The following is a 57671-nucleotide window of genomic DNA, read 5'->3' as shown; positions in this document are numbered from 1 at the left end:
GCCGGTCAGCCGACCGGCAACTACGTGGTGCAGATCCTCGGCACCAGCTCCGAGGCAGCCGCGCAAAGCTTCGTCAAGGAGCAGGGTGGCGAGTACCGTTATTTCAAGAAAGTCCTCAACGGCAAACCGCTTTACGTGATCACCTACGGCAACTTTGCCAATCGTGATGCGGCCGTTTCTGCCATCAAGGCCTTGCCAGCGAAGGTTCAGGCTGGTAAACCTTGGCCTCGCACTGTCGCCAGCGTCCAACAGGAACTGGCAACAACTCGCTGAAGATTCGGCGGCCTTACCCAGGCCGCCTCTCCAAGCACCTCAAAATTTCTACGAGTGCGCGCTTCCTTCCAGGTCGCGTGCCTTGTGGTGTCTGCGTCATAGTAGTCTTTGAGTCGTTGCGGTCAAAATTAAAAAAGTTTTGACTAGCACAGCAGATCGCTTTAAACCTTTCACAAATGCGACATGAATTTGCGACATTTCGTCGTCAAATTTGTGAGCCTCTGTGTCGCTGTGTACAATGACCACCCTTTTGCCCCCGCCAAGCCGGCGTACGTTCGGCGCGGAATGCAAGTGGTTGAATTGAAAAGAAATTTGCCTCGAAAAGAGGCAGCCTGGTGAGAAAGTGTCTATGAAAGCAGGTCTGTACCAACCAGATGAATTCAAGGATAACTGCGGTTTCGGCCTGATAGCCCATATGCAGGGCGAGCCCAGTCATACCCTTTTGCAAACGGCCATTGAGGCCCTGACCTGCATGACCCACCGCGGTGGGATTAATGCCGACGGCAAGACCGGTGACGGTTGCGGTCTGCTGATTCAAAAGCCTGATGCGTTTCTGCGTGCCATTGCCCAGGAAACCTTCAGCGTCGAACTGCCCAAGCAATATGCGGTGGGCATGGTCTTCTTCAACCAGGATCCGGCCAAGGCCGAAGCCGCTCGCGAGAACATGAACCGCGAGATCCTTGCTGAAGGCCTGCAGTTGATCGGCTGGCGCAAAGTGCCAATCGACACCAGCGTCCTCGGCCGCCTGGCCCTTGAGCGCCTGCCACAGATCGAGCAGGTGTACATCGGCGGCGAAGGCCTGAGCGATCAGGACATGGCGGTGAAGCTGTTCAGTGCGCGTCGTCGTTCGTCGGTGGCCAACGCCGTCGACTCCGACCACTACATCTGCAGCTTTTCGCACAAGACCATCATCTATAAAGGCCTGATGATGCCGGCCGATCTGGCCGCGTTTTATCCAGACCTGAGTGACGAGCGCCTGCAAACCGCGATCTGCGTGTTCCACCAGCGCTTCTCCACCAACACCCTGCCGAAATGGCCGCTGGCGCAGCCATTCCGCTTCCTCGCCCACAACGGCGAGATCAACACCATCACCGGTAACCGTAACTGGGCGCAGGCCCGTCGGACCAAGTTCAGCAACGATCTGATGGATCTGGAAGAACTCGGCCCGCTGGTCAACCGTGTCGGTTCCGACTCCTCGAGCATGGACAACATGCTCGAACTGATGGTCACCGGTGGCATCGACCTGTTCCGTGGCGTGCGGATGATCATTCCGCCGGCGTGGCAGAACGTCGAAACCATGGACCCGGATCTGCGTGCGTTCTACGAGTACAACTCGATGCACATGGAACCGTGGGACGGCCCGGCCGGCGTGGTAATGACCGACGGTCGTTACGCGGTGTGCCTGCTCGATCGTAACGGTCTGCGCCCGGCGCGCTGGGTCACCACCACCAACGGTTTCATCACCCTCGCTTCGGAAATCGGCGTGTGGGATTACAAGCCGGAAGACGTGATTGCCAAGGGCCGCGTCGGCCCGGGCCAGATCTTCGCCGTGGACACCGAAACCGGGCAGATCCTCGACACCGATGCGATCGACAACCGCCTGAAGTCCCGTCATCCGTACAAGCAATGGCTGCGCAAGAATGCCCTGCGCATTCAGGCGACCATGGAAGACAACGACCACGGTTCGGCGTTTTACGACGTCGATCAGCTCAAGCAATACATGAAGATGTATCAGGTCACGTTCGAAGAGCGCGATCAGGTCCTGCGTCCGCTCGGCGAGCAAGGTTACGAAGCCGTGGGTTCGATGGGCGACGACACGCCGATGGCCGTGCTGTCGCAGCGCGTGCGTACGCCGTACGACTACTTCCGTCAGCAGTTCGCGCAGGTCACCAACCCGCCGATCGACCCGCTGCGTGAAGCGATCGTGATGTCGCTGGAAATCTGCCTCGGTGCCGAGCGCAACATTTTCCAGGAGTCGCCGGAACACGCCTCGCGCGTGATCCTCAGCTCGCCAGTGATTTCGCCGGCCAAGTGGCGCTCGTTGATGAACCTCGACCGCCCGGGTTTCGAGCGGCAGATCATCGACCTCAACTACGACGAAAGCGTCGGCCTCGAAGCGGCGATCCGCAACGTTGCCGATCAGGCTGAAGAAGCCGTGCGCGCCGGGCGTACCCAGATCGTCCTGAGCGACCGTCATATCGCCCCGGGCAAGCTGCCGATCCACGCCTCGCTGGCGACCGGTGCGGTGCACCACCGCCTGACCGAAAAAGGCCTGCGTTGCGATTCCAACATCCTCGTTGAAACCGCGACCGCCCGTGACCCGCATCACTTCGCGGTGCTGATCGGTTTCGGCGCCTCGGCGGTTTATCCGTTCCTCGCGTACGAAGTGCTGGGCGACCTGATCCGTACCGGTGAAGTGCTGGGCGACCTCTATGAGGTGTTCAAGAACTACCGCAAAGGCATCACCAAAGGCCTGCTTAAGATTCTGTCGAAGATGGGCATTTCGACCATCGCCTCGTACCGTGGTGCGCAGCTGTTCGAGGCCATTGGCCTGTCCGAAGAAGTGTGCGACCTGAGCTTCCGTGGCGTGCCGAGCCGCATCAAGGGTGCGCGTTTCGTCGACATCGAAGCCGAGCAGAAAGCACTGGCTACCGAAGCCTGGAGCCCGCGCAAGCCGATCCAGCAGGGCGGTCTGCTGAAGTTCGTCCACGGTGGCGAATATCACGCCTACAACCCGGACGTGGTCAACACTCTGCAAGCCGCTGTGCAGCAGGGCGACTACGCCAAGTTCAAGGAATACACCTCGCTGGTGGACAACCGTCCGGTGTCGATGATCCGCGACCTGTTCAAGGTCAAGACCCTCGACAAACCGCTGGACATCAGTGAAATCGAACCACTGGAATCGGTGCTCAAGCGCTTCGACTCCGCCGGTATCTCGCTGGGCGCCTTGTCGCCGGAAGCTCACGAAGCCCTGGCCGAAGCCATGAACCGCCTCGGCGCGCGTTCCAACTCCGGTGAAGGTGGTGAAGATCCGGCGCGTTACGGCACCATCAAGAGCTCGAAAATCAAGCAGGTCGCGACTGGCCGTTTCGGCGTAACCCCGGAATACCTGGTCAACGCCGAAGTGCTGCAGATCAAGGTCGCCCAAGGCGCCAAGCCGGGCGAGGGCGGGCAACTGCCGGGCGGTAAGGTCAACGGGCTGATCGCCAAGCTGCGTTACGCAGTGCCGGGCGTAACCCTGATTTCGCCGCCGCCGCACCACGACATCTACTCGATCGAAGACTTGTCGCAGTTGATTTTCGACCTCAAGCAGGTCAACCCGAAAGCACTGGTTTCGGTCAAATTGGTAGCCGAAGCAGGCGTCGGCACCATCGCCGCCGGTGTGGCCAAGGCCTACGCGGACTTGATCACCATCTCCGGCTACGACGGCGGCACCGGTGCTTCGCCGCTGACCTCGATCAAGTACGCCGGCGCACCGTGGGAACTCGGCCTCGCCGAAACCCACCAGACCCTGCGCGGCAACGACCTGCGCGGCAAAGTCCGGGTGCAGACCGACGGCGGCCTGAAAACCGGCCTCGACGTGATCAAGGCTGCAATCCTCGGCGCCGAAAGCTTCGGCTTCGGTACTGCGCCAATGATCGCGCTGGGCTGCAAATACCTGCGTATCTGCCACCTGAACAACTGCGCCACCGGCGTTGCGACGCAGAACGAGAAGCTGCGCAAGGATCACTACATCGGTACCGTCGACATGGTGGTGAATTTCTTCACCTACGTCGCCGAAGAAACCCGTGAGTGGCTGGCCAAACTCGGCGTGCGCTCCCTCGAAGAGCTGATCGGTCGCACCGATCTGCTGGAAATCCTCGAAGGCCAGACCGCCAAGCAAAACCACCTCGATCTGACGCCGCTGTTGGGCAGCGATCACATTCCGGCGGACAAGCCACAGTTCTGCGGCGTTGAGCGCAACCCTCCGTTCGACCAAGGCCTGCTGGCCGAGAAAATGGTCGAGATGGCCTCGTCGGCGATCAACGACATGAGCGGCGCCGAGTTCGACCTGGACATCTGCAACTGCGACCGTTCGATCGGCGCGCGGATCTCCGGCGAAATCGCGCGCAAGCACGGCAACCAGGGGATGGCGAAAGCGCCGATCACCTTCCGCTTCAAAGGCACTGCCGGCCAGAGCTTCGGCGTGTGGAACGCCGGCGGTCTGAACATGTACCTCGAAGGCGACGCCAACGACTACGTCGGCAAAGGCATGACCGGTGGCAAGCTGACCATCGTGCCGCCGAAGGGCAGCGTTTACAAAACTCAGGACAGCGCCATCATCGGCAACACCTGCCTGTATGGCGCCACGGGCGGCAAGCTGTTCGCCGCCGGCACCGCAGGCGAGCGTTTCGCCGTGCGCAACTCCGGTGCCCACACGGTTGTGGAAGGCACTGGCGATCACTGCTGTGAGTACATGACCGGTGGTTTTGTCTGCGTTCTGGGCAAGACCGGTTACAACTTCGGCTCTGGCATGACCGGTGGTTTCGCCTACGTGCTCGATCAGGACAACACCTTCGTTGACCGGGTCAACCACGAACTGGTGGAAATCCAGCGGATCAGCGGCGAGGCGATGGAAGCCTATCGCAGCCACCTGCAAAACGTGCTGAACGAGTACGTCGCGGAAACCGACAGCGAGTGGGGTCGTGAACTCGCCGAAAACCTCGATGACTACCTGCGCCGTTTCTGGCTGGTCAAGCCCAAGGCTGCCAACCTGAAGTCGTTGCTTTCCAGCACTCGTGCCAACCCGCAGTGATATGCGCCTGAAGAGTTTGATGAGGTTTTAACAATGGCTGAACGTCTGAATAACGACTTCCAGTTCATCGATGTCGGGCGCAAAGATCCGAAGAAGAAACTGTTGCGTCAACGCAAGAAAGAGTTCGTCGAAATCTACGAACCGTTCAAACCCCAGCAGTCGGCCGACCAGGCCCACCGCTGCCTGGGTTGCGGCAACCCGTATTGCGAATGGAAGTGCCCGGTGCACAACTTCATTCCCAACTGGCTCAAATTGGTGGCCGAGGGCAACATCCTCCAGGCCGCCGAGCTGTCGCACCAGACCAACACCCTGCCGGAAGTCTGCGGCCGGGTCTGTCCGCAGGATCGTCTGTGCGAAGGTGCCTGCACCCTTAACGACGGCTTCGGCGCGGTGACCATCGGTTCGGTCGAGAAGTACATCACCGACACCGCGTTCGCCATGGGCTGGCGCCCGGACATGTCCAAGGTCAAACCGACCGGCAAACGTGTCGCGATCATCGGTGCGGGCCCGGCGGGGCTGGGCTGTGCCGACGTGCTGGTACGCGGCGGCGTGACCCCGGTGGTGTTCGACAAGAACCCCGAAATCGGTGGCTTGCTGACCTTCGGCATCCCCGAGTTCAAGCTTGAGAAGACCGTGCTGAGCAATCGTCGCGAAGTCTTCACCGGCATGGGCATCGAGTTCCGTCTGAATACCGAAGTCGGCAAAGACGTGACCATGGAACAACTGCTCGCCGAATACGATGCAGTATTCATGGGCATGGGCACCTACACCTACATGAAGGGCGGTTTTGCCGGTGAGGATCTGCCGGGCGTGTATGACGCGCTGGACTTCCTGATCGCCAACGTCAACCGCAACCTGGGCTTTGAAAAGTCGCCGGAAGATTTCGTCGACATGAAAGGCAAGAAGGTTGTGGTGCTCGGCGGTGGCGACACGGCGATGGACTGCAACCGCACGTCGATCCGTCAGGGTGCCAAATCGGTGACCTGCGCTTATCGTCGTGACGAAGCAAACATGCCCGGCTCGCGCAAAGAGGTGAAGAACGCCAAGGAAGAAGGGGTGAAATTCCTCTACAACCGTCAGCCAATCGCCATCGTCGGTGAAGACAAGGTCGAAGGCGTCAAAGTGGTCGAGACCCGTCTCGGCGAGCCGGACGCCCGTGGCCGTCGCAGCCCTGAGCCGATCCCGGGCTCCGAAGAGATCATCCCGGCTGATGCCGTGGTCATCGCGTTCGGTTTCCGCCCGAGCCCGGCGCCGTGGTTCGAGCAGTTCGAAATCCAGACTGACAGCCAGGGCCGCGTCGTTGCTCCTGAGCAAGGTCAGTACAAGCACCAGACCAGCAACCCGAAAATCTTCGCCGGTGGCGACATGGTGCGCGGTTCCGACCTGGTGGTGACGGCGATCTTCGAAGGGCGCAATGCTGCCGAAGGGATCCTCGATTACCTGGGCGTCTGATTACATTTCAAGCTGAAATGCGATCAAAAATGTGGGAGCGAGCCTGCTCGCGAAAGCAGTCTGTCAGCCAACTTGAATGTTGGATGTGCCGGCCTCTTCGCGAGCAGGCTCGCTCCCACAGTTGTTTTTCAGGGTTGCTGATTACCCATTCCAGCGCAATAAATTGACCCGATAGACAAAAGGCTGACCTGCATCCGTGCCTTTTGCGTCGCGCTCTGAGAAAATGCCCGCACTTTTTTTCCGGATGCCGACATGACTGCCCTGAAGAACGACCGTTTCCTCCGCGCCCTGCTCAAGCAACCCGTAGACGTCACCCCGGTGTGGATGATGCGTCAGGCCGGCCGCTACCTGCCGGAGTACCGCGCCAGCCGCGCCCAGGCCGGTGATTTCATGAGCCTGTGCATGAATCCGGAATTCGCCTGCGAAGTCACCATGCAACCGCTCGACCGCTATCCACAACTGGACGCGGCGATCCTGTTTTCCGACATCCTCACCATTCCCGATGCCATGGGCCAAGGCTTGTACTTCGAGACCGGTGAAGGCCCGCGTTTCAAGAAAGTCGTCAGCACCCTCGCCGATATCGAAGCCCTGCCGATCCCGGATCCGCACAAAGACCTCGGCTACGTGATGGACGCGGTCAGCACCATCCGTCGCGAGCTGAACGGTCGTGTGCCGCTGATCGGTTTCTCCGGCAGCCCGTGGACCCTGGCGACCTACATGGTTGAAGGCGGTTCGTCGAAAGACTTCCGCAAGACCAAAGCCATGCTCTACGACAACCCGCAAGCCATGCACCTGCTGCTGGATAAACTGGCGCAGTCGGTGATCTCGTACCTCAACGGCCAGATCATGGCCGGCGCGCAAGCCGTGCAGATTTTTGATACCTGGGGCGGCAACCTGTCGGCGGCGGCTTATCAGGAGTTCTCGCTGGCCTACATGAAGAAAATCGTCAGCGGCCTGATCCGCGAACACGACGGTCGCAAAGTGCCGGTGATTCTCTTCACCAAAAACGGCGGCCTATGGCTGGAAAGCATCGCCGAGGCTGGTGCCGACGCACTGGGCCTGGACTGGACCTGCGACATCGGCAACGCCCGCGCCCGTGTTGGCGACAAGGTTGCCCTGCAAGGCAACATGGACCCGACCGTGCTCTACGCCAAACCGGAAGCGATCCGCACTGAAGTCGGGCGCATTCTGGCCAGCTACGGCAAGGGCAGCGGCCACGTGTTCAACCTTGGCCATGGCATCACGCCTGAGGTTGATCCGGAGCACGCCGGTGCGTTCCTGAGCGCGGTGCATGAGCTATCGGCGCAGTATCACGAGTGATCGTGCTTCAATAAAAAACGCCCGGCATATGCCGGGCGTTTTTGTTTGCACAATCCAACGTCGTACGAGGATCAAATGTGGGAGCGAGCCTGCTCGCGAAAGCGGTGGATCAGCCACAGTTGTATGAACTGACACAACGCCTTCGCGAGCAGGCTCGCTCCCAGATTGGGTTTTGTATCAGGCCTTAACACCTTGCAACGGCGGCAGTTTTGCCAGCTTCAACGCCACCAGCAGTGCGATCAGCAACAGCGAACCGATGAACAGGCCAATCCCGTTCCAGCCACCCAGATGCCAGAACACCCCACCCGCCGTCCCGGCAATGCTCGACCCGGCGTAATAGCTGAACAGATACAGCGACGACGCCTGCCCCTTGGCCTTGGTCGCACGGCGGCCGATCCAGCTGCTCGCCACCGAATGCGCGCCAAAGAAGCCAAAGGTGAAAATCAGCATCCCGACGATCACTAGCAGCAGCGGCGTAAACATCGTCAAGGCAAGACCGGCAAACATCAGCGCAATGGTCGCCCACAGTACCTTGCGTCGCCCCAGTTTATCGGCGAGCGATCCGATCTTCGCCGAGCTGTAGATCCCTGACAGATACACCACCGACAACAATCCAACGAACACCTGATCGAGGTTGTACGGCGCCGCCAGCAAGCGATAGCCGATGTAGTTGAACAGCGTGACGAACGCGCCCATCAGCACGAACGCCTCCAGAAACAGCAGCGGCAGCCCAGCATCACGAAAGTGCATGGTGAAACCGTCGAGCAAACTGCGTGGGTGCATTGAGCGCGAACGGAAGTTGCGCGACTCCGGAAGGATTTTCCAGAACACCGCTGCGGCAATCATCGCCAAACCACCGATCACCAACATCGCCGTGTGCCAGCTGACGAAGTCGATCAGCACACCGGTGATCAAGCGCCCGCTCATCCCGCCAATCGCGTTGCCGCCAATGTACAAACCCATCGCCAGACCAATGTGTTGCGGATGAATTTCTTCACTCAGATAGGTCATTGCCACCGCTGCCAGCCCGCTCAACGACAGCCCGATCAGCGCACGCATGATCAGCACACCTTCCCAACTCGGCATCATTGCACTGGCCATGGTGCAAAGCGCTGCCGCGAACAGCGCGGTCACCATCACCGGTTTGCGCCCGACCCGATCGGAAATCGGCCCGGTGATCAGCAGGCCGATGGCGAGCATGCCGGTGGCCACCGAAAGAATCAGGCTGCTTTGCGCCGCATTGATTCCGTACTCGTGGGACAACAGCGGCATCATTGGCTGCACGCAATACAGCAGGGCAAACGTCGCGAAACCGCCGCTGAACAGCGCCAGCACCGTGCGCATGAACATCGGCGTACCTTTTTCGATGTAGATCTCTTGCAGCTCGGCGACGACATCGTCCGCCGCAGCGGGCGGGACTTCATGGGCTAGGGGCGCGACAGCAGTTTTCACTTCAGACCTCGGAGGGCACGGCCAGGCAGGCAATGAAAAAATCATATAGCTGGCTAATGTTTCTATCCAATATATTGTTCGACCTGTTTGATAGCTTTAACGACCTAATGGGGTTTTCATGGAATTGCGTCATCTGCGCTACTTCATCGCCGTCGCCGAAGAACTGCACTTCGGCCGCGCCGCACAAGTGCTGGGCATCTCGCAGCCGCCGCTGAGCCAGCAGATTCAGGCGCTGGAGCAAGAGGTTGGCGCGCGGCTGTTCGAACGGACCAATCGTCGGGTCGAGCTGAGTGAGGCCGGGCGATTGTTTCTCGAAGAGGCGCGATTGGTGCTGGCGCAGGTTGATAAAGCGGCGGATGTGGCCCGGCGTGCGCAACTCGGGGAGTTGGGGGAATTGAAGATTGGTTTCACCTCGTCGGCGCCGTTCAACTCGACCATTCCCCAGGCGATCTTTGCCTTTCGCCAGCGTTTTCCGGCGGTGCACCTCAACCTTCGTGAGATGAGCAGCACGCAAGTCGCCGAGGGCCTGGTGGATGAATCAATCGAGGTCGGGATCATGCGCCCGCTGGGGTTGCCGGATTCGCTCAGCGTGGTCGAGTTGATGCGCGAGCCGCTGGTCGCCGTGCTCGGTTCCAAGCATCCACTGGCGCAGGGGTCGGAGGAGGGCTTGTTCCTCTCGGCGCTGGCGCTGGAGCCGTTCGTGTTCTTTCCGCGCAGTTACGGCAGCGGGCTGTATGCGCAATTGCTGAGTCTGGCGCGCGATGCCGGGTTCAGCCCGCACTTCGCCCAAGAGGCGGGGGAGGCGATGACCATCATCGGTCTGGTCGCAGCGGGGTTGGGGGTTTCGGTACTGCCGGCGTCCTATCAGCGGATGCGCATCGATGGCGTGGTCTACCGACCGTTGCTCGATCCGGAAGCGGTGTCTGCGGTGTGGCTGGTGCAGCGCAAGGATCAAAAGTCGCCGATGGCCAAGGCGTTCGTAGATTTACTCACGCGCAAAGTCGAACCTTCAAAGGCGTGATTGCTGCGCAATCAAATCGCGAGCAGGCACCACCCAATTCAGGGCAACCGCACCAAATCTCCCTTCAACGCCACCCGCGTGACAAAAACCCCTGCCCGGCATTCATATGTATTCAAATCCTTGCGCACATGCTGGTCGTAGTAACTGACGATATTGACCACTGCATTCGCCCCGACCCGCTTGGCATCGGCCTGCAACTTGATCAGATTCGACTGCAGTACCCACTCGCAAGAATCGTGATCACTCTTGTTGAATCCGTTGGTCTTCAAATCACTGATCACCCCGCTGCGCAGCAACTGCTGAGTCCCCTGCGGCCCATTACCGAGCAGATAGAACTTCACACTGCCATCCAGCCGTCCGGCGCGAATCGCGTCCGACAGCACGGTTTCGAAGGGCATGTACATCAGATTGGTGGCGTGGCTGGCGCTGGGCAGTAGCGCGAAAAGTGCGACGGCGATCAGGGCTTTCACTTGCATGGTCATCTCCTTGACGTAGCGATGAACATTCGCTGATTCAAAGAGTGTAGACACCGTACATCTGCTACAGAGAAAACAGTGTGGAGTATGTGTAGCTCAAAGGCTACACTTCGGCCATGACTGAGATTCTTCGAAGTTCCACATTTTCCAGCTGGATTTTAAAGTTGGCTGATAGTCGCGCCAGGATGCGTATTTAGGTGCGAATTGATCGTATGGCTGACGGAAATTTTGGCGATGTCAAAGCTATCGGTGAAGGGCTCAGCGAAGTCAGAATTGACTATGGCCCCCGGATATCGAGTCTATTTCATGCAACAAGGTCGGCAAGTGGTCATCCTCCTTTGCGGCGGAGACAAGAGCGGCCAACCCCGAGATATCAAGCAAGCCAGGCTCATCGCGGAGTCCTGGCAGGAGCAAAACCCATGACCGAAAAATTCACTCGTTGGGACTCAGCCGAGTACCTCAAGACAGAAGAGGACATGGCTAACTATCTGGACGCCTGCATGGAGGAGGCTGGAGATGACCCGGCTTTTATCGCCAAGGCACTTGGCACCATAGCGAGAGCGCGAGGCATGACTCAGGTCGCACGTGATGCAGGGTTGTCCCGAGAGAGCCTCTACCGCGCACTATCAGGTGAAGGAAACCCCGAGTTCGGAACAATCCTGAAAGTGGTGAAGGCGTTAGGATTGAAGTTACACGCCAGTACTTGATCCGGGCTGAATGACAAAGGGCGCCGAATGGCGCCCTTTGTCGTTTCTACAATCCCATCAATCCACGTGCGCCAGATCCCCGCGCAACGCCACGCTCGACACTACCAGCCCGGCACGGCACTGGAATTTCTCGGTGTCCTTGTACAGCTCACGCTGGTCGACGCTGGCGATGTTGATCACCGCATTGGCGTCGGCTTTTTTCGCCGCGTTCTGCAGGGTCGCCAGAGCCGATTGCAGGGCCCAGAAGCAGGCGTCTTCGTCGGACTTGTTCGAGCCGTTGGTTTTGCGGCTGCTGCTCACGGTGTCGAGTTTGCGCACCTGTTTCGGCAAGGTTTCGCCGGCCAGGTAGAACTTCACGCTGCCGTCGAGCAGGCCGGCGTCGGTGGCGCGTTTGACGCCTTCACGGAAGCTCAGGTAAGTCGGCTCGTCAGCGCCTTGTTTGATGATGCCGAGGTTGTTGACGGCTTCGATGTCCGGGTTGATCGACAGCTCTTTGAGTACGTTGTCGCGCAGGCGGTTGACCCAGCGGTTGTAGTTGCCGTGGATCTTGCCGTCCTTGGCGTCGAGGCCGTAGCTGCTGCGGTAGTCGATTTCGAACGAGGTCGGGGTGAACGGAATATCGATTTCGGCGTGATGGCGACCGCGCACGGTGATCGCCGCTTTGATCATGCCCGGACGCACCGATTGCACCACCCATTGACGGTCATTGAGCGCGGTGACGATCGCGCGGCTCATCTGTGGCTGGGTGAAGCCTAGGTTCGGCGAGAACTCTTCCTTGGCGTTGTAAACCGGTTTGCTGGTGCAACCGCCGAGCACAAAAGCCAGTGCCAACAGAGCGGCGATGCGGTGAAACTGAGTCATTCCCTTCACTCCAAACGTGTAGCGGTCAGTGCCAGCGGCGGAAAATCAACGAGGTGTTGACGCCACCAAAAGCGAAATTGTTGTTCATCACGTAGTCGTGATGCATCTGGCGGAATTCACCGCGCAGGTAATCGAGTTTGCCGCAGTGCGGATCGACCTCGTCGAGGTTGAACGTGTGCACGTACTGATCGCGGTTCATCATTTCGATGCTGAACCACGACTCCAGCGCGCCGCAGGCGCCGAGGGTGTGGCCGAGGAAGCTCTTCTGCGAACTGATCGGCATGCGTTCGCCAAACAAACTGCTGGTTGCCAGTGTTTCGGCAATGTCGCCCTGTTCTGTAGCGGTGCCGTGGCCATTTACATAACCGATGGCATCCGGTGTCAGGCCGGCGTCTTCCAGCGCCAGCTCCATGGCTCGGCGCATGGTCACTTGTTCCGGGCGTGTGGTGTGCTGGCCGTCGGCGTTGCTGCCGAAACCGACAATCTCGGCGTGGATGTGCGCACCGCGCGCGAGGGCGTGGTCCAGCTCTTCGAGGACGAGCATGCCGCCACCTTCACCGATCACCAGGCCGTCACGATCCTTGTCGTACGGGCGCGGGCTGGTCTGCGGCGCATCGTTTTTCAGGCTGGTGGCATAGAGCGCGTCGAAGACCATGGCTTCGGTCGGGCACAGCTCTTCGGCGCCGCCGGCGAGCATCAGGGGCAGGCGGCCGAACTTGATCGCCTCGTAGGCGTAACCGATGCCCTGGCTGCCGCTGGTGCAGGCACTGGACGTCGGGATCAGTCGCCCGGTCAGGCCAAAGAAGATGCTGATATTGGCGGCGGTGGTGTGCGGCATCATTCGCACGTAGGAGTTGGCGTTGAGGCCTTCGGCCACCGAGTTGAGCAGCATGTTGCCGAACGCTTTGATCTCGTCGGTGCTGCCGGTGGACGAGCCGCAGGCCACGCCCATGCGCCCGTCCTTGATCGAAGGATCGCCGAGCAGTCCGGCGTCGGCGAGTGCCTGTTCCGCCGCGCCCACCGCGAGACGCGACACCCGGCCCATGCTGCGCAGTTGCTTGCGGGTCCAGTGCGCGGGCACTGCAAAGTCATCGATTGGCCCGGCCAGACGCGTGTTGAGTTCGCTGAAACGATCCCACTCGTCCATCCGGCGAATGCCGCTGCGATTGGCCGCGAAGTTGCCGGCGATGGTCTGCCAGTCGCTGCCCAGCGAAGTGATGCCGGCCATGCCGGTGACGACGACGCGCTTCATCAGCACAGGCCTCCGTTGACCGCCAGGACCTGGCGGGTGATGTACGAGGCTTCCGCCGACATCAGGAAATTCACCGCACTGGCGACCTCTTCCGGGGTGCCCATGCGTTGCGCGGGGATCATTTTCATCAATTCTTCCACCGGCACGTTTTCGTCGAGCATCGCCGTGTCGATCAGCCCCGGCGCGACGCAGTTAACCGTGATTTTGCGCTTGCCCAGCTCGATCGCCAACGCCTTTGCCGCGCCAATCACCCCGGCCTTGGAGGCGCTGTAGTTGACTTGGCCACGGTTGCCGATCAGCCCCGACACCGAGGTGATGCAGACAATGCGACCAGCGGCACGGCGGCGGATCATCGGCATCATCACCGGGTGCAGAACGTTGTAGAAGCCGTCGAGGTTGGTGCGCAGCACCACGTCCCAATCGTCGTCGCTCAGCGCCGGAAAGGCACCGTCACGGGTCAGCCCGGCGTTCAACACTACGCCGTAATAGGCGCCATGGATTTCGACGTCGGTTTCCAGAATGGTTTTGCAGGTTTCGCGGTCGGCGACGTCGAATTGCAGGATCCGCGCCTTGCGGCCCAGCGCTTCGACTTCAGCCTGAACGGCTTGTGCTTCGGCCATGCCGCTGCGGCAATGCAGGACGATATCGTGCCCGGCCTGCGCCAGACGCAAAGCAATGGCGCGGCCGATGCCACGGCTGGAGCCGGTGACCAGTACGGATTCAGTCATCGTTCGACTCCTGTGTCTGTTGCAGATATTGGGATGGCTGGGGTGGGCGGAACACGTTCAGCCGCGCGCTGGCATGGATGCCGGCGCCGTGGACATGACATTCGAAGACGCCCATGCCGTTGTCGTCTTCCAGCGAGCGCAGACCATGAATGGTCAGATCATTACCGGCGGGAAAGGCTTCGACGTTGCATTCGAACTTGCGCGTGCCGAGCAGGAACCCCAACTCCACCGGATTGCCTTTGAGTCGCGCGTGGCAACCGGCAAACGCGGCGACGCTCTGCGCCATCAGTTCGACGCCGACCCATGCCGGCAGGCTGCCGTCGGGCAGGCTGAACAGGCCATCTGGCTTGACAGTAAGGCGGGTGAAAATCTGCTCCTCGTCAAAGCTGAGGATGCTGTCGATCAGAATCATGTCGCCGGCATGGGGCAGCAGTTCGGCGAGCGGCCAGTCAGTCATGGGGCGTCTCCGATAATCAGGCTGACGTTGTTGCCGCCGAAGGCAAACGAGTTGCTCATCAGGTAGCGGGGTGCAATGGACGTCAGGCGCTCGCTTGCGGTCACCCATTTGAGTGGCGGCAGCGCGGGATCGGCCTGACCGTCCCAGACATGTGGCGGCAAGGCGTGGTCGGGATTGTCGGCGCTCAGGCTCAACCAGCAGAACGCTGCTTCCAGTGCGCCGGCTGCGCCGAGGGTATGGCCGGTCATCGGTTTGGTCGATGAGCAGGCGACGCCCTCGGGAAACAGTTCGGCGACCGCCAGACTTTCCATGGCGTCGTTGTGCTGGGTGGCGGTGCCGTGCAGGTTCAGGTAGTTGATCTGCGCTGCTTGCAGATGTGCGCGGCTCAAGGCTTTTTGCATCGCTTGCAGAGCGCCGCGCCCGGTCGGTTCAGGGGCGGAAATGTGATGCGCGTCGGAACTGGCGCCGGCGCCAAGCAGTGCAATCGCCGGCCCGTTGCCTTGTTGTTTGCTCATCACGAACAGCACCGCCGCTTCGCCGATATTGATACCACTGCGGTTGGCCGAGAACGGATTGCAGCGCTCATCGGACATGGCTTCCAGTGACGAAAAACCGTTGAGGGTTAACTTGCACAGGCTGTCGACGCCGCCACACAGCACCGCGTCGCACAGACCCAGATCGAGTAGACGCTGAGCACTCATCAAGGCACGGGCGCTGGAAGTGCAAGCGGTGGAAATCACGTAGGCCGGGCCGCTCAGTTGTAGCCAGTCGGCGAGGAAATTCGCCGGCGCGCCGAGTTCCTGCTGACGGTAATCGTATTCAGCCGGAAACTGTTGCTCGCGGATGTAGTGCGCCAGACCACGACTGGCCTCGTCGATACCCGAAGTGCTGGTGCCGAGCACCACACCAATGCGCTCGCGGCCGTAAGTCTGGATCGCTTGATCGATGTCATCGCGAATCTGCAGTGCCGCTTCCAGCAACAGCTGATTATTGCGGCTGCGCTGATCGGCGAGTTCTGGCGGGATCGGCGCCAGTTCGCCCTGCACGGCAGCGACGGGTAACACACGCTCGGGCACCCAGCCGGACTCATGGCGCATGCCCGAGCAGTCGCCAGCGAATAAATTGCGCGCGATTTGTTGCTTGTCGCGACCCAGCGCACAGATCACGCCGAGGGCATTCAGGTAGGCGGTCATGGCGTCGGTTCACCCAGCGGTGAAACCCGATAGTGCGGGCCTTGGGGCAGGTTCAATTGAAAGCTCAACGGTTGTGAATAGTGAATATCCCAGCGCGCAGGCAGCGAGCGTTGCTGACCTTGTTGTTGCGCGGCGGGGTAATTGCGCAGCAGCTCACCGGACGGGGTCAGGGCGAACAACAGTGCGGCGAACAATTCCCGGGCTTCCGGGTTCGGTGGCAGCAGACCATCGGCTTGCCAGTGGCCGTCGATCAGTTGCTGACGGGCTTGGGGAATACCCAGCGGATCCATCATCGACCAACGGATGCCCGGGCCTTCGTGCTGGATCACCAGCAGCCAGTCCTGGCGTTGTTCGGCTTGCTGGCGTTCGATGTGGAGTTGCAGCGGCAGGGACAGCGATGGATTTCCCGCCGGCAACGGCGCCTGACTGGCGCAGGCACTCAACAGAAGCATCACGCCGACCACAAAAAGTCGCCACACCGCAGACACTGTGGGAGCGAGCCTGCTCGCGAAGACGCCAGCACATTCAACAAAGAGGCTGGCTGGCCCACCGCTTTCGCGAGCAGGCTCGCTCCCACAGGTCATGTGTCGCATCAACGATCACCTTCAAGCGGTTTACGCGCGACAACGTTCACCAACGTCTCCTCGCGCTCACCAAACGGTTTCGGCTTGCGCACCCCAAACCGCTCCAGCAACCCAAAATCCTTCGACCGGCTCCACCACAGATACGGGTAGGAAACATTCTGCTCGCCAAACTCAAACCCCTGTCCGCGAATCATCTGCAGGTACTGTGCCGCACTCTTCTGCACATGCATCGGATGGCGGAACAGCCAGCGAATCACCCAGGTATCAATGTAAGCCTCGGTGGACTCGGCGAACAGCAGATAGCCGCCCGGTTTCAGCACCCGATAAAACTCGGCCAGCGCCTTTTCCTGCTCGACCAGATGATGAAAAGTCTGGTGACAGAACAGCAGATCAACGCTGGCGTCCGCCACATTGAGCGTCGCGCAATCACTGCCGATCAGCTCCACGTCGAGGCCCAGACGCGCCGCTTCTGCCCCGCTCAATTCAAGGCTGTGCGGGTCGGCGTCAACGCCGATCAACCGCTGTGGCGCAAAGGTCTGGCGCAGATGGCCGAACGACTTGCCCTGACCGCAACCGGCGTCCAGCAGCACCGGGTTTTCCGGCAGAGCGTCAGTGAACAGTCCGTGCAGGTCATTGATCGCCACGCGCAATACATGGTGCTGCCAGGTGTGGCTGCGCAGGAACCAGAAACCGAAACGGGTTTCCTCGACGTAGCTGTCGCTCAAGTAGTTCATGTGGCGTCCTTTGCACAGAGTTCGGAAATCATCTTCAAGCGACGGCGCGCTTCGCTGACGAACGGGTTGCGTTCGTCCCAGGCGTAACCGGCAAGGATCGAGCAGATCATCCGGCGAATTTCCGCCTGGCTGTCTTCATAGAAAATCACGTCCTGAAAGGTGCCGGCGTACCAGCCCTCGACGTAGCAGCGAAAGGTGTCGACGCCGCGCTTGAGCGGTTCAGCGAATTCGCTTTGCCAGTCGACGGTTTCGCCCTGCAACTGACGGTGCAGCACGGCGGCGGCCATGCTCGCCGAACGCATGGCGATGGTCACGCCGGAGGAGAACACTGGGTCAAGAAATTCCGCCGCGTTGCCGAGCAGCGCGAAGCCTGGGCCGTGCAGGGTTTTCACATTAGCGGCGTAACCGCCGAGGGTGCGCGCCGGCGTGTCCCATACAGCGTTGTTCAACACGCCGGCAAGGCTTGGGGTTTCGGCGATGAAGCTGCGCAGGCAGGCTTCCAGATCGCTGTCGCGACCCTTGAAGTGCTCCTCGGCCGCGACCACCCCCACCGAACAGCGACCGTTGCTGAACGGGATGGTCCAGAACCAGATATCGCGATGTTCCGGATGGGTGGTGACGAGGATCTTTTCGCGGTCGAACGCCGGGTTGTCGATGTGATCTTCGACGTGGGTGAACACTGCCTGACGCACCGGGAAATTCGATGGCGCTTCCAGGTCCAGCAAGCGTGACAGCACGCGGCCGTAGCCGCTGGCATCAAGGACGAAATCGGCTTCGACGCGATACTCGCTGCCATCCTCGCGGCGCACATCCAACTGCGGTTTTGTCCGGGCGAAATCGACGCTGACGATGGCATCGCCGTAGCGGATTTCCGCGCCTTGCAGCGCCGCTTGATCGGCCAGCAGTTTGTCGAAATCGGCGCGTTGCACCTGGAACGTGGTCGGTTTGCCGCCGGTAAAGGTGTCAGCGAAATCGAAGGCACTGTAACGCTCACCCCAGGCGAATGCGGCGCCGGTCTTGCGCTGGAACCCGGCGGCGTTGACGGCGTCGAGCATGCCGGCCTCTTCGACGAAATCCAGGCAATGGCTGAGCAGGCTTTCGCCGATCGAAAAGCGTGGAAAGTGTTGGCGCTCGATTACCAGCACATCGTGGCCCTTGCGCTTGAGTAGCGCGGCGGCGATGGCGCCGGACGGGCCGGCGCCGATGATCACGACCTGACGGGATTCCATTTCAACGATTGGCACGCGAGCTCCGGGGCAAAGGATGTTGCAGATTCAAAGGTGCGCGATGCAGGCCGATCAGGGCCGGTAGCAGCGTCGCGATCAGGCCCATCAGCATCAGCGCGAAGTACAGCGCCGGGGTGATGAGTTGTTGTTGCAAGAGCAGATTGAGAAAGACGATTTCGCTCAGGCCACGAATGTTCAGCAGCACACTTTCGCGCCAGCGGCTGGCGCCTTCGAACGAGGCGCCGGCCCAGCCGAGGCCGAGCCAGTTGCCGAGCAGTTTACTGGCAATCGGCAACAGCAGCAGCGCCGCCCATTGCAGCGCGCCGAGGCTGGCGAGGGCGCTGTGCACGTCGATCTGCACAATGCCGAACGTGAGGATCAGCGGAATCGCCAGCCACGTCTGCAAACGGCTCATCCAGCGCGCTGGCAGCGGCAGCACCAGCGGCACTTTCAGCGCGGCCATGCACAGCAGATAACCGATGCCGAAGATCAGCGCGTTGAGTTTGTAATGCTCGGCCATTACCAGCAGCGCAAAGAAACCGAGGCTGTAGGTTAGCGGGCGGCGCACACGCAACAGATTTAATAGCAACGGCACACAGGCGAGAACCAGCGGCAGCAGCAGACTGCTCAGATGCAGACTGCCCTGGGCGAGGCCGAATAACGTCCAGCAGGTCAGGTCAATGAGGATCGCGGTCTGCACCAGGCGGCGCGTGGCGGCCGGCGGATAATCGATGTGACGCAGATACAGGTACAGCACCGGGATCGCGGTAATCGCGAACACCAGACCGATGGCCAGCGAGTTGAGCCACGGTTGCGCCGGCAGTAGCCAATACGCGGCGGCAAGGCCACAGGCGAACGGTACGACAAAACTCGGCACGGCGATTTTTACACTCTGGCGATCGAGTTTCAGATCGATCACGTCACTGAGAATGTGCCCGAGCAGCAGGGCAAAACTCAGGCTGTAGAGGTTTTTCAGCCAGTCTGGCGCAATCAATTGCGCGCCGCTGAGCTGCCAGCCCGGCTCGATCCAGAAATACATCAGCAGCGGCAAGCCGAAGCTCGCCAGCAACAACTGGCTGACAATCGGGATCAGGCCAAAGTGGCGGCCGACGCGGGTGGCCACGGCAAACAGCGCCAGCGCCATGAGCCAGAAGGCGACGACCATCACGCTGCCGGGTCCGCGACTGTGGCGGCATGCTCGTGGCGCCCGGCCCACGGTGCGAGGATGAAGCTGAACGCCAGACCGAGGCTCACCGACAGGCCGAAGTTGCTCACCGCCGGTGTACTTGAAACCGCCAGCAACCCAAACGACAACCACGTCGTCACAGCCGCGAGCAAGGTGCCGAGCAGGCTCACCGCCGCACCGCCAACCTGTTCACGCATAAGAATCGCGTAATCGACGCTGATCGCCGTGACCAGCAGCAGGCCGAACAGACTGAACAGCGTCAGCGGTTGACCGAGCCAGCCGAGACTGGCGAGGCTGCACAGCGCGGCGAGCAACGGCAGGGCGACGATGCGCAGCGCACCGCCGAGACCAAATGGCAACATCAGCACCAGCACGATCAACGCGCAGGAAGCGAGTTTCAGTTCAGCGGCGCTGATCTGCGTCGCGGCGAAAACCTCGTTCAATTCACCGAGGCGATCGACCAGCATTACCCCCGGCAAGTCCAGTGCTTGCACGCGCAACAGCGCCGGGTTGTTCAAGCCTTGCAGACTGGTCATTGCCGCCACGCCGTCTTCGGTGGCGCCGAGCCAGAGCGTGCGATACGGCTCGCCGAGCGGGCCGGCCAATGCCGCGTCGATGTCTTCGGCGGGCACGGTCTGCAACTGTTGCAGCTCGGTTTGCAACGCGGCGAGCGGCACGCCGAGGTCGAGCAGTGGCTGCCAGTACTGCGGCAGTTTGTTCAGCGCCTCGCGCACTTGCTCTTGCTGGTTCGGTGGGCTGACCAGTTGATCGAGGGCCAGATAGCCTTGCAGCTTGTCGAGATTGACCAGTTGCTCCAGGCGCTCGCTCAGCGCGGCTTGACGCTCAAGCAATTGCTGCTGATTGTCGGCGCGCACGAGGAAAAACTGGCTGGTCGGCTGATAGCCGGTGATGCGCGCGATGGTCTGCGCTTCGTCGGTCAGCTGTTGCGGTGCGCCGACCCATTGGCGGATGTCATTCTTGCTTTGCAGTTGCACCAGACCGCCCACGCAGAAGGCAATCAGCAGCGCCAGCAACACCGGTGTGCGCACGCGTTCGAGGAGTTTTTCGCGCAGATTGACCAGGCGCTGGGCCAGATGCAACGGCCATTGCGCAGGCCGCAGTTCGACGTTGTTCAGTAGCGCCGGCAGCAGGCAGACGGCCGACAAATACGCACCGAGCAATCCAGCGGCAGAGAACACGGCGATTTGCGTCAGCGCCGGGAACGGCGTCCACGCCAGTGCCAGATAACCGATGGCGCTGGTGATCAGGCTCAGGGTCAGCCCGGACAGCGTCAAACGCAACGCCGGCCAACTGCGCCAAGGTTTCAGGCTCCAGCTCTTCGACAGATAATGCAGCGGATAATCCACCGCCACGCCGATCAGGCTGGAGCCGAGCACCAGCGTCATCACATGCATGTGGCCGAACAACGCCACGCACGCCACCGCACCGAACAACATGCCAACCAGCACCGGCACGAACGCCAGCAACACGCGCCAGCGGCGAAACGCCAGTAACAGCAGCAACAGGATGCCGACCGTGGCACCGCCGCCAACCCAGGTCATTTCGCGAGTCGCTTGCTGCTGACCGTTGGCCGCGTACAGCAAACCGCTGGCAGCCAGCAGTTGCACGTCGGATTTCGCCGCCTGCTCGCGGCTGGCTCCCAGCAGTGCCGCGACTTGCAGCGGCAAGTTCATGTCGAAGGCATTGCCGGTGGTGCGCGCCCGCAGCAGCACCCAGCTCATGCCGTCGGCATCGGCAATCAGCGCGCCGCTGCCGATGTCCAGTTGCACCGAACCGTGCTGCGGCTGGCTGTTCTGAATGCGCCCGGTCAGGCCCAGCCAGTCATCCTGGCTCGGCACCAGACTGAAACCGCTGAACGGGTCGAACAGGGCCTGCACGCGTTGTTGAATGAATGCGTCGGGGTGTTCGATCAGCAGTTGTCGATCATCCGCCGAGAGCATCGCCAATCGCCCTTGCAGCAGTTGCGTGCGCAGCGCTGGCAGATCTGCCTGCAAGTTCCATTGCACTTTTTCGAACAGGCCACTGGCCTGCCATTGCGCGCCCAACGTCTGCGCCATGGCCACGGCTTGCTGGCGATCGGCGTGGCCGACCAGCACCAGCATTTCGCGATTGAGCGGCTCCTGCATGCGCTGTTCGGCGCGTAGTTCAAGGGCGTCCGGGTGGGTGCCCGGCACCAGCTCCATCAGGTTCGCCGACAGCGGCGCACCGTCGCGCCACTGCCAGCCGGCCAGCGCGACGACGGCCAGCAGGAGGATCAGAAATAGCCAGGGCAGCCTGCGTTCACTCGGCAAAGTCATGTTGCTCCGCGTCGCTCAACGGTTGCCCGGCGCTGCTGTTCTGCATGCGCAGCACGGTGCTGTCGCCCTGGGTTTCCAGCAGTTCGATGGTTTGCACCAGCGTGCCGCCGTCGATATTGATCTGCGTGAACACTTGCTTGAGCAGCAGCGAGCGCGGGGTCAGGGTGAGTTTCCACTGCTGCGCGTCGCCGCTCAGGGCCAGTTCGAAATCCCGTTGCAGGCCACTGCTGTCACCTTGCAAAACGGCAAGGAACAAGCGGTTCTGCTCCGCCCCGGCACTCTTGTTTGGCAGCAATTGCCAGCCGTTATCGTCGCGGCGGGCGATGCCCTTGGCGGTGATGCGGTAGTCCTGCTGCAGCGGGGTTTTCAGCAACCAGAGCAGGCCGTGGTTTTTCGCCAGGACGAAATTGCCCTTGCTGAGCAGCGGCTGCGGCAGGGCGCGCAGGTGTTTTTCCTGGACGAACTGACCGTGGATCACGTCCGGTTTCGCCAGTTGTGCGCTGAGCTGTTGCAGGTCGAAGGCGTTGGCCAGCGCTGACAGCGTCAGCAGCGCCAATACGCTCAGGCTTTTAAGCAAAACATTCATCGCAGCATCCTTTCCACGGCATCGGTAAAGACCTTCGGCGAAGCCAGTTGCATCTCACGGCTGCTGACTTCAACGGCGACCTGCACCGAGCTGGCGCGGGTCAGGCGTTCACCGCTGTGCAGGTCGGTGATCAGGTAATTGATCTTCAGACGGTTTTCCCACTCGACCAGACTGGCACGCACATTCAGGCGCTGACCGAACACCGCGCCGCGCACATAGCGCAGTTGCAGGTCGATGATCGGCCAGGCGAAACCGGACTCGACCATGTGCGTGTAGTTGTGGCCGATCTTGTCCAGCAGCGCGCAACGCGCCACTTCGAGGTATTTGACGTAATGGCCGTGCCAAACCACGTGCATGGTGTCGACGTCGAAGAACGGCACGAGGATCTCGGTGTCGGCGTGAAGCACTCCGGCGCTACGCATGCAGCCTCCAGTGTTGCGCGGCGATGCGTTGCAGGCACAGGCGCAATTCGCCTTCCAGTGCGCGGTCTTCGATGACCGGCGGGAAGTCCTTGGCGAGTTCTGCGTGCATCGCCGCCAGCGACGGCGGCAGTGGTCGCGCATCTTCGGCCTGACCGCGCAGCCACACGCCTTGATTGGCAGCGAGCAGGGTGGCGGCGGCGACTTGTTCGGTCAGCTCCAGCACGCGGATCGCATCGCGAGCGGCGATGGTGCCCATGCTGACCTTGTCCTGGTTGTGGCACTCGGTGGAGCGCGAGAACACGCTGGCCGGCATGGTGTTTTTCAGCGCTTCGGCGGTCCAGGCACTGGTGCCGATCTGCACGGCTTTGAAGCCATGATTGATCATGGCGCGATCCGCCGGGGCGCCAGACAAGTTGCTCGGCAGACCGTGGTTGTAGCGCTCGTCGACCAGCAGCGCCAGTTGCCGATCCAGCAGGTCAGCAACATTGGCCACGAGGTTTTTCAGGCTGTCCATGGCGAACGCGATGTGCCCGCCGTAGAAGTGCCCGCCGTGCAGCACGCGCTCGGCTTCGGCGTCGATGATCGGGTTGTCGTTGGCGCTGTTCAGTTCGATTTCGATGAACGAACGCAGCCAGTTCAGGCTGTCGGCCAACACGCCAAGCACATGCGGGGCGCAACGCAGCGAATAGCGATCCTGCAAGCGATGCAGCGGCGCGGTTGGCGCGTCGATCGCCAGATCCTTGCGCAGCCACGCGGCGACCTGCATTTGCCCCGGATGCGGTTTGGCGGCGAACAGGCGTTCGTCAAAGTGCTCCGGGTTGCCTTGCAGCGCCACCACGTTGAGCGCGGTGATGCGTGTGGCCAGTTGCAGCAGGTAGTCAGCGCGAGCGAACGCGAGGCAGGCGAGACCGGTCATCACCGCCGTGCCGTTCATCAGCGCCAGCGCTTCTTTCGGGCGCAGCACCAACGGTGTCCAGCCGAGTTCGCGATGCACGTCGGCAGACTGGCGACGTTCGCCACGGAACATCACTTCGCGCTCGCCGGACAGCGTTGCGGCTACGTAAGACAGCGGCGTCAGATCGCCGCTGGCGCCGACCGAACCTTCCTCTGGAATCAGCGGCAGGATGTCGTATTCGAGAAACGCGTGCAGACGTTCGAGCAATTCCACGCGCACCCCGGACACGCCGTGGCACAACGACTGCAAACGCGCTGCCAGCACCGCGCGAGTGGCTTGCGCGTCGAGCAGTTTGCCGAGGCCGCAACCGTGGAAGGTGTAGAGGTGACGCGGCAACGCTTCGACGTGATGCAGCGGCACCGCGACCACGCAGGAATCGCCGTAACCGGTGGTGACGCCGTAGATCACGCCTTCCTTGTCCAGCAGCGAATCGAGGAACCTTGCGCCCTTGGCGATGCGCTCGCGATAGTCGGCGTCGCTCTGCAACTGCACGGGCGCCTGACGGTTGGCCAGGGCCAGCACGTCTTCGATGCGCAAAGGGCGTTCGCCGAAGGTTACCGGCTCATGGGTTGGCGTCGTCATCGGTCTTCCAGAAAGGGTAAAAGTTGAACCATTGTTGCGGCGCTTCGAGGCAATAGTGACTCAGGCGCTGCGCATAGCGGGTGGCCCACTGATGAATGACCTGCTCGCGCTCGCTGCGCTTCCACACCACGGCGTCGGCGAAGGGTTCGAGGGTCAGGCGATAGTGGCCGTCCGGTTGCTTGAGGCACATCAGCAGATTGACCGGGCATTTGAGCAAACCGGCGAGCAACCACGGGCCTTGCGGGAACGGCGCCGGGTGGCCGAGAAAGTCTACGGTGACACTGCGCCCGCCGTGCAGCGGCACGCGGTCACCGGCAATCGCCAGCCACTCGCCGCGCTCCAGGCGTTCGTGCAGTTGCAGCATGATCACCGGGTCGAGTTCGCTGACCTGAATCAGGCGCAGATTGGTCGCCCCGGCTTCACCGAGCAGGCGATTGAATTGCTCGGCGTGTTTGGTGTGCACGAGCACGTTCATGGTGACCTTTTCACCGATCTCCGCCAGCGCACGGCAGACTTCGAGATTGCCCAGGTGCGCGCCGACCAGCAGTTGCCCGCGACTGCTACGCAACTGATTGCGCAGCAGCGCCGGGTCGATGATTTCGATCTGCTCGATGCGGATCTTGCCGTTCCATACATCGAGCTTGTCGAGCATGGAGTCGGCGAAGGCCATGAACTGGCCAAACACCCGCCAAAGAGTCGGGCGCAAATCGGCGCGCTGGCTCCACTCGGCCAGGCGCTGTTGGTATTGCCAGGCACTGCGCCGTGCGGCGCGGCCGAACAGGAAAAAGTACAGGACGATGCCGTACAACAACGGGCTGAGCAGGCGTCGGCCAAGGACCTTGGCGGCGAATGCGGTGAATTTCATCAGCAGGAAACTGCCGCGTTCTTCGCGGTCGGCCCAGTGCTTCTTGTCGGTCTCGCTGTTCATGTTCGCCACCGCCGCCAGAGGATCAGCGGGAAGCGCAGCAACATGCCAAGAAACAGCCGCGTGTGCATGCTGGAAATCAGTGCGTTGTCGTGGAACAGACGGAAGTGCGACACACCGTCCAGCGGGTAGTGCACGCTGGTTTGCAGCCAGCGCATCGGCTGATTGCGCCACGACAGGCGTACGAGGATGTCTGAGTCGAAATCCATGCGTTTGCCGACTTTCGCCGAATCGATCACCGCCAGCGTCGGGGCCAGCGGATAGACGCGAAACCCGCACATCGAATCGCGGATCTGCAGCGACAGCGTGTTGATCCAGACCATCACGTGGGTCAGGTAGCGCGCGTACAAACGGCCTTTCGGCACACTCTCGTCGAACAGCGGATAACCGCAGATCATCGCCTCGGGATGGGCGCGGGACTCGGCGACAAAACGCGCCACGTCGTGCAAGTCGTGCTGACCGTCGGCATCGACCTGCAGCGCATGGCTGAAACCCAACAGCGAGGCTTCGCGCAGGCCGGTCATCACCGCGCCGCCCTTGCCCTGATTGGCGGTGAGGCGCACCAGATGCACGTTGTCGCGCTCGGCCAGCGCGTCGAGGATCCTGGCACAGGATGGCGTGCTGGCGTCGTCCACCAGAATGCACGGCAGGCCTTGCGCGAGCAGGGCGTCGACCACAGTACCGATCGCGGTTTCGTGGTTATACACCGGGATCACGGCACAAGGATTATGCATACCGGTAACTCCTGTGGGAGCGAGCCTGCTCGCGATTGAGTGCGCAGCACTCACCAAGGTCAATCATGCTCTACACCCAGAAGAATCCGCCCACTGGAACAGGTCGCCGTGTCATTGCGATAAGCGAAATACAACTTGCTGCGCTCCGGATCAAAGCGCAGATGCAGCTGGATTTCATCCCCCGGGCGCACCAATTGCTGGAACTTGAGCACCTCCATCCCGGCAAACGGGCCACTCAGATTCAGCAACTGCCGCCCAAGATTGAGCGCCCATTCCACCTGCACCACGCCCGGCAATACTGGCGCTTTGGGAAAGTGCCCACTGAAATAGGCCAGATCCGGTGGCACGCTCAGTTGCAGACTCCATTCACCCTCGGTCTCGACCTGCGACAGCACTTGCGGCGCTTTCGGGCGCGGGGCAATCAGCAACGCTTCGACCTCGGCCTGCGGCAGTTTCCCCTGACTGTTCAACGGCAATTGGCGCAGCAGCCGCCAGCGCCGGGGCAGCGCCAGCGCTTCACAGTGCTGGCGCAAATGCTGGCGCAGGGTTTCGGTCAGGCTGCGGCGGCCGTGTTCACGCAAGGCAAACAGCCCCGAGTCGCTGAGTACCAGCAGAGCACCCAGAGAGGCGCGATTTTCCTGGACCACGCCCAGGCGCGCTTCGGCAACCCATTCGTGGCTAACCAAGGCTTGTTCGAGCATGGGCAGAGAGATGCGTTTTTCTTCGAGTTTGACGATCCGGTCCAGCCGTCCGAGCAGTTCGAAGCGTCCATCGGCAGCGATACGCGCGGCGTCAGCGGTGTGCTCGATGTGCCCGACAGGCAGATAAGGTGAGGCGATCAGCAGGGCGCCGTCGCTGTCCTGGCTCAGCTCGACATCGGCGAACGGTTGCCACAGTTGGTCGCCCTGACGCCAGGCAATGCCGCCGGTTTCCGAGCTGCCGAGGATTTCCGTCGGCCATTGCTGCAAGCGTTGCTGCAGGCTCTGCGCGGCTTCAAGCGGCAACGCGCCGCCGGAGGAAAACACCCGGCGCACGGCACTGAGGGCCGGCCAGTCGAGGTTGTCACCCATACGCTTGAGCAACGCCGGGCTGGCAACCCAGGCGAAGGCCGGATATTCGCGGCTGGCGCGCTGCAAGTCTTCGGGAAACGCCAGTTGTTTGCGCACAAACGGGCGCCCGGCGCACAAAGGCCACAGCACGCGAAACAGCAAGCCGTAGATATGCTGGGTGGCAACGCTGCCGATGATGCAGGCCGCGCCGAGGTCCGCGCCCCACAACTGCTCCAGCGCTTCGACTTCGTTGGCCAGTTGGCGCAGGGATTTGTCGATGCGCTTTGGCTCGCCGCTGGAGCCGGATGTGCACAGGCTCAGACGGCACTGGTCGAGATCCAGTTCGGCGCCGGGCAGTGGCGGTTGCCGAACGTCGTTCAGTTGCGTGTCATCGGCTTGATCCGTCAGCCACAGATCGACTTCAGTGGACCAGCGCTGGCGGGTTTGTGGCTGCAGATCCGACGGCAATAGAACGCTGACGCCAGCGCGCCATGCGCCCAGCAAAGCGATGGCCAGTTCGGCGGCATCTTCCAGATGCACAGCCAGGCGCTTAACGCCCTGCGCTTGCAGACCGGCGGCAACGCTCAGCGCCTGTTCGCACAGTTGCGCGTGATCGAGTACCGGTGCGTGGCTGATTGCCCGCGCCGGCGCAGCCTTGAGCAACAGCTGCTCAAGTTTTATCCAGTTCATGTACGGCCTCTCACCCGTTGTCGTATCAGCCATTCAATGGCAAACATCAGGCCGATCAATCCATAGGAGATCAGGCCGGTGTACAACATCCACCAATTCAGCGGCGCCCACAGGGTCAGCAGGGCGGCGCACAAACCGTTGCAGAAGAAAAACACGCTCCAGGCCACCGTGACCTTGCGCGTATAGCGGATCGCGATGTCCGGTAGTTCTGGCTCACGCAAGCGTGCCAGGCGCTCGACCATCGGCGGACCATATTTCAGGCTCAGGCTGAACAGCACCAGCATGAAGCCGCTGATCAGCACCGGATACCAGCGCAGCAACAGCGGGCTGTCGAACAGCGCCAGCAACAGGCAAAAGGCGATCGCCACACAGGCCATCCACAGACTGCCGGGCTTGCGTTCGCCGGTCAGCGCTCGCGCCAGCCACAGGCTGCCCAGCAGCAGGCCGAACTGCCACGGAGCAAAGTGCTCCATGCCGAAATACACTGCAAAGGGGTACAGCAGACCGGCCAGCAGCAGCCCGAGGCCGATCAATCGGCTCATGCGGCCGGTTGAACCAGACGGTAGACCGCCTCGACGACGTCGCCGACAGTGCGCACCGATTTGAATTCTTCGGCGGCGATTTTCTTGCCGGTCTGACGCTTGATGTGATCGATCAGGTCGACCGCGTCGATGCTGTCGATTTCCAGATCCTGATACAGATTGGAGTCCAGGCTCACACGGGCCGGATCCAGTTCGAACAGCTCGACCAAGGCATCGCGCAGGGTGTTGAAAATATCGTCACGAGTTTGCATGGTCCGGTCTCAAGCTGCCTGTTTTGCCGTGACGAACGCCGCAAGGCTGGCCACGTTGGTGAAATGGTTACGGGTGTCTTTGGCGTCGGCGTCGATCTTGATGCCGTATTTCTTCTGGATGGCCAGGCCCAGTTCCAGCGCGTCGACGGAATCCAGGCCGAGGCCTTCGCCGAACAGCGTCTGCTCGTCGCCGATGTCGTCGGCGCTGATGTCTTCGAGCCCGAGGGCATCGATGATCAGCAGTTTGATGTCTCGCACCAGGCTAGGGGTGTTCAGATCGCTCATCTTCGGCGAGCTCCTTAATGAAGTAGTTGTGCAAATAATCGTTGAGCTTGCGCGAGGCCTGCGGTGCGGGCCCCTGCGCGGCGAAGGCTTGTGGGTCTATATCGGCCCCGACGCGAAAACTGAAGTGCACCCGGCGGCTGGGAATCCGATACCAGGGTTCGGCTTTGGTCAATGTGGTCGGGCTGACCTTGATGATCACCGGCGTGAGGATTTTCGCACCGCGCAAGGCAATTGCCGCAGCCCCCCGATGAAAGGCCGGCGCCTGGCCCGGCTGGGTGCGGGTGCCCTCGGGGAAAATGATCAATGTCTGGCCGTTTTGCAGGGACTGCGCGGCGGCATCGAGCATGTCCATGCTGCCGTCGTTGCTGATGTATTCGGTGCTGCGCAGCGGGCCACGGGTGAAGGGGTTTTCCCACAGGCTTTTCTTCACTACGCAATTGGCCTGGCGTACCAGACCGATGAGGAACACCACGTCGATCAGCGACGGGTGGTTGGCGATGATCATCTGCCCCGGTCGGCCCAGGCGTTCGGCGCCCTGGATGTCGTAGGTCAGCACGCCGGTACGAGCCATGAACCGCACGAAAAACCAGAACAGCCAGCTGACGGTCTGCCGCGCGCGATGGCGATGCGCAAGGGCGTCACCGGGCAGGCAGCCCAGCAGCGGGAACACCAGCACGCGCAGGCACAACCCGCCAAGCCCGAACAGGGCGAAGCTTGCGGCGGTGGCCAGCAGGCGCCAGTAGTAGGCGTCGCGGTTTTTCTCGGTCACGGATTGCGTTGCCAGGTCCATACACGATTTTTCCAGGCATGTTGGCAATGGGGTTGCTGGCCGAGCAGGGTTCGCAGCAGATTGAGCGCGTGGGGCCAGTGCGCTTTTGACCGTGTTTCTGTGGTGCTGTTCAGGGTCAGCCGCCAGTCGGTACCGGGGGTGAGCAAAAGACCCAGCGCATACGGAAACGGCACGTCGTCGATCCACGCGGAATAAGCTTCGGGCGGTTGTTCTTCGGTGATCACCAGCAGCACCGCCGGGGCGCCTTCATTGAGCAGGGCAGCGGCTTCGAGCATGCCGTGTTCGAGGCCGTCGCCGGCAGCGGCGAGGGCAGTCATTTCGCTGGTCTCGCCGCGCATGATCGACCACAGGCCGATGATCGCGTTGTGCACCGAGAGGCTGAACTGGGTCGGCGACAGCGGCTGCTCGCTGGCCAGATCACTGAGAATCTCGTAAGTACGTGGGGTTTCGCCGTGTCGCGAGACAAACACCAGCGGCAGATTCTCGCGCCCGTCGGCCAAGGGCCAGCCAACGCTGAACGCCATGCGCGCCAGTCGACTGAGACGGCGGCGCTGCATGGCCGGCAAAAACGACACATCGGGCGCGGCATCACTGCTCTGGAGTACGACCGGTTGTCGGCTCCATGCCTGCCAGGCGTCCACGCTGTCGAGGCCAGGGGCCCACGCGCGCCATTGGGCGATGTTGAAGTTGATCACGGACATTCATCCCGCCCCTGCGGGCTTTCGTTGACGCGTTTAGTGGCCAGACCCGCAGCAGGCTTGGCGTGGCGCTGGGCGCCGAGTGGCGCGCATTATCCCGGTGCGACGAGTGTGTAGCAAATGCTGGTTACATTTTGCGCAACGAAATGTACCGAGTGGTTCGCAAGAAAACTGTCATTTGGCCATTATCCAGATCGGCAGCGGCTTGTCTGTCGGGTTTCTCGCCGATCGACGGCGGTTATCACACTATCTGTCCGCAGATATTTGCACCTGACTCTGTAGTCCATGTCCATGAAGGTAGCGAAGCGAGGTCGCGCGCATCTACACTCGGTCATTCTTTGATACACGGAGGTTTGGTCATGCGGCGCGTGGTGTTCAATCAGAAAGGTGGCGTAGGCAAATCCAGCATTGCCTGCAATCTGGCAGCGGTCAGTGCCAGCGAGGGGTATCGCACGCTGTTGGTGGATCTCGATGCTCAGGCTAATTCCACTCAATATCTGACGGGGCTCACCGGCAACGACATCCCGATGGGTATTGCCGACTTCTTCAAGCAGACACTGTCCTCGGGGCCGTTCTCGAAGAAGAATCAGGCGGACATTTACGAAACCCCGTTCGACAACCTTCACATCATTACGGCCACCGCCGAACTGGCCGACTTGCAGCCCAAGCTTGAGGCCAAGCACAAGATCAACAAGCTGCGTAAGTTGCTGGATGAACTGTCCGAAGATTACGACCGGATCTACCTTGATACGCCACCGGCGCTGAATTTCTATGCGGTTTCGGCGCTGATTGCCGCTGATCGTGTGCTGATTCCCTTCGATTGCGACAGCTTCTCCCGTCAGGCTCTGTACGGCCTGATCGCGGAAATCGAAGAATTGAAGGACGACCACAACGAAGGTCTGGAAGTCGAAGGCATCGTGGTCAATCAGTTTCAGGCCCGGGCGAGCCTGCCACAGCAGATTCTTGATGAGTTGATTGCTGAAGGTTTGCCGGTACTGCCGGTGTACCTGAGCAGTTCAGTGCGCATGCGCGAATCGCACCAGGCCAGCATGCCGCTGATCCACCTCGACCCGCGACACAAGCTGACCCAGCAGTTCGTCGAACTGCATAACTTGCTCGAAGATCACTGATCTCCCGGATTGCATCCACCTACCTGTGGGAGCGAGCCTGCTCGCGAAGAGGCCGGTACATTCAACATCTGAATTGACTGACCGGACGCCTTCGCGAGCAGGCTCGCTCCCACATTGGATCCTCTGGTGTGTCAGATACCTTGGCTACGCAGCCACGCCATCAACTGCGGCAACGGAAACGCGCCACTCTGCCGCGCCACCTCTTTGCCGTTCTTGAACAGAATCAAACTCGGAATCGAACGAATCCCCAACTGCGCCGACAACTGCTGATTCGCCTCGCTATCAAGCTTGGCCAAGCGGCATCTCCCCGCCAACTGCGCCGCCGCCTGCTCGAACACCGGAGCAAACGACTTGCACGGCCCACACCACTGCGCCCAGACATCCACCAGCAACGGCAGATCTCCTTTGATCTGGCTGACGTAATCACCTTGCTTGAGTTCGAACGGTTTGCTCAACAGCACGGCGGATTTGCAGCGTCCGCACTTGGGCTGGTCGGCGAGGCGCTCGGCGGGGATGCGGTTCAGGCCGTTGCAGGAGGGGCAGGGGATGAGGAGTGGTTCGGACATGATGGGTTCTCAGGCAGGAAGTCTATGAGACTGATCTGGAGGCAAAGTCGCGATTATCAAGGAATTGATCTGTAGGTCATTACCTTCCTCAGTTGAGGAAAGGGCCTACGCACGTCTGCGCGGAGGCTGACTATCTGTATTTTATCTAATCGGTCATCTTGTGCAGACGTGAGCGAAATACCATTCCTATGACCGCCAAGACAGTTAAACGCCTTCCACTCTCGGAGTTTTTGAAGGGCTCTGAATATCTAAAAACCTTAAATGCCCGGACGAGTTGTTCGCTCACTGGGGAGTCTGTTGGCTTTGAAAGTGTTTGCTTTGGTTCCGGTGCGGACCAAAGTCCGGGTATCTTTCCTCGCTCGCTGCATCGGCCAGAAAACGAAGACGACTACGATGCCTTGGTATTGGCAGTCGACGAACTGCTGGAAATTACCGGCGATGATGAGTCGCACCCGTTGATGAGCTTGGTCGACATCATCGGTGACTGGATCGAAGAATGGGATCACACCAATCACCCCATGGCTCAGGCAAGTGGCGAAGAGGTTCTCGGTTACATGATGCGTGAGCACGGCCTGACCCAGAGCGATTTACCAGGTGTTGGTACTCAATCGGTTGTCTCGGAGATTTTGAGCGGCAAGCGCAAGCTCAACTTGCGCCAAATTCGCTGGTTGGCCGAACGTTTCAATGTGCCGATCGACGTGTTTACCTGACCTTACTCAGGAAGAACAACTGATCTCCAAATGCTTGCCCCACTCCGGCGGCCGCTCGGCATAACCGTCCATCCCCGGCTGCTCTTCAAACGGTTTGCTCAGCACCGCGTGCAGCCGGCGTACTTCTGAGTAATCCCCTTGCTCAGCCGCATCGATGGCTTTTTGCGCTAGGTAATTGCGCAGGATGTATAGCGGATTGACCGCATGCATCCGCGCTTGGCGCTGCGTTTGATCAGCATCGCCATCGCGGGCAACCCGGGCGACATAGCGTTCGCCCCAGGCGTCGAAACCCTTGATGTCGACGAAGTCGTCGCGCAAATGGGCGATGGCCTGTTCGGCGCATTCTTCACCGAGTCGGCGGAAGAACAGCGTGTAATCGACGCCGCTGTTCTGCATCAGTTGCAACAGGTCTTCCAGCAGCTTCTGGTCATCGTCCTCGGCCGTGGTGAAACCGAGGCGGCGGCGCATCAGGTCGAGGTAGTGCGCCTGAAACAGCGGCAGGTATAAGCCGAGGGTTTCGCGCAGGGCTTCAACGCTGATGAACGGCGTCAACGCTTGAGCCAATGCACTGAGGTTCCACTGGCCGACCGGCACCTGATTGCTGAACGAGTAGCGCCCTTGATCATCGGAGTGGTTGCAGATGAAGTTGGCGTCGAAATCGTCGAGAAAAGCGAACGGGCCGAAGTCGAAGGTGATTCCGAGGATCGACATGTTGTCGGTGTTCATCACGCCGTGGCAGAAGCCGTAGGCCTGCCACTTGGCGATCAGTTCGGCGTTGCGTTCGACGATTTCGCGGAACATCGCCAGATACGGTTCCGGCTGTTCCAGACATTCGGGAAAGTGCATCGCCAATACGTGTTCGCCGAGCTGCTTTTGCTGCTCGGGACGCTTGGTGTAATAGAAGTATTCGAAGTGGCCGAAGCGGATGTGGCTCGGCGCCAGGCGTAACACCATCGCCGCACGTTCCTGTTTTTCACGCCAGACCGGGGTGTCGGAACCGATCACGCACGCCGCGCGCGATGAAGGGATGTTCAGCGCGTAGAGCGCCTCGGAAGCAAGAAACTCACGGATCGACGAACGGAGTACCGCACGGCCGTCACCCATGCGCGAAAACGGCGTTTGCCCGGCGCCCTTGAGGTGCAGGTCCCAATGCTCGCCGGCTGCGTTGTACACCTCGCCCAGCAGCAGCCCGCGACCATCGCCGAGTTGCGGCGTGTAACCGCCGAACTGATGCCCGGAATAGACCATCGCCCGCGGCTCGGCATCGGCCCACAGCTTGTGGCCGCCAAACAGTTCGGCAAATTCGTTGGTTTCGGCGGTCGCCGGGTCGAGATCCAGTAAGGCCAGCGCCGCCGGGCTGGCGACGACCAGACGCGGATTGTCGATCGGCTCGGGCAGCACGTGGGCGGAGAACGCATCGCCCAGGCGGGCGAAGCGATTGTCGAAGGTCAGTTCGTCGAGGGCTTTCAAGGGCCGGCTCCAGCAGAATGTCCGAGCATTCTGCTGGGAATAGACCGGTTAGTCGAGTTTGGCCGGCGGCGGCTCTTGCAGCGGTTTCTGATCGTCGGCGACCGGCACGATGGTTTTCGTTTCCGGTTCGATCGGCACCATCTTGTATTCCTGGCCCTGGAGGTTCTTCAGGTAAACCTCCATCTGGCGGAACGAGATGTTGATGTGCTGCTTCTTGAACTCGCGGTTGATGAAGCGGTTGACCTCATCGAGCACGGGGTTACGGTCACCGAGGTCGCGCACGTGCATGCGCAACTCGTGGTCGAGGGTGCTTTCGCCGAAGTTGAGGAAGTACACGTGTGGCTCAGGCTCTTTGAGCACGCGCGGGTTTTCCCGGGCAGCCTTGAGCAGCAGTTCCTTGACCAGATCCAGATCCGAACCGTAGTCGACGCCGAGTTTCAGCGTGACGCGGGTGATGGTGTCGGTCAGCGACCAGTTGATCAATTGCCCGGTGATGAAGGTCTTGTTCGGGACAATTATGTCCTTGCGGTCGAAGTCGGTGATGGTCGTGGCGCGGATGCGGATCTTGCTCACCGTGCCCGACAGGTTGCCGATGGTGATGGTGTCACCGATCCGCACCGGGCGTTCGAAGAGGATCATGATGCCGGAGATGAAGTTCGCAAAAATCTCCTGCATACCGAAACCGAGGCCGACCGACAGCGCCGCCACTAGCCATTGCAACTTGTCCCAGCTGACACCGAGGGTCGACAGGGTCGAGACGAAACCGACGCCGGCGATCACGTACGACAGCAACGTCGTGGTTGCGTAGGCACTGCCCTGGGCGAGATTGAGTTTGGACAGCACGAATACTTCGAGCAGGCCCGGCAAGTTGCGCGCGAGGGCGAAGGTGATGCCGATGATGATCAGCGCGCCGAGCATGTCGCCGATGCTGATCGGCACCATGCTCATGTTGGCGCCGGTGCCGCTGGTGTATTCGTAGAGGGTGATGTTGTCGAGGTACGAGAACACCGAAATCAGGTCCGACCAGACCCAGTACAGCGCGGCGATGAAACCGCCGAGCAAAGCCAGACGAATCAGGCGCAGGGACTGTTCGTTGACCTTTTCGATGTCCAGGGTCGGCTCTTCGATCACCGCTTCACCGTCGCCGGCCTCTTTCGCCGCCTGCCGTTTGGCCAGGGCGCGCTGGTAGGCCAGACGCCGCGCGGCAACACTCAGACCACGGACGAAAGTCGCTTCGATCACCAGCCAGAACATCAGCAGATAAAGCGTGTTGATCAGGCGGTCGCTGAGTTTCAGTGCGGTGTAGTAGTAGCCGAAGCACACGGCGACAAACAGCGCGATCGGCAGCAACGTGAACATCACGCCGACGGCTTTGCGGAACAGCGAGGTGTTCTCGTGGGCCGGGCTGCTGATCAGCAGGCGGCTGAGCAGCCACGCCATCAAGGCGTAGCAGGTCAGCACCACCGGCATGCCGAGCACGTCGTCGGCCAATGCTGCCGGTTGCAGTTCGGCCACGGCGACAATAGTCACCAGCGCCATGACCACCAGACCCAGACGACGGATCCAGCCCTGGAGGAATTCGACCTGCGGCTTCTCCCAGCGGAAATGCAGTTCCGCCACGCCACCCGGCGCCAGAATCCGGTAAGCGGTGTAGAACACCAGCCACGCCTGACCCATTTGCAGCAGCGCCGCGCCCATGTTGGCGTTCTGCCCGCGAGCGTCGATCTGCAATGCCAGACCGCACAAGGCCAGGCCCAACGCGACCGGCATCGCGAGCAGAATATTGATCAGAATCGCCTGCGGCGTGTGCCACTGGCTGTCACGCTTGAAGTGACCGATGTCCTGGTGAACCTTGTTCAGCCTGCCGTACAGACTCTTGCGCCGCCATAACAGCGCGCCGATCAACAGCGCCAGCGGGAGAAACAGCAACGGACGCTGGATCAGGCCGTCGGTCAGCTCACTTAGGCTGGAGGCCCACGGCAGGGTGTCGACCTGACGCTTCAGGCGCTCCGGCACATTGCGCATCCATTCCAGGTCCAGCGGCTTGTTGCTGGGGATCCAGAACATCTGCTCATCGAGGGTCGCGCGCAGGCTTTGCGCGGTGCTCAGCAATTGTTTCTGGTTGAGTTGCAGGGTGATCGACTCGTTGAGCATGGCGCTCAGTTCGCGGTTCAACCGCTCCAGCAGATCGGCGCGGGTGTTGGCCAGATCCAGCAGGTTTTTGCGTAACTGCGGGGTGACCTGCTCCGGCGGCTGCGTGGCCAGCAGGTTGTCGACATAGGCGGCCGGATTACTCAGTTGCTCACGCTGCTGGCTGACGTCGAATTGCCACAGGCGAATGTCGGCGATCTGATCCGCCAGATCGCGGTCGACCTTAAGGCGCGGCAGGGCTTGTTTCTGTTTATAGAGAATCTTCGACAGCAGCAGGCTGCCCTTGAGCACGCTGATCTGCTCGTCCAGCGCGGAATCGCTTTGGGTCAGGCTGTCGAGTTGTTGTTTGGTCTGCAGGTTCTGCTGGGTGACTTCATTGAGGCGGTCAGTGCTTTTCAGCAGGTAGTCGGAGAGCTTGAGGTTCGCCGTACTTTCGATGGCCAGCAGACTGCTGCTCCCGGCCTTCTGCGCTTCGATCGATTGCTGGGTCACGGTTTCCTGTGACTGCGCCAGACGCTTCTGGTTGATCAGGGTTTGCAGTTCCTGGATCTCGCGGTCGAGGCGATCGGACTTCTCCGAGAGCAGGTCATGCTGAGCGTTGCCCAGATCCTGCAACTGGCTGTTGCCGGCCAGCTCCTGACGACGCAGCGGGATCAGCGCATTCAGCGCCGCCAGTTCGGCGTTCAACTGGTCGCGCTGCTCGGCGGTGACGGTTTTACCCGCGTCCTTGCCGGACTTGAGGATGTTGTTGATCTGCTGGATGCGCGTCTGGCTGGCGGAAATCTCTGCCTGAGCACGCTCCGGGCGGGTCTGCGCGGTGATGATCAGGCTGTTGGCGTCGGCGAGGGCTTTTTGCAGGTCACTTTGCTGAGTCGAGCGATCGGTGAGGATCTGCTCCAACTGCTGGATCGACTCTTTGGGGAAGCGCTGGGCCACCGGCACCACGGCCGTAGCCTTGAGGCGGGTCAGTTCGCGGGTGCTTTCAATGGTCTGCTTGGGCGCCGTCGCCAGTTGCTGCTTGAGATCGATCAGCTTCTGCTCGTAATCACGCTGATTGTTCAGCTGATTGAGCGTGTTCTGCAGGACGGTCTGCAGGGTCTTTTTGTCAGCATCCGGCAGTTTGCTGTCGGCCAGTTTGTCGAGGCTGGCCTGCACGGCGTCGCTGGACGGTGGTTCGGCGGCGTACAGCGGGCCGACAGTAAGACTCAGGCCCAGCAGGGCCGCGGCAAAAAAGGAGCGCAGGGTAGGCATAGAGACCGGTCAAGCAAGTGAGAGTGGACGCAGTTTAGAGGAAGAGCCCGGGGCCCGGGCGACTTCCTTCGGGGAATCTGACGCCCACTTTGCCGATCTTGTTCCCGTCCATGACCGCAACCGTCCAGTGGGTGTTGTTCCACTCCACCTGGTCACCGACGATCGGTGCGCCGCCGACTTTGTGCGCGATGAAGGCGCCCAGGGTCATGTCTGGATCGATGCCCTCGGCCGGCAACCCGTAGAGTGCCGCAACCGCTTTAAGCTGGGCGTCTCCTTCGAGCACGAAGTCGCCGAAGAAGCGCAGATCGAGACCGCGTTGCGGCGCCTGGCTGAACAGTTTTCCGAGGGCGCCGAGGTTGTGCTCATGGCCGATAACGCACAGCAAATCATCGACTTCCAGCACCGTACTACCCGACGGATGGAGCAGTTGCTGGCCACGAAACAGGGCCGCGATACGTGTGCCTTCGGGCATTTTCAGCTCGCGCAGGGGCGAACCGATGCACCATTTCTCCGCGCCGAGCTTGTAAACGAACAATTCCCACTCGCTGGTGACGTGGACTTCCAGCGCCGCGCGAGAAATCGGCGCAGGCTCCGGCGGTACGGTCACCTTCAACAGCTTGGCCACCCACGGCAGGCTCGTGCCCTGCACCAGCAGCGACACCAGCACGATGAAGAACGCGAGATTGAAGTACAGCTGCGCATTCGGCAGCCCGGCCATCAGCGGGAACACCGCGAGAATGATCGGTACCGCGCCGCGCAGGCCTACCCAGGAAATAAAGGCTTTCTCGCGGCCATGGAAGGCCTTGAACGGCAGCAGGCCGACCATCACCGACAGCGGCCGCGCAAACAGAATCATCCACAGTGCCAGACCGAGAGCGGGCAGGGCGATCGGCAGCAAATCATGTGGCGTTACCAGCAGACCCAGCACAAGGAACATGCCGATCTGCGCCAGCCATGCCATGCCGTCGAGCATGTGCAAAATGCCGTGACGGCTGCGCACCGGACGGTTACCAATCACCAGACCGCACAGATAAACCGCGAGGAAACCGCTGCCGTGCAAGGCGTTGGTCAAGGCGAATACCACCAGACCGCCGGCAATCACCAGAATCGGATACAGCCCGGCAGCGAGGTTTATGCGATTGACCAGTTGCAGCATCAGCCAGCCACCGCCGAGACCGATCACGCCACCGATGCCGAACTCGCGGATCAGGTGCGTCAACAGGCTCCAGTGCAGGCCGGTCTGGCCGCTGGCGAGCATGTCGATCAGAGTGACAGTGAGAAACACCGCCATCGGGTCGTTGCTGCCGGATTCGATTTCCAGACTGGCGGTGACCCGTTCGTTCAGGCCTTTGCCGCCGAGCAGCGAGAACACCGCCGCGGCGTCGGTCGAACCAACGATGGCGCCGATCAACAGGCCTTGAATCAGATTAAGGTCGAACAGCCAGGCCGCGGCCATGCCGGTCAGCCCGGTGGTGATCAATACACCAACCGTGGCCAGCGACAGTGCCGGCCATAACGCCACGCGGAAACTCGACACCCGCGTGCGCAAGCCGCCGTCGAGGAGGATCACCGCCAGCGCGAGGTTGCCGACCAGATAGGCCGTCGGGTAGTTATCGAAAATGATCCCGCCGCCATCGACCCCGGCGGCCATGCCGACCGCAAGAATAATGACCAGAATCGGGATGCCGAGACGGGAGGAGAGTGAGCTGACGAGAATGCTTGCGCCTACCAGCAACGCGCCGATCAAGAACAGGCTGTTGATGGTCGTCGCATTCAAAGGCAGTACTCCAGAAGCGTAAAGACGGGCACAAACTGACCATGCAGTCTGCGTGCCAGCGATTCTAACCTGTTGAAATGTGATGCTGTCAAAAAGGTTTTTACGCTGGCGTGTTCGGGATTTTGGTTCGGCTGAAGATTGCAGCCCTCACCCTAGCCCTCTCCCGGAGGGAGAGGGGACTGATCGAGGTGTTTGTGCGAAGTACGCCGACCTGAAATTCCGAGTCGAACTCAGACTTTGAAAAGCATGAAGATCTGCTCCCTTCCCCCTCGCCCCTTGGGGGAGAGGGCTGGGGTGAGGGGGTAGCCTTTGATCTTAAAGGCTAAACCGCCCAACCATGTTGTTCAGGTCCAGCGCCAGACGCGACAGCTCATTGCTCGCCGCACTCGTCTGATTCGCCCCGGTCGCCGATTGCACCGACAGGTCGCGGATGTTCACCAGGTTGCGATCCACTTCCCGCGCCACTTGCGCCTGTTCTTCGGCGGCGCTGGCGATCACCAGGTTGCGCTCGTTGATTTCGACGATGGCGGTGTTGATGGTGTCCAGCGACATGCCGGCACCACGGGCGATGTTCAGCGTCGATTCGGCGCGCTCGGTGCTGTTGCGCATCGAATCCACGGCGTGTTCGGTACCGCTCTGAATGCTGCCGATCATCCGCTCGATTTCGCTGGTCGACTGCTGAGTACGATGCGCCAGGGCACGTACTTCGTCTGCCACCACGGCAAAACCACGCCCGGCTTCACCGGCACGCGCCGCTTCAATTGCTGCGTTCAGGGCCAGCAGGTTGGTTTGATCAGCCAGGCCACGAATCACGTCCAGCACCTTGCCGATATCACGGGATTCATTGGCCAGATCGCCGATCAACGACGCAGTGCTCTGCACATCGGCGCTCATGCGTTCGATGGCGCTGACGGTCTCCTGCACCAGATCACGACCATCACCTGCCGAGGTGGTGGCGTTCTTCGAGGCTTCCGAAGTGCTCACGGCGTTGCGCGCGACTTCCTCCACTGCGCTGGTCATCTCGTTGACGGCGGTGGCGGCCTGTTCGATTTCGTTGTTCTGCTGAGTCAGGCCGCGCGCGCTTTCGTCGGTGACACTGTTCAGTTCTTCGGCGGCCGAAGCCAGTTGAGTGGCCGAACCGGAAATGCGCTGCAGGGTGTCACGCAGTTTCGATTGCATCTTGGCCATGGCTGCCAGCAGGCGCCCGGCTTCGTCGCTGCCATCGACGTGAATCGGCTGAGTCAGATTGCCTTCAGCGATGGTTTCCGCAGCGTCCAATGCTTTCGAAATCGGTTTGGTGATGCTGGTGGTCAGCAGCCAGGCGAACAGGAACGTCAGGCCAGTGGCGATCACCAACAGCGTCACGACCAGGTCGAATGCCGAAGAATACTGATCGGCCGCTTGCTGATTGGTCTCACTGATCTGCTCGCCATTGATTTGCATCAGACGGTTGAGCACGGTATTCACCGCTTCGGAGTTGTTCAGCAACTCGGTGTTGAGCAAGGTGCGCAGCTCATCCACCTGATTGTTGCGCGACAGGCTCTTCATGCGGTCTTCGATCTGGCGGTACTGACCGAGCAGTTGCACGTACTGGTCGTACGCTGCACGTTCCGCAGGGCTGCCGATCAGTGGCTCGTAGGCCGATTGAGCCGCGCGAATCTGCTGATTACGCATGTCCAGCAACTCAACGGTTTTCTGTTGCACGTCCGGTTCGCGGTTGACCAGCAAGCGGTACGACAGCACGCGCAGGCGCAGGGTCAGCTGGGTGAACTCGTCGAGGTTTTTGATGCTCGGCACGCTGCTGGAGGAAATGTCCTCGGCGGCGCCGCGGATTTTGCTCATCTGGTTCAGGGCGAACACGCCGAGAATCAGCATCAGGCCGCCGATCAGGGCGAAGCCGGTAAACGCCCGTGGGGCGATATTCATATTGCGAAGGGACATGGGCGGATACCAAGAGAGGGCCGCTTCCATGCGGGCTGAGACTGCGATATGGATGACTTATCGGTCATACGACTAAAGTCTTGAGGCGGTGTGCGTATTTGTCGCATAAGGGCTTGGGCGACGAAGTGCAGGAACCAGATCGGCAGATCACAGTCTTTAAAACTCGCAGGAACGGTCCGCCACCAGGAAAATCAAGGCCTTGCGCCGGTTTAACCCTGGCATCCGTGGTGACTTTTCTTTATCGTACGCGCCCTTTGAAAAACGCTTGGAAGATCAAAATGTTGGAAGCATCCCTCAGCCAATTGGAACAGCTCGTCAGCGACCTGGTGCAACAGAACCAGAGCCTTGCGCAAACCAACCAGACCCTGTCCACGGAACTGGCCCAGGCCAAGGATGAAAACGAAAGCCTGCAACTGAACCTGATGGAGCAGGAAGAAAAACACGGCGCCACCGCTGCCCGCATTCAAGCCTTGGTTGATCGCGTCAACGCAGGTCCTGTCAGCGCATGAACCACCACACAGCAGGGGTAAAAGTCGTCTCCATTCTCGGGGAGGACTATTCGATCAAGGCACCGGCCGGGGAAGAACAGACCCTGCTGGACGCGGCCCTGATGCTCAAGGCTGCGCTGGATGACACCAAGCGCAAATACCCGACACTGATCGGTGACCGCTTGCTGGTGCTGGCGGCGATGAATCTGTGCTCGCAGCAGATCGAAATGAAGAAGCAGCACCAGGAAGAACTCGACCGTTACCAAGAGCAAGTCAGCGCCACGGTCGACACGATTGCCAAGACCATTAACCAGGGTTGATGGAGCTGCGCACAACCAAAGAATAGATTGTCGACTGGGTTGTATACAATCGGCACGGCTGTTGCATTGTTTCGGCCACTTATTCTTTGGGGGTGCTCCATGCAGTTGTGGCGACGCAGTATTCAATGGCAGCTGATTCTCAGCATGGGCACCGCCCTGCTGGTCAGTATCCTGATCGTGGTTGGCATTTATACCCTGGTGGTCAACCGCCTCGCCCAGAGCTATCTGGTCGAACAAGCACTGCCGTCGAGCATTGAAGCGACGCGCAACGATATCGAACGGATCCTCGTGCAACCGCTGACGGCGGCCAAGGACATTGCCAGCAACACCATGGTCCGCGACTGGCTCGCTACTGGCGAAGACAGCAGCAAGACGGCGGGCTTCGCGCAGTATCTGGAAGGCATCCGTGCCGAACATAAAGCTTTCACGGCGTTGATCATCGGCACCGAATCCAATCACTACATCACCGAAAAAGGCCTGGATCGCACCCTCAGTCGCGCCAAACCGGCCGATGCCTGGTTCTACTCATTCCTCGACAGCAATCAGCCGCGCACCCTCAATATCGACAACGACGGGGCCACCGGAGAATTGGCGCTGTTCATTGATTTGAAGGTCGAGCAGGCCGGCAAAGTGGTCGGCGTGGCCGGGCTCGGTTTGAGCATGAAAGAGTTGTCGGAGCTGATCCACAACTTCAGTTTTGGCGAGCGCGGCAAGGTCTATCTCGTGCGTTCCGACGGTTTGATCCAGGTGCATCCCGAGGCGCAATTCAGTGGTAAACGCACGCTAACGGAGCAGATTGGCGCCTCCGCTGCTCAAGCCGTCATGGGTCAAAAAAATGCTGTGAGCAGCAGCTTCCAAAGAGATGGCGAAGACTTTCTCGCCTTCAGTCTGCCTTTGCGCGATCTGGGCTGGACGCTAGTGGCCGAAGTGCCGCAATCACAGATCTACGCCGAAGCCCGTAAAGCGATGTGGATGAGCGGCGGTATCGGTCTGGCGGTGGCACTGGTGTGCCTCGCGTTGGTGGTGTGGCTGGCGCAAGGTCTGGTGCGGCCGATTCGCCAAGTAACAGCCGCGCTGGTAGCAATCGGTAGCGGTGGTGGAGATTTGACCCACCGGTTAGATTCCAGCCGTGCCGATGAACTGGGCGACCTCGCTCGCGGCTTCAATCGTTTCCTCGACAGCCAGCGCGGGATGATCGGCGAAGTACTGACCACCAGCGAGCGCCTGCGTACGGCCGTGGGGCAGGTGGCGAAGGTAGTGGAAAACACCGCTGAGCGCTCTGGCCGTCAGCAGGAAATGACTGACATGGTTGCCACTGCCGTTCACGAGATGGGCCTGACCGTGCAAGAAATTGCGCAGAACGCCGGTAATGCGGCGCTGGCCTCGCAAACCGCGCGGGATGAGGCGATGCAGGCGCGGGAAGTGGTCGGCGGCTCGATCAAGCATATTGAAAGCATGTCCGATGAGATTGGTGTGGCGGCGGGTGCGGTCGGCGAGCTGGCGCATCAGGTGGCTTCGATCGATTCTGTATTGGCGGTGATTCGTGGTGTGTCCGAGCAGACCAATCTGTTGGCGCTCAATGCCGCCATCGAGGCGGCCCGAGCCGGGGATATGGGGCGTGGCTTTGCGGTTGTTGCTGATGAAGTGCGTACTTTGGCGCGCAGGACGCAGGCCTCCACCGACGAAATCCAGCAGATGATCGGCAGCCTCAAGCAAGGCGCGGAAAACGCTGTGTCGTCGATGCGCACCGGTCAGGCCGCAACCGGCACCGGGGTTGAGTCGAGCCAGCGCACCGGGGCGTCGTTGACGGCGATAACCGGCCAGGTCGAGCGCATCAGTGACATGAACCATCAGGTGGCGACGGCGACGGAAGAGCAGTCGGCGGTGACGGAAGAGATCAACCGCAATGTGCAGGGGATTTCTGATTTGGCGCGGGCGACGGCGGGGGAGGTTCGGGCCTGTCGTGAAGACTGCCAGATGCTGCAGAAACTGGCGGATGATCTGGCGCGGCAGATGGGTGGGTTCCGATTGAATTGATAACGTTGGCTTTTTCAGTTCGACGCGCCGGTTGAGGCGCGTCGGGCGAATTACTACTCAGCTTTGATCAGGCGGAGTTCTCTACCGTAAAAGTCGACTCCGCCAAAGGTAAGCAAGTAGTAAACCTGTTTCTCCTTGACCAGCCACTCGGCTGACTCATCAACGTAAAGATCGTCTGACGCCAATGTTCTGAACATGTCGTCGTTGTTGAAAGCCTTGGAATTGGTATAGGTCTTGTAAGGGGTCACAATTTCATTGCTGTAAAGATCGTTGGCTAACTTGGTGTAGATTTTTTTGCTGATGCGCTCTTGGCTGCCCTCATCTTTCACGTTGTCATTGACTCTGGCCGCCATGAAAAACTGATATTCGTTGAGCATGACATAGGGGTCGATTAACGATTCTGAGGTGTCATTAAGCAATGGAGTGCCGTACACCGTAGCATTCCATTGATTGTCTTGCATGTGGGTAAAGTCCTTGTAGGTGACACGATGTGTCGATAAATAGTGATCGCCCACAGAAGTCACTTCAAACATTGCCGTTGCGGTAGTTTTAGTATCAAGTTCGTTATCGCCTGGAGTCATTACGATACTGATCCGGGTCTTTTCATCCGACAATCGTTGATGATTTTTGCTGATGACAGTGGATACGGTTGAATCCTTGTTCGTCCAGACCGTACCGTTGCGCAGGGACGTGGCTGAGGTGGAAGCGAGAATGCAGTAGTCCTCGGTCACAACCCCCGAAAGCTTGATGAATCGTTCTTCGATTGTTTTGCTGCTCATGATGTCTGACTCGCTCGGAGTGGAAGGTGTACTTCAAATCCATACTTGCCGGGCAAACTGCATGTCAGGCGAGAACAGCCTATCGCCAGCTCCTGATTTGCACACCTGTAAAACCTGACAGGTGTGCAAATGTTTTAAGTGTGAGTGGGTAACTCAACGGCTCGATCAGAACCACGCATCCTGCATCGCCAGACACGTATCATCCCGCGCCTCCAGCAACGCCAGTTCATGGTGGCAACCCGGCACTTCCCACGTCAGGAAATACCGCGCGGCCTGCAACTTGCCTTTATAGAAGTCAGCATCCGCCGCGTTACCCTTGGCCAACCCTTCCTCGGCACGAATCGCCTGCTCCAGCCAGCGCCAGCCAATCACCGTGTGGCCGAAGACCTTCAGGTACAACGCCGAATTCGCCAGGCTGGTGTTGACCTTGCCCTGTGCCAGATCGGTCAGCAGGCCGATGGTCACCGTTTGCAGGCGCGCCACCAGTTTCTCTAAAGGCTCACGCAGTGCGGTCAGCGATTCGTACGCTGTCGCGCGTTCAGCGGTGGTGGCGATCAACCGGATCAGTTGTTTCAACCCGGCACCACCGTTCTGCGCCAATTTGCGCCCGAGCAAGTCCAGCGATTGAATGCCGTGGGTGCCTTCGTGAATCGGATTCAAGCGGTTATCGCGGTAGTACTGCTCCACCGGGTACTCGCGGGTGTAGCCATGGCCGCCGAGAATCTGGATCGCCAGTTCGTTGGCCTTCAGGCAGAACTCCGACGGCCAGGATTTGACGATCGGCGTCAGCAGATCCAGCAACTCATGCGCCTGTTTACGTTCGACTTCGGTCGCAAGCGTCGTGGTGTCATCGAACAAACGCGCCGCGTACAAGCCGAGATCAAATGCGCCTTCAACGTAGGATTTCTGCGTCAACAGCATGCGTCTGACGTCCGCGTGCTGAATGATCGCCACTGGTGCCGTAGTCGGATCCTTGCTGTCCGGCACGCGCCCCTGCGGCCGCTCGCGGCCGTACTCCAGCGAATACAAGTAGCCGGCATAACCGAGCATCACTGCGCCCATGCCGACGCCGATCCGCGCTTCGTTCATCATCTGGAACATGTAACTCAGACCGCGATGCGGCTCGCCTACCAGATAGCCGACACACTCACCGTTATCGCCGAAGTTCAGCGCCGTGGAGGTGGTGCCGCGCCAGCCCATCTTGTGGAACAGCCCGGCCAGCAGCACGTCATTGCGTGGGCCGAGGCTGCCGTCATCGTTGACCAGAAACTTCGGCACGATAAACAGCGAAATGCCTTTTACGCCCGCCGGTGCGTCCGGCAGTTTGGCCAGGACCATGTGCACGATGTTTTCCGAGAGCGGGTGATCGCCGCCGGAAATGAAGATCTTGTTGCCCTTCAGGCGATAAGTGCCGTCGGACGCGGGCTCGGCGCGCGTACGAATATCCGACAGCGACGAACCGGCGTGCGGCTCGGTCAGCGCCATGGTGCCGAAGAAGCGGCCGTCGATCATCGGTTGCAGGAAGCGTTGTTTCTGCTCGTCCGTGCCAAAGCTCTCAATCAGATTCGCCGCGCCCATGGTCAGGAACGGGTAGGACGTCGAAGCCGCGTTGGCTGACTGGAAATGCGCGAAGCAGGCTTGCGACAGCAATGTAGGCAATTGCATGCCGCCAGCGTCGAAACTTCTCGCAGCGTTGAGGAACCCAGCCTCGAGGAAGGCATCCACCGCCGGCTTCACTTCCGGAATCAGAATCGCCTGACCGTCTTCATAGCGCGGCTCGTTCTCGTCGCCCTTGCGGTTGTGCGGTGCGAAGTATTTCTCGGCAATGTTGCGCGCGGTGCCGATGGCGGCGTCGAAGGTCTCGCGATTGTGCTCGGCAAAGCGCTCACGCCGGGTCAGGCCCTCGGCATCAAGGACTTCGTACAGCTCGAAAGCCAGATTGCGGGAACTGAGCAGCGTCTCGGACATGGCGGCTTACCTGAAATTGGGTTGGGCCGAGTCTAGGCGTGCTGATAAAGGCTGAACAGGATGATTGATAAGCGTGATGTTGGAGCCGCGCAACAACTTTGCAAACACCACAAACCACTGTGGGAGCGAGCTTGCTCGCGAAGAGGTCGGCACATTCAACAGATGAGTTGACTGGCAAACCGCTTTCGCGAGCAAGCTCGCTCCCACAGGGACTGTTGCTATGCCGGGCACCTATGCAGGTGCCCGGTTTATCGGTATTAGCCGATGGTCATCAAGCTCGCATTACCACCCGCCGCCGCAGTGTTAACGCTCAGCGCGCGCTCGATCACCAGACGCTCCAGGGCAATGTTGGTCTCGCCCTGGGACAAGCCCTGAACCCCAACAATCGCGCCGGCACGCTTGGCAATCTGCTGGCAAACGCCGCGCAACTGGTCGGAATGGCCGTGATGCAGAACCGCATCAAACACCACCTCGTCTTTATTCCAGTCGGCAACCAGCTTGATCCGCGCCTGAATGTCCTTCGGCAGGCGTGCGAACAAGGCCTTGCTGATGTCGGACTCCGGCCATACCGCCGAACCGCCTACGGCCAATACCGCAGCCAGTTGCGTCAGCAGATCACCTTCAACCTCGGCCAGGCACAGCACGTGCTCGCGCGGCAGAATCGCATAGCTGTTTTTCTCGCCGGTCGGGCCGGCCAGCATGCGGGTGATGCCGCTCTGCGATTGCGCAGCGTACTGCATGCACAGGGTGCTCAGGTCGGCGTACTTGTTGCTTTCAGCCCAGGCTTTCAGCGCGTTCAGTGGTTTGCTCATGACATCGCGCAGACGAACATCCGGGGCCACGGCAGCATCACCGCGAGCGAAGGATTGTTCGATGGCGTCAGTAGGACGGGTCGCCAGCAAACGGTACAGATACAACGGACCACCGGCTTTCGGGCCAGTGCCCGACAGGCCTTCGCCGCCGAACGGCTGTACGCCAACCACGGCACCCACGATGTTGCGGTTAACGTAGACGTTACCGGCGTTGACGTTGTCGATCACCTTGGCGATGGTCTCGTCGATCCGCGTGTGCACACCCAGCGTCAGGCCATAACCGGAAGCGTTGATCTGAGCGATCAGTTGATCGATCTCTTTACGCTTGTAGCGCACCACGTGCAGCACCGGGCCGAAGATCTCGCGTTGCAGCTCGTCGAAGCTTTCCAGCTCGATCAGGGTCGGCATGACGAAGGTGCCGCGTTTGACTTCTTCCGTGTCGGCAATCGCCACCTGGTACACGTTGCGACCTTTGTCGCGCATGCCCTGGATATGCTTGTCGATGCCAGCCTTGGCTTCGGCGTCGATCACCGGGCCGATGTCCACGGACAGGCGCTCCGGGTTGCCGAGACGGCTTTCCGCCATGGCACCTTTGAGCATTTCGATGACGCGATCGGCGGAATCTTCCTGCAGGCACAGTACGCGCAGTGCCGAGCAACGCTGACCGGCGCTGTCGAAGGCCGACGAAACTACGTCGATCACGACTTGTTCGGTCAGAGCCGAGGAGTCGACGATCATCGCGTTCTGGCCACCGGTTTCGGCGATCAGTGGAATCGGACGACCTTGGTTGTCGAGACGACCGGCAATGTTGCGTTGCAACAGGCGCGCAACTTCGGTGGAACCGGTGAACATCACGCCTTTGACGCGCTCATCGCCGACCAGACCGGCGCCGACGGTTTCACCGCGACCCGGCAGCAGTTGCAGCACGCCTTGCGGAATCCCGGCTTCGAGCAGCAAGCGCACGGCCTGAGCGGCAACCAGCGGAGTCTGCTCAGCCGGTTTGGCCAGTACCGGGTTACCGGCAGCCAATGCCGCAGCGACTTGGCCGCTGAAGATCGCCAGCGGGAAATTCCATGGGCTGATGCATACAACTGGGCCCAATGGACGATGGGCGTCGTTGCTGAAATCGTTGCGCGCCTGCACTGCGTAGTAACGCAGGAAGTCGACCGCTTCGCGGACTTCGGCGATGGCGTTGGCGTAGGTCTTGCCGGCTTCACGAGCCAACAGGCCCATCAGTGGCTGAATCTCGCCTTCCATCAAGTCAGCGGCACGTTCCAGAATCGCCGCACGTTCGGCCGGCGGGGTGGCCTGCCAGATCGGTGCGGCGTTCAGTGCGCACTGGATAGCGTTGTCGACGTCTTCGACAGTAGCTTCCTGAACATGACCGACCACATCGCGGTGATCCGACGGGTTCAGCACTGGCGCAGGGGTTTCGTTGCTCGAAGCGCAACCGAGCATCGGCGCGGCTTTCCAGTCGGTGTGCGCAGTGGCGAGCAAGGCGCAGGACAGCGAAGCCAGACGATGTTCGTTGGCCATGTCGATGCCGCTGGAGTTGGCACGTTCTGCACCGTACAGGTCACGCGGCAACGGAATACGCGGGTGCGGCAGGCCGAAACCACCTTCCACGGTCGCCATCTGCTCGATCTGCGCCACCGGATCGGCTACCAGTTCCTGAATCGAAATCGACTGGTCGGCGATGCGGTTGACGAACGAGGTGTTCGCCCCGTTTTCCAGCAAGCGACGTACGAGGTACGCCAGCAGCGTTTCGTGAGTGCCGACCGGAGCGTACACGCGGCACGGACGGTTCAGCTTGCCTTCGGAAACTTTGCCTACAACCTGTTCGTAGAGCGGTTCACCCATGCCGTGCAGGCACTGGAATTCGTACTGGCCCGGGTAATAGTTCTGACCGGCGATGTGATAAATGGCCGACAGGGTGTGGGCGTTGTGCGTGGCGAACTGCGGGTAGATGACTTCCGGCACCGACAGCAGTTTGCGTGCGCAAGCGATGTAGGAAACGTCGGTGTACACCTTGCGGGTGTAGACCGGATAGCCTTCCAGGCCTTCGACCTGGGCGCGCTTGATTTCGCTGTCCCAGTACGCGCCTTTTACCAGACGGATCATCAAGCGATGACGGCTGCGACGGGCCAGATCGATCACGTAGTCGATCACGTACGGGCAACGCTTCTGGTAAGCCTGGATGACGAAACCGATGCCGTTCCAGCCAGTCAGTTGCGGCTCGAAACACAGGCGCTCGAGCAGATCCAGCGACAGTTCGAGACGGTCGGCTTCTTCGGCGTCGATGTTCAGGCCGATGTCGTATTGCTTGGCCAGCAGGGTAAGCGACAGCAGGCGCGGGTACAGCTCGTCCATCACACGCTCGTACTGTGCACGGCTGTAACGCGGGTGCAGTGCCGACAGCTTGATCGAGATGCCCGGGCCTTCATAAATCCCACGACCGTGGGAGGCTTTGCCGATCGAGTGGATCGCTTGTTCGTACGATGCCAGGTATTTCTGCGCGTCGTGTTCGGTCAGCGCCGCTTCACCGAGCATGTCGTAGGAATAACGGAAGCCCTTGGCTTCGAACTTGCTCGCGTTGGCCAAGGCTTCGGCGATGGTTTCGCCGGTGACGAACTGCTCACCCATCAGACGCATGGCCATGTCGACGCCCTTGCGGATCATCGGCTCGCCGCTCTTGCCGATGATGCGGCTCAGCGACGAAGTCAGGCCGGCTTCGTTGTGGGTGGACACAAGCTTGCCGGTCAGCAGCAAGCCCCAGGTTGCGGCGTTGACGAACAGCGAAGGGCTGTTGCCCAAATGCGGATGCCAGTTGCCGGTGCTGATCTTGTCGCGGATCAGTGCGTCGCGAGTGCCCTTGTCCGGGATGCGCAGCAGCGCTTCGGCCAGGCACATCAGCGCTACGCCTTCCTGGGAAGACAGGGAAAATTCCTGCAGCAGACCCTGAACAATGCCTGCACGACCGCCGGCACTTTTCTGGTTACGCAGTTTTTCCGCGATGGAAGCGGCGAGTTTGTTGGTGGCTTCCGCCATGGCGACCGGCAGGCGAGCCTGCTCGATCAGCATCGGCACGACTTCCGGCTCAGGGCGACGGTAAGCGGCAGTGATCGAAGCGCGCAGAACGGATTGCGGGAGGATGCTTTCGGCGAATTCGAGGAAGCATTGGTGGGCGTGATCGGTGTGCACTTCGCCCGCCTCATCGGCGTCCTTGGCGGTCAAACCGTTCAGCTCGGTCAGGGTTGCACCACCCTCGAGTTTTTCCAGGTAATTGAAAATTGCCTGCTTGATCAGCCAGTGCGGCGTGCGATCAATCGAGGTTGCGGCGGCCTTCAGGCGTTCGCGGGTCGGGTCATCGAGTTTGACCCCAAGGGTGGTGGTAGCCATATTTTTATCCTCATGGTTGCCACAGTTGCGTGGCATCAGCTGGCGGCAAGATTAGCCGTGCGCCGAAAGAGGTGCAACCGGGTGCAACCCTTTTTTTGTAGGAATAACAGGCAGCTCGTCAGGAATTATTTTCTGGTACGAAAGTGCTGCTCCTGCTTGGTGCTTTTGCTTCTAGCAAAGGGTCGTGACTGCCACAAAAGGGAGCAAAAACGGAGTGATTGTCGATAAATCCGACTAGGTGCAACTAATTCTCACGAAACTGGTTGCACCTTATTTGATTTGTTGCATAGCATTCGCGCCCTAGGTGCAACCGGGAATAACCCGGTGTACCGGCTGATGGCTTTCCTGGGGAAACATCAGTCCTGAATGCGCGGGATCCCGGATCGTCTGCCAAACGTCGTCGTTTGCGTGCGGTTCACCACCGCCGCTACATAAAAACAAAGCCAGGGCGTAACTCAATGAGCGTAAGCAATCCAACCCTGATCACGTTCGTGATCTACATCGCAGCAATGGTGCTGATCGGCTTGATGGCCTATCGCTCCACCAACAACCTTTCTGACTATATTCTCGGTGGTCGCAGCCTCGGCAGCGTCGTCACCGCGCTGTCTGCCGGTGCCTCCGACATGAGCGGCTGGTTGTTGATGGGCCTGCCGGGCGCCATCTACATGTCCGGTCTGTCCGAAAGCTGGATCGCCATCGGTCTGATCATCGGTGCCTACCTGAACTGGCTGTTCGTTGCCGGCCGTCTGCGCGTGCAGACCGAGCACAACGGCGACGCCCTGACCCTGCCGGACTACTTCGCCAGCCGTTTTGAAGACAAAAGCGGTCTGCTGCGGATCATCTCGGCGATCGTGATTCTGGTGTTCTTCACCATCTACTGCGCTTCCGGCATTGTCGCCGGTGCCCGTCTGTTCGAAAGCACCTTCGGCATGTCCTACGAGACCGCGCTGTGGGCCGGTGCTGCGGCGACAATTGCCTACACCTTTATCGGTGGTTTCCTGGCCGTGAGCTGGACCGACACCGTACAAGCCACGCTGATGATTTTCGCGCTGATCCTTACGCCGATCATCGTGCTGCTGGCCACCGGCGGCGTCGACACCACGTTCCTGGCGATCGAAGCACAAGATCCAAGCAACTTCGACATGCTTAAAGGCACTACCTTCATCGGCATCATCTCGCTGATGGGCTGGGGCCTGGGCTACTTCGGTCAGCCGCACATCCTCGCGCGTTTCATGGCTGCGGATTCGGTGAAATCGATCGCCAAGGCGCGTCGCATTTCCATGACCTGGATGATCCTGTGCCTGGGCGGCACCGTGGCGGTGGGCTTCTTCGGTATTGCCTACTTCTCGGCGCACCCGGAACTGGCCGGCCCTGTCACCGAGAACCACGAGCGCGTGTTCATCGAACTGGCCAAGATCCTCTTCAACCCTTGGATTGCCGGTGTACTGCTGTCGGCCATTCTGGCTGCGGTGATGAGCACCCTGAGCTGCCAGTTGCTGGTGTGCTCGAGCGCCCTGACCGAAGACTTCTACAAAACCTTCCTGCGTAAATCCGCTTCCCAGGTTGAACTGGTGTGGGTCGGCCGCGCGATGGTGCTGCTGGTTGCCCTGATCGCGATCGGTCTGGCCGCCAACCCGGAAAACCGCGTACTTGGCCTGGTGTCCTACGCCTGGGCCGGTTTCGGTGCCGCGTTCGGTCCGGTTGTGCTGATCTCGGTGGTCTGGAAAGGCATGACCCGCGACGGCGCACTGGCCGGTATCCTGGTCGGCGCGATCACCGTGGTGGTCTGGAAGCATTTCGAACTGCTGGGTCTGTACGAAATCATCCCGGGCTTTATCTTCGCCAGCCTGGCTATCCTGGTCGTCAGCAAGCTCGGCACGCCGACTGCTGGCATGGTGCAGCGCTTCGAAGCGGCGGAAAAAGATTTCCACCTGAACAAGTAATGCCCTGAGCTTCGGCTCACCCGAAAACGGCCCGTTTCCTACAGGAGACGGGCCGTTTTTTTGTGCCCATGATTTCTCGAATCCTGTGGAGATCCAATGTGGGAGCGAGCCTGCTCGCGAATGCGGTGTGTCAGGCGATGTTGATGTCGACTGACACTACGTCTTCGCGAGCAGGCTCGCTCCCACAGGGTTCGGCGGTTGTTTTGGAGATTTGTCTGTAGTTGAAGGCGCCGCTTTTTGCAGGGGCTTTCAGCAATGAAAGTAGGGCAAATCTGATTTTTCCGTCACCCACTCATCACCCCTTGCCCCTCATGCAGAATCGCCCGCCCTTCATTTTGCAGAGAGACATCGGATGTTCGCGCCTGCCAATCAACCGCGTTTCACGTTGACCCTCGAAGGCGCCCAGCATGACCTCAAGGTCCTTGAGTTCACGGGCAAGGAAGCCATCAGCCAACCCTTTCGTTTCGAGTTGGAACTGGTCAGTGAGCGACCGGATCTGGACCTCGAAAGCCTGCTGCACTGTCAGGCGTTTCTGCGCTTTGATGCGGACGGTTCCGGCGTTCACGGTCAGATTTATCAGGTCGGGCAGGGCGATTCCGGGAAACGTCTGACGCGCTATCACCTGAGTCTCGTCCCGCGTCTGACGTATCTGGGGCACCGCATCAATCAGCGGATTTTCCAGCATCAGAGCGTGCCGCAAATTATTGCGCAGGTGCTTAAGGATCACGCGATCCTTCGTGATGCGTTCGAGTTTCGGTTAGGCAGCGAATACCCGGTTCGTGAGTATTGCGTGCAGTACGCCGAAAGCGATCTGGCGTTCATCCAGCGCCTGTGTGCCGAAGTCGGTATTCATTACCACTTTCAACACAACCCCGACGCGCACGTATTGGTGTTCGGTGATGATCAGACGGTGTTTCCCAAACTGGCCACGCCGACCCTTTATCTGCCGGGCAGTGGCATGTCTGCCGGCACCCCGGCGGTTCAGCGTTTCAACGTTCGTGTGGAAACCCGCACCAGCGTGGTTACCCGGCGCGACTACAACTTTGAAAAACCCCGCCTGCACCTGCAAAGTCGTGTCGACGGTGAGCAGCGCCCGGTGCTGGAGGACTATCACTTCCCTGGCCAATTCAATGATCGGGACACCGGTAAGCATCTCGCTCAGCGGGCACTTGAGCGGCATGTCGCCGATTACCGTCAGTCCGAGGGCATCAGCGACGAATCCGCACTGGTTTGCGGACATTTCCTGCAACTGAGCGAGCATCCGCGTCACGACTGGAATGACCTGTGGCTGCTGACCGCCGTTGAACACCATGGCCGCCAGCCGCAAGTGCTGGAGGAATCCGTGACCAGCGATGGCGAAGCTTTCCAGGGTTACCGTAATACCTTTCTCGCGACGCCGTGGGACGTGTTCTTCCGCCCGGCGCTGGGGCCGGAGAAGCCGCGCATGCTCGGCTATCAACCGGCGGTTGTAACCGGGCCGAAAGATACGGAAATCCACTGCGACGAGTATGGCCGGGTCAAGGTGCAACTGGCCTGGGATCGCGACGGTGAATTGAATGAGCATTCCAGTTGCTGGCTGCGCGTTGCCAGCGGTTGGGCCCATGACCGTTACGGCAGTGTGTTGATTCCGCGAGTCGGCATGGAGGTGCTGGTCGGTTTCATCGATGCCGACGCCGACAAACCTTTGGTCGTGGGCTGCCTGCCCAACGCCGCGACGCCGATTCCGCTGGATCTGCCGGCGGACAAGACTCGTAGCATTTTCCGCAGTCAGAGCAGCCCCGGCGGTGGCGGCTACAACGAACTGCGCATCGAGGACAAGAAAGGCGCTGAGGAAATCTATCTGCGCGCCCAGCGCAACTGGACGCAGCATGTGTTGAACGATCAACAGGTGCAGGTTGATAACCAGCGCAGCATCGTCGTCACCGGCACCGCGCGGCATGAGTTGAAGGCTGATGAACAGCGCATCACCCACGGCCAGCGCCAGACCGAAGTGAAGCAGGACGATCATCTGAGCGTGACCGGCGACCGTCATGTTCGCGTGAGTAATCAGGCGATCAGCGCCAGTGGGCAATTCCACGTCAGCGCCGGGCAGCAAGTGGTCATCGACGGCGGCGCGAGTGCGACGATTCAGGCTGGCGGGCAATGGATCAACATCGGCCCCGGCGGCATTTTCAGCAGTGTGCCGATTGTTGTAGGTGGTGCGCCGATGGCAGCGATGAGTGCCGCGCCGGTTGTACCGGGATTGCCGGAGAAACTCGTCGCCGCGCCGGCTGCCATGCTCAGCGCCGCACAAATCATGAGTTTCAAGGGGGATGCGCCATTCTGCGAAGAGTGCGAGCGTTGCAAGGACGGTCTCTGTGCAGCCTGATTTTCTTGTGCCTGCCGATTGGTTGGCGCGCGAACCTTTGAAAGCATCCGAGCAATTGTTCGCAGTGTTCAGCAATGCCAGTGCGGCGAAACCGCTTGAGGCCTGGCCAGACATGGCGAGTCCGATCTGGGCCGGGACGATCTATGCCGAGTGGGAGGCGGTGATGCCTTACGTGGGAATTGTCGCCGCCGACAGTGAGTTTTTGCATTGGGTCGCCACTACCGAGTCGCGGGATTGGGGTTGGCTGGCGGTATCGTCGGCAAGCCTTGAAGAGGTGGTGGCGCACTTTCGCAGTCTGACGCAGGTGTTGATGCCGGACGGCAAAACGGTGTTTTTTCGATTCTGGGACGGACGGTTTCTGTTGCCGATTTTGCAGGCTGGTGAGGTGGGCGCGGCGCAGCTGTTTCCTCTGATCGGGCGTTGTTTGATTAATGGTCAGGCGCTGGAAATTGGTGGCAGGGCGCAGGTTTCGGGGCGGGTATTTCCGTGGTGGAAGGTGCCGGAATCGGTGCTGGCGCAGCAGGGCAATGACGTTCGAACAGCCAATGCGTTGCAGTGGTTGAGCGAAGAATATCCGACCCTTTTCGAGGCGTTTTCCGAGGTGGTTTTGCGTTGCAAGGTGAGGCGGTTTTTTCAGGTTTCAGTGTCGGAAGAATCGTCGCAATCGGCGTTGCTGGCGTTTTTGCTGGCAGAGTCGGAGTGAGTTTTCGGGGCGAAGGTTTCGGACGATTCCTTCGAGATGCGGCGGTTTTCATGAACTGGTGGGCGATGGGTTGCAGGGATAGTCTTTTCGTTGTCACTGCGAGAGCGGTGACAGGGTGTAGGAGCCCTCTACCTATGGTGTATCAGCGCTGTTGTTTGAATTGCGGCACGTAACTTGTGTGAGCAATGTCGTCAGCGGCGGCTGTGTGCGGGACACGCTTCGGCGTGGCCGAATTCCATGGGTCGGTTTCCTACTCCCGTGCACGGCTGCCACCCAATCCCGTAGGAAGGAATGCGGCAGTTCACTTTTACACTCTATGGAAGATAGAAATGACGACAATACGAACGGCTCCACCCTACGAAAAAATCATCCCCCATCCCGACAACCGCTTCATGGCGCTGACCGGTAATTGCAGCGACATGCCGACCCTGTTCATCGACACCCACGTGCCCCTCGACATCCTTATGGACGCCGCCAACCATCGCCTGCGCGCCGTGATCCAGGTGCTGGAAAACATGTGCATGCGCGGCTCGGTCGAATGCGACTCCGTCATCCTCAGCGACTTCGCCCAGCTCTGCGTGATCCCCTTGCGCGACGGCTGTGATGTGCTGGATGTCATTGGCAGGCGCCTGCGCAGCATGCCTGCCTGAAAAAGATCAAAAGACCGTCCGAACGCGGCCCGAGCCTTCGGCAGCTCCTACTCGAGATTGGTGTTCACCCTGTTGGAGCTGCCGAAGGCAGCGATCTTTTGACGTTGGTCGATATAAACGCGTCAGTCGGAAATGTACGCGTCCTGAGTGTTGATAAAGCTGTTGAAGGCCTCGGAGTTGTAGACCTTCAGGCACGCAAGGAACACTACTTTTTCATTCGAGTATTTGCTGTTGGAAGGTGTCCGCTCGTAAGCCGTTAATACGTAGTTTCGGGTTTCTTTATAAGGATCGTGCAGCACCTTCAGCGTGTCTTCATTTTGCAGAATGGTATGCATGCCTTTGCCCATGAACGAATAGGCATTGGCGGATAGTGCGATGTCTTTTTCCAGCGCGGAGCGCTCGTTGAATGGCTTCAGAATGCAGTGGCTCAGGCCGTAATTCTTTAGTGTCTGGCGTGCCTGTTCAATGTGGGTTTCGTCGGCAAAGGCGAGGTATGGGCTAAGCAGGCTGAATAAGCAGATGATCAGATATCGCATGAGTTTTTGACTTCCTGTCGCTTATGTTTTGCCAGTGTAATGCCATAAAAGCAAAGCCCCTCACCCTAACCCTCTCCCAGAGGGAGAGGGGACTGGCCGAGTTGTCTGGGGGATGTGCGCCGACTTGC

Annotated in this window: 47 protein-coding genes and 1 pseudogene (1 of these 48 running past the window's edge); 16 read left to right on the top strand and 32 right to left on the bottom strand. The window is 60.3% G+C overall.

The annotated features are described in order from the left end of the window. The 4 genes from L8H52_RS27155 to hemE form a co-directional block, all read left to right on the top strand. Positions 1-273, top strand: the 3' end of a protein-coding gene (locus L8H52_RS27155) for an AAA family ATPase (protein ID WP_242209618.1). 1320 nt of this gene lie to the left of the window's left edge; the window shows 273 of its 1593 coding nt (coding positions 1321-1593); its start codon lies beyond the left edge, outside the window; the stop codon is at positions 271-273. A 349-nt stretch (positions 274-622) separates the two neighbouring features. Continuing rightward, complete coding sequence (gltB, locus tag L8H52_RS27150) at positions 623-5068, top strand: glutamate synthase large subunit (RefSeq protein WP_242209617.1); 4446 nt, start codon at positions 623-625, stop codon at positions 5066-5068. Positions 5069-5101: 33 nt separating this feature from the next. Next, entirely contained in the window at positions 5102-6520 is a 1419-nt protein-coding gene (locus L8H52_RS27145; protein WP_007909438.1) for an FAD-dependent oxidoreductase, read from the top strand. 252 nt (positions 6521-6772) lie between these two features. Beyond that, positions 6773-7840, top strand: a complete 1068-nt coding sequence (hemE, locus tag L8H52_RS27140) for a uroporphyrinogen decarboxylase (protein ID WP_242209616.1) — start codon at positions 6773-6775, stop codon at positions 7838-7840. Positions 7841-8017: 177 nt separating this feature from the next. Here hemE and L8H52_RS27135 read toward each other — a convergent pair whose 3' ends face one another. Continuing rightward, positions 8018-9292, bottom strand: coding sequence for an MFS transporter (locus L8H52_RS27135; RefSeq protein WP_242209615.1), 1275 nt, complete (start codon positions 9290-9292; stop codon positions 8018-8020). Between the two features lie 118 nt (positions 9293-9410). Between L8H52_RS27135 and L8H52_RS27130 the strand changes: the two genes are divergently transcribed. Then, the gene (locus L8H52_RS27130; protein ID WP_099757784.1) at positions 9411-10313 is read left to right on the top strand and encodes a LysR family transcriptional regulator; all 903 of its coding nucleotides are present in this window, start codon (positions 9411-9413) and stop codon (positions 10311-10313) included. A 38-nt stretch (positions 10314-10351) separates the two neighbouring features. Here L8H52_RS27130 and L8H52_RS27125 read toward each other — a convergent pair whose 3' ends face one another. Further along, complete coding sequence (locus L8H52_RS27125) at positions 10352-10789, bottom strand: excinuclease (protein ID WP_242209614.1); 438 nt, start codon at positions 10787-10789, stop codon at positions 10352-10354. A gap of 116 nt (positions 10790-10905) precedes the next feature. On the opposite strand from L8H52_RS27125, the pseudogene L8H52_RS27120 reads away from it, so the two are divergent. Together L8H52_RS27120 and L8H52_RS27115 are read left to right on the top strand one after the other, a co-directional pair. Next, positions 10906-11212 (top strand): annotated as a pseudogene (locus L8H52_RS27120) (type II toxin-antitoxin system RelE/ParE family toxin). After that, entirely contained in the window at positions 11209-11496 is a 288-nt protein-coding gene (locus tag L8H52_RS27115) for an addiction module antidote protein (RefSeq protein WP_038360089.1), read from the top strand. The pseudogene L8H52_RS27120 and the gene L8H52_RS27115 overlap by 4 nt, the downstream one beginning before the upstream one ends. A gap of 57 nt (positions 11497-11553) precedes the next feature. On the opposite strand, the gene L8H52_RS27110 is transcribed toward L8H52_RS27115, so the two are convergent. The 21 genes from L8H52_RS27110 to L8H52_RS27010 all read right to left on the bottom strand — a co-directional run bounded on the left by L8H52_RS27110 (position 11554) and on the right by L8H52_RS27010 (position 30547). Beyond that, positions 11554-12357 carry a hypothetical protein gene (locus L8H52_RS27110; protein WP_242209613.1) on the bottom strand — a complete coding sequence of 268 codons (804 nt, stop codon included), beginning with the start codon at positions 12355-12357 and terminating at the stop codon, positions 11554-11556. A 25-nt stretch (positions 12358-12382) separates the two neighbouring features. After that, positions 12383-13609: a beta-ketoacyl-ACP synthase gene (locus L8H52_RS27105; protein ID WP_242209612.1), complete on the bottom strand. Its 1227-nt coding sequence runs from the start codon at positions 13607-13609 to the stop codon at positions 12383-12385. Further along, the gene (fabG, locus tag L8H52_RS27100) at positions 13609-14337 is read right to left on the bottom strand and encodes a 3-oxoacyl-ACP reductase FabG (RefSeq protein ID WP_122609478.1); all 729 of its coding nucleotides are present in this window, start codon (positions 14335-14337) and stop codon (positions 13609-13611) included. The genes L8H52_RS27105 and fabG overlap by 1 nt, the downstream gene beginning before the upstream one ends. Beyond that, the gene (locus tag L8H52_RS27095; protein ID WP_242209611.1) at positions 14330-14794 is read right to left on the bottom strand and encodes a hotdog family protein; all 465 of its coding nucleotides are present in this window, start codon (positions 14792-14794) and stop codon (positions 14330-14332) included. The genes fabG and L8H52_RS27095 overlap by 8 nt, the downstream gene beginning before the upstream one ends. Further along, on the bottom strand, positions 14791-15987 hold the full coding sequence (locus L8H52_RS27090; protein ID WP_242209610.1) for a beta-ketoacyl-[acyl-carrier-protein] synthase family protein: 1197 nt from the start codon (positions 15985-15987) through the stop codon (positions 14791-14793). The genes L8H52_RS27095 and L8H52_RS27090 overlap by 4 nt, the downstream gene beginning before the upstream one ends. Further along, a complete protein-coding gene (locus L8H52_RS27085; protein WP_347340760.1) occupies positions 15984-16466 on the bottom strand; it encodes a hypothetical protein in 483 nt (160 codons plus the stop codon). The genes L8H52_RS27090 and L8H52_RS27085 overlap by 4 nt, the downstream gene beginning before the upstream one ends. Positions 16467-16579: 113 nt before the next feature. Beyond that, positions 16580-17305 carry a class I SAM-dependent methyltransferase gene (locus tag L8H52_RS27080; protein WP_242209608.1) on the bottom strand — a complete coding sequence of 242 codons (726 nt, stop codon included), beginning with the start codon at positions 17303-17305 and terminating at the stop codon, positions 16580-16582. Then, positions 17302-18549: an NAD(P)/FAD-dependent oxidoreductase gene (locus L8H52_RS27075; RefSeq protein WP_242209607.1), complete on the bottom strand. Its 1248-nt coding sequence runs from the start codon at positions 18547-18549 to the stop codon at positions 17302-17304. Before L8H52_RS27075 ends, L8H52_RS27080 begins: the two co-directional genes overlap by 4 nt. After that, complete coding sequence (locus L8H52_RS27070) at positions 18536-19699, bottom strand: sodium:proton antiporter (RefSeq protein ID WP_242209606.1); 1164 nt, start codon at positions 19697-19699, stop codon at positions 18536-18538. The genes L8H52_RS27075 and L8H52_RS27070 overlap by 14 nt, the downstream gene beginning before the upstream one ends. Further along, positions 19696-22035 carry an MMPL family transporter gene (locus L8H52_RS27065; RefSeq protein ID WP_242209605.1) on the bottom strand — a complete coding sequence of 780 codons (2340 nt, stop codon included), beginning with the start codon at positions 22033-22035 and terminating at the stop codon, positions 19696-19698. Before L8H52_RS27065 ends, L8H52_RS27070 begins: the two co-directional genes overlap by 4 nt. Next, entirely contained in the window at positions 22019-22621 is a 603-nt protein-coding gene (locus L8H52_RS27060; protein ID WP_242209604.1) for an outer membrane lipoprotein carrier protein LolA, read from the bottom strand. The genes L8H52_RS27065 and L8H52_RS27060 overlap by 17 nt, the downstream gene beginning before the upstream one ends. After that, complete coding sequence (locus tag L8H52_RS27055; protein ID WP_016983876.1) at positions 22618-23043, bottom strand: acyl-CoA thioesterase; 426 nt, start codon at positions 23041-23043, stop codon at positions 22618-22620. The genes L8H52_RS27060 and L8H52_RS27055 overlap by 4 nt, the downstream gene beginning before the upstream one ends. Continuing rightward, entirely contained in the window at positions 23036-24580 is a 1545-nt protein-coding gene (locus tag L8H52_RS27050; RefSeq protein WP_242209603.1) for an aromatic amino acid ammonia-lyase, read from the bottom strand. The genes L8H52_RS27055 and L8H52_RS27050 overlap by 8 nt, the downstream gene beginning before the upstream one ends. Further along, the gene (locus tag L8H52_RS27045) at positions 24561-25508 is read right to left on the bottom strand and encodes a glycosyl transferase (protein WP_242209602.1); all 948 of its coding nucleotides are present in this window, start codon (positions 25506-25508) and stop codon (positions 24561-24563) included. Before L8H52_RS27045 ends, L8H52_RS27050 begins: the two co-directional genes overlap by 20 nt. Then, on the bottom strand, positions 25505-26239 hold the full coding sequence (locus L8H52_RS27040; protein WP_242209601.1) for a glycosyltransferase family 2 protein: 735 nt from the start codon (positions 26237-26239) through the stop codon (positions 25505-25507). The genes L8H52_RS27045 and L8H52_RS27040 overlap by 4 nt, the downstream gene beginning before the upstream one ends. A 59-nt stretch (positions 26240-26298) precedes the next feature. Beyond that, positions 26299-27978: an acyl-CoA synthetase family protein gene (locus L8H52_RS27035; protein ID WP_242209600.1), complete on the bottom strand. Its 1680-nt coding sequence runs from the start codon at positions 27976-27978 to the stop codon at positions 26299-26301. After that, positions 27975-28520 (bottom strand): hypothetical protein, encoded by a 546-nt coding sequence (locus tag L8H52_RS27030; protein ID WP_093430103.1) that lies wholly within the window; start codon positions 28518-28520, stop codon positions 27975-27977. Before L8H52_RS27030 ends, L8H52_RS27035 begins: the two co-directional genes overlap by 4 nt. Next, complete coding sequence (locus L8H52_RS27025; RefSeq protein ID WP_064388843.1) at positions 28517-28771, bottom strand: acyl carrier protein; 255 nt, start codon at positions 28769-28771, stop codon at positions 28517-28519. Before L8H52_RS27025 ends, L8H52_RS27030 begins: the two co-directional genes overlap by 4 nt. Positions 28772-28780: 9 nt before the next feature. Further along, positions 28781-29056, bottom strand: coding sequence for a phosphopantetheine-binding protein (locus L8H52_RS27020; RefSeq protein WP_116029224.1), 276 nt, complete (start codon positions 29054-29056; stop codon positions 28781-28783). Then, on the bottom strand, positions 29034-29846 hold the full coding sequence (locus L8H52_RS27015) for a lysophospholipid acyltransferase family protein (RefSeq protein WP_242209599.1): 813 nt from the start codon (positions 29844-29846) through the stop codon (positions 29034-29036). Before L8H52_RS27015 ends, L8H52_RS27020 begins: the two co-directional genes overlap by 23 nt. Continuing rightward, positions 29822-30547, bottom strand: coding sequence for a beta-ketoacyl synthase chain length factor (locus tag L8H52_RS27010; protein WP_242209598.1), 726 nt, complete (start codon positions 30545-30547; stop codon positions 29822-29824). Before L8H52_RS27010 ends, L8H52_RS27015 begins: the two co-directional genes overlap by 25 nt. 356 nt (positions 30548-30903) lie before the next feature. Between L8H52_RS27010 and L8H52_RS27005 the strand changes: the two genes are divergently transcribed. Then, positions 30904-31674 carry a ParA family protein gene (locus tag L8H52_RS27005; RefSeq protein WP_242209597.1) on the top strand — a complete coding sequence of 257 codons (771 nt, stop codon included), beginning with the start codon at positions 30904-30906 and terminating at the stop codon, positions 31672-31674. Between the two features lie 131 nt (positions 31675-31805). Here L8H52_RS27005 and trxC read toward each other — a convergent pair whose 3' ends face one another. Further along, positions 31806-32240, bottom strand: a complete 435-nt coding sequence (gene trxC, locus L8H52_RS27000; protein ID WP_242209596.1) for a thioredoxin TrxC — start codon at positions 32238-32240, stop codon at positions 31806-31808. 347 nt (positions 32241-32587) lie between these two features. Here trxC and L8H52_RS26995 point away from each other — a divergent pair, with 347 nt between their 5' ends. Next, the gene (locus L8H52_RS26995) at positions 32588-32950 is read left to right on the top strand and encodes a transcriptional regulator (RefSeq protein WP_242209626.1); all 363 of its coding nucleotides are present in this window, start codon (positions 32588-32590) and stop codon (positions 32948-32950) included. Between the two features lie 6 nt (positions 32951-32956). Here the strand turns inward: L8H52_RS26995 and selO are convergent, their stop codons facing one another. From selO to L8H52_RS26975, 4 genes are all read right to left on the bottom strand, one after another. Next, positions 32957-34420: a protein adenylyltransferase SelO gene (gene selO, locus L8H52_RS26990; protein ID WP_242209595.1), complete on the bottom strand. Its 1464-nt coding sequence runs from the start codon at positions 34418-34420 to the stop codon at positions 32957-32959. Between the two features lie 48 nt (positions 34421-34468). After that, positions 34469-37822 carry a mechanosensitive channel MscK gene (gene mscK, locus L8H52_RS26985; RefSeq protein WP_242209594.1) on the bottom strand — a complete coding sequence of 1118 codons (3354 nt, stop codon included), beginning with the start codon at positions 37820-37822 and terminating at the stop codon, positions 34469-34471. A gap of 34 nt (positions 37823-37856) precedes the next feature. Further along, positions 37857-39599 (bottom strand): potassium/proton antiporter, encoded by a 1743-nt coding sequence (locus L8H52_RS26980; RefSeq protein WP_007909521.1) that lies wholly within the window; start codon positions 39597-39599, stop codon positions 37857-37859. A 315-nt stretch (positions 39600-39914) separates the two neighbouring features. Next, positions 39915-41540, bottom strand: coding sequence for a methyl-accepting chemotaxis protein (locus tag L8H52_RS26975; RefSeq protein WP_242209593.1), 1626 nt, complete (start codon positions 41538-41540; stop codon positions 39915-39917). Between the two features lie 278 nt (positions 41541-41818). Between L8H52_RS26975 and L8H52_RS26970 the strand changes: the two genes are divergently transcribed. The 3 genes from L8H52_RS26970 (at position 41819) to L8H52_RS26960 (ending at position 44385) form a co-directional block, all read left to right on the top strand. Then, positions 41819-42049, top strand: a complete 231-nt coding sequence (locus L8H52_RS26970; RefSeq protein WP_016987570.1) for a hypothetical protein — start codon at positions 41819-41821, stop codon at positions 42047-42049. After that, positions 42046-42348 carry a cell division protein ZapA gene (locus tag L8H52_RS26965; protein ID WP_127925557.1) on the top strand — a complete coding sequence of 101 codons (303 nt, stop codon included), beginning with the start codon at positions 42046-42048 and terminating at the stop codon, positions 42346-42348. The genes L8H52_RS26970 and L8H52_RS26965 overlap by 4 nt, the downstream gene beginning before the upstream one ends. A gap of 99 nt (positions 42349-42447) precedes the next feature. Beyond that, a complete protein-coding gene (locus tag L8H52_RS26960) occupies positions 42448-44385 on the top strand; it encodes a methyl-accepting chemotaxis protein (protein ID WP_242209592.1) in 1938 nt (645 codons plus the stop codon). Between the two features lie 53 nt (positions 44386-44438). Here the strand turns inward: L8H52_RS26960 and L8H52_RS26955 are convergent, their stop codons facing one another. From L8H52_RS26955 to putA, 3 genes are all read right to left on the bottom strand, one after another. Beyond that, entirely contained in the window at positions 44439-45164 is a 726-nt protein-coding gene (locus tag L8H52_RS26955; protein WP_242209591.1) for a hypothetical protein, read from the bottom strand. A gap of 165 nt (positions 45165-45329) precedes the next feature. Continuing rightward, entirely contained in the window at positions 45330-47132 is a 1803-nt protein-coding gene (locus L8H52_RS26950; protein ID WP_242209590.1) for an acyl-CoA dehydrogenase, read from the bottom strand. Positions 47133-47389: 257 nt separating this feature from the next. Further along, the gene (putA, locus tag L8H52_RS26945; protein ID WP_242209589.1) at positions 47390-51343 is read right to left on the bottom strand and encodes a trifunctional transcriptional regulator/proline dehydrogenase/L-glutamate gamma-semialdehyde dehydrogenase; all 3954 of its coding nucleotides are present in this window, start codon (positions 51341-51343) and stop codon (positions 47390-47392) included. Between the two features lie 458 nt (positions 51344-51801). On the opposite strand from putA, the gene putP reads away from it, so the two are divergent. The 4 genes from putP to L8H52_RS26925 all read left to right on the top strand — a co-directional run bounded on the left by putP (position 51802) and on the right by L8H52_RS26925 (position 57007). Beyond that, complete coding sequence (putP, locus tag L8H52_RS26940; RefSeq protein WP_242209588.1) at positions 51802-53286, top strand: sodium/proline symporter PutP; 1485 nt, start codon at positions 51802-51804, stop codon at positions 53284-53286. 352 nt (positions 53287-53638) lie between these two features. Next, entirely contained in the window at positions 53639-55654 is a 2016-nt protein-coding gene (locus L8H52_RS26935) for a type VI secretion system tip protein VgrG (RefSeq protein ID WP_242209587.1), read from the top strand. Continuing rightward, on the top strand, positions 55644-56357 hold the full coding sequence (locus L8H52_RS26930) for a DUF4123 domain-containing protein (protein WP_242209586.1): 714 nt from the start codon (positions 55644-55646) through the stop codon (positions 56355-56357). The genes L8H52_RS26935 and L8H52_RS26930 overlap by 11 nt, the downstream gene beginning before the upstream one ends. Positions 56358-56686: 329 nt before the next feature. Beyond that, on the top strand, positions 56687-57007 hold the full coding sequence (locus L8H52_RS26925; protein ID WP_095113464.1) for a hypothetical protein: 321 nt from the start codon (positions 56687-56689) through the stop codon (positions 57005-57007). Between the two features lie 122 nt (positions 57008-57129). Here the strand turns inward: L8H52_RS26925 and L8H52_RS26920 are convergent, their stop codons facing one another. Next, positions 57130-57543, bottom strand: a complete 414-nt coding sequence (locus tag L8H52_RS26920; RefSeq protein ID WP_242209585.1) for a hypothetical protein — start codon at positions 57541-57543, stop codon at positions 57130-57132. Positions 57544-57671 lie beyond the last annotated feature (128 nt).

This window comes from Pseudomonas sp. CROZ-RG-20F-R04-15, from assembly GCF_022662375.1.
Taxonomy (GTDB): domain Bacteria; phylum Pseudomonadota; class Gammaproteobacteria; order Pseudomonadales; family Pseudomonadaceae; genus Aquipseudomonas.
This window is presented reverse-complemented; position numbering and strand designations above follow the sequence as displayed.

Excerpts from the sequence above, each read along its gene's own strand:
- gltB (WP_242209617.1), top strand. The coding sequence starts at position 623 with ATGAAAGCAGGTCTGTACCAACCAGATGAATTCAAGGATAACTGCGGT.
- L8H52_RS27145 (WP_007909438.1), top strand. The coding sequence starts at position 5,102 with ATGGCTGAACGTCTGAATAACGACTTCCAGTTCATCGATGTCGGGCGC.
- hemE (WP_242209616.1), top strand. The coding sequence starts at position 6,773 with ATGACTGCCCTGAAGAACGACCGTTTCCTCCGCGCCCTGCTCAAGCAA.
- L8H52_RS27130 (WP_099757784.1), top strand. The coding sequence starts at position 9,411 with ATGGAATTGCGTCATCTGCGCTACTTCATCGCCGTCGCCGAAGAACTG.
- L8H52_RS27125 (WP_242209614.1), bottom strand. The coding sequence starts at position 10,789 with ATGCAAGTGAAAGCCCTGATCGCCGTCGCACTTTTCGCGCTACTGCCC.
- L8H52_RS27115 (WP_038360089.1), top strand. The coding sequence starts at position 11,209 with ATGACCGAAAAATTCACTCGTTGGGACTCAGCCGAGTACCTCAAGACA.
- L8H52_RS27110 (WP_242209613.1), bottom strand. The coding sequence starts at position 12,357 with ATGACTCAGTTTCACCGCATCGCCGCTCTGTTGGCACTGGCTTTTGTG.
- L8H52_RS27105 (WP_242209612.1), bottom strand. The coding sequence starts at position 13,609 with ATGAAGCGCGTCGTCGTCACCGGCATGGCCGGCATCACTTCGCTGGGC.
- fabG (WP_122609478.1), bottom strand. The coding sequence starts at position 14,337 with ATGACTGAATCCGTACTGGTCACCGGCTCCAGCCGTGGCATCGGCCGC.
- L8H52_RS27095 (WP_242209611.1), bottom strand. The coding sequence starts at position 14,794 with ATGACTGACTGGCCGCTCGCCGAACTGCTGCCCCATGCCGGCGACATG.
- L8H52_RS27090 (WP_242209610.1), bottom strand. The coding sequence starts at position 15,987 with ATGACCGCCTACCTGAATGCCCTCGGCGTGATCTGTGCGCTGGGTCGC.
- L8H52_RS27080 (WP_242209608.1), bottom strand. The coding sequence starts at position 17,305 with ATGAACTACTTGAGCGACAGCTACGTCGAGGAAACCCGTTTCGGTTTC.
- L8H52_RS27065 (WP_242209605.1), bottom strand. The coding sequence starts at position 22,035 with ATGACTTTGCCGAGTGAACGCAGGCTGCCCTGGCTATTTCTGATCCTC.
- L8H52_RS27060 (WP_242209604.1), bottom strand. The coding sequence starts at position 22,621 with ATGAATGTTTTGCTTAAAAGCCTGAGCGTATTGGCGCTGCTGACGCTG.
- L8H52_RS27055 (WP_016983876.1), bottom strand. The coding sequence starts at position 23,043 with ATGCGTAGCGCCGGAGTGCTTCACGCCGACACCGAGATCCTCGTGCCG.
- L8H52_RS27050 (WP_242209603.1), bottom strand. The coding sequence starts at position 24,580 with ATGACGACGCCAACCCATGAGCCGGTAACCTTCGGCGAACGCCCTTTG.
- L8H52_RS27045 (WP_242209602.1), bottom strand. The coding sequence starts at position 25,508 with ATGAACAGCGAGACCGACAAGAAGCACTGGGCCGACCGCGAAGAACGC.
- L8H52_RS27040 (WP_242209601.1), bottom strand. The coding sequence starts at position 26,239 with ATGCATAATCCTTGTGCCGTGATCCCGGTGTATAACCACGAAACCGCG.
- L8H52_RS27035 (WP_242209600.1), bottom strand. The coding sequence starts at position 27,978 with ATGAACTGGATAAAACTTGAGCAGCTGTTGCTCAAGGCTGCGCCGGCG.
- L8H52_RS27030 (WP_093430103.1), bottom strand. The coding sequence starts at position 28,520 with ATGAGCCGATTGATCGGCCTCGGGCTGCTGCTGGCCGGTCTGCTGTAC.
- L8H52_RS27025 (WP_064388843.1), bottom strand. The coding sequence starts at position 28,771 with ATGCAAACTCGTGACGATATTTTCAACACCCTGCGCGATGCCTTGGTC.
- L8H52_RS27020 (WP_116029224.1), bottom strand. The coding sequence starts at position 29,056 with ATGAGCGATCTGAACACCCCTAGCCTGGTGCGAGACATCAAACTGCTG.
- L8H52_RS27015 (WP_242209599.1), bottom strand. The coding sequence starts at position 29,846 with ATGGACCTGGCAACGCAATCCGTGACCGAGAAAAACCGCGACGCCTAC.
- L8H52_RS27010 (WP_242209598.1), bottom strand. The coding sequence starts at position 30,547 with ATGTCCGTGATCAACTTCAACATCGCCCAATGGCGCGCGTGGGCCCCT.
- L8H52_RS27005 (WP_242209597.1), top strand. The coding sequence starts at position 30,904 with ATGCGGCGCGTGGTGTTCAATCAGAAAGGTGGCGTAGGCAAATCCAGC.
- trxC (WP_242209596.1), bottom strand. The coding sequence starts at position 32,240 with ATGTCCGAACCACTCCTCATCCCCTGCCCCTCCTGCAACGGCCTGAAC.
- mscK (WP_242209594.1), bottom strand. The coding sequence starts at position 37,822 with ATGCCTACCCTGCGCTCCTTTTTTGCCGCGGCCCTGCTGGGCCTGAGT.
- L8H52_RS26975 (WP_242209593.1), bottom strand. The coding sequence starts at position 41,540 with ATGTCCCTTCGCAATATGAATATCGCCCCACGGGCGTTTACCGGCTTC.
- L8H52_RS26970 (WP_016987570.1), top strand. The coding sequence starts at position 41,819 with ATGTTGGAAGCATCCCTCAGCCAATTGGAACAGCTCGTCAGCGACCTG.
- L8H52_RS26965 (WP_127925557.1), top strand. The coding sequence starts at position 42,046 with ATGAACCACCACACAGCAGGGGTAAAAGTCGTCTCCATTCTCGGGGAG.
- L8H52_RS26960 (WP_242209592.1), top strand. The coding sequence starts at position 42,448 with ATGCAGTTGTGGCGACGCAGTATTCAATGGCAGCTGATTCTCAGCATG.
- L8H52_RS26955 (WP_242209591.1), bottom strand. The coding sequence starts at position 45,164 with ATGAGCAGCAAAACAATCGAAGAACGATTCATCAAGCTTTCGGGGGTT.
- L8H52_RS26950 (WP_242209590.1), bottom strand. The coding sequence starts at position 47,132 with ATGTCCGAGACGCTGCTCAGTTCCCGCAATCTGGCTTTCGAGCTGTAC.
- putA (WP_242209589.1), bottom strand. The coding sequence starts at position 51,343 with ATGGCTACCACCACCCTTGGGGTCAAACTCGATGACCCGACCCGCGAA.
- putP (WP_242209588.1), top strand. The coding sequence starts at position 51,802 with ATGAGCGTAAGCAATCCAACCCTGATCACGTTCGTGATCTACATCGCA.
- L8H52_RS26935 (WP_242209587.1), top strand. The coding sequence starts at position 53,639 with ATGTTCGCGCCTGCCAATCAACCGCGTTTCACGTTGACCCTCGAAGGC.
- L8H52_RS26925 (WP_095113464.1), top strand. The coding sequence starts at position 56,687 with ATGACGACAATACGAACGGCTCCACCCTACGAAAAAATCATCCCCCAT.
- L8H52_RS26920 (WP_242209585.1), bottom strand. The coding sequence starts at position 57,543 with ATGCGATATCTGATCATCTGCTTATTCAGCCTGCTTAGCCCATACCTC.